Raw genomic sequence first — 57,671 nt, forward strand, 5'->3', positions numbered from 1 at the left:
GCGGTGGCGGATCAGCCGCCGGTGCCGCCGGCGGGGGTGGCGGGGGCTGGAGCTCCGGATCGCCGGCCTGCACCGGCGGCGTCGGATCGACCGGCGGATTGTTGACGTCGCCTTCGGACGGCACGGGCACGTGCGGCAGTTGGGAAGGCGGCGGCGGCGGCTCGGTTGCCGGAGGTTCGGGCTCGGGCTCCGGCGCCGCTGCCGGTTCGAGCGCCGGCGGCGCCGCGGCCGGCGATGTCGGCGTTATCAACGACGAGCGCAGGTACCAGTTCTCCGTGCTACCTGCGGTGACACCACCCTTGAACAGATAATATTCGAAGGCGCCTGCCGCGACCGGCGCATCGAGCGCGAAGGCGCTTGCGCTGGAGGTGGCGCCATTGACCGCCTGGACGACCATGATGCCGTCCTGCGTCGTCTCGGCACCCGCGCCGCCGACATTGACCACCCCGATGCCGGTCGAGCCGGAAGCCGTGCCGCCCGACAGCACCAGCCTGTCCGAGGCCGAGGAATCATCGCCGAGCTCTGTCTGGATGAGCAGCAGGCCGCCAAGCCCGGTGTAATTGCCCGAAATCGTCAGCCGATCCGTCGCGCCCGTACTGCCGTTGGTCAGGTCAATGCGGCCGGCATTGACGACGTCCGCAAGCTGGCCCGCCGTAAAGGCCTGTATCGACGCGTTGAAGCCGCCGCCATAGAGCGTGCTTGCCGCATCGACGTTGAGCGAGCCGGTGCCGGTGCCGCTGTCTCCCAGCACCAGATTGCCGTCCAGCGTGAGTTCGGTGTCATTGGTGGCGTCGATGCTCTCCCAATTCTGCACCCGGCTGATGCCTTCGAGCTTGACGTTGTCAAAAGTGAGCGCGTCGGTGCCGAGGCCGCCATTCAGCGCGTCGACGCCGCCCAGATTGGAATTGGTCAGGTTGCTCAGCTTTGCCGTGTCGTTGTCGGCCCCGAGGTCCACGGCGCCATAGATGATGCCGCCGCCGTCCCAGACGAAACTGTCGGCGCCGAAGCTCATCAGCACGTCGCCGCCGACCGTGCCGCCGGTAATCGTCACGCTGTCGTTGCCGCCGCTGACGCTGATGTTGCCGCCGATCGTGCCGCCCGAAAGGATGATCGTGTCCTTGTCGAAGCCGGTGACCAGGTTGCGGTCGATGGTGCCGGCGGACATGTTGAAATAGTTCTGGTCGAGCTTCATGTTGACGCGACCGATGCGGCCGCCCGTCATCACCGCACGGTCGCCGTCGTCGAAGAAATCGACGATGCGTCCGTTCGTCATGGTGAAGGTGTCGAGGCCATCACCCTGGTTGAGTGAACCGATCTGGCCGCCGCTCATGTTGAAGTCGTCGGTGCCCGAGCCTTGCTGCACATTGCCGGTGACGGTGCCAGCGCCGATGGTGAAGAAATCGGCGCCACCGCCCTGATCGACCGTGCCGGTGATGGTACCGGACTGCATGTCGATGCGGTCCGAACCGACGCCAAAGGTGACATTGCCGCTCACCTGACCGGTGCCGCCGGAGGGAAAGGTCAGCGTGTTGTCGCCGTTCAGATCGTTGAGGCTCCCGCCCGAATCGCCGCTGTCGCAGATGAAGGTGTCGTTTCCGGCGGTCGGAACGAGCAGGCATGCGGCGAAGGCCGCGGAATTGGGCAGCAACGCCAGCGACGTCGCGGCAAGAACGCCAAGCATCCGAGGATGAAGCATCAACGGCACATGCCGTTCCAGAACAACTAATTTAGCGATGTCTTCCGAACCGCCATTCGAAAGTCTGTTTTCAAAGCGCCGCACCGCGTCCCTCCAAGATTCGCGATTGCAAGCCCCCACCCTGCGCCGCAATGAAGACACAATTCGTTCCGTTTTACAAAGCCTAATCTGCGCGTCATGGTTGATGAACTGGAAAACGGGCCGGACAGAGCTGTGCTTTGATTGAGCCAGAATTGGCGCTTGGCGCGCGCCTCGCCAACCCTCCAAAGCGTGTTGGCGGCGGCGCGCGCGCTGGCACGGCCGGACAGTCCGTTGTCGGCATTGTTTTCGCGATGCGCGGCCGATTTGTCAGAGAATTGACCCGCGACGGATCTTGGCTTAAAAACTGGCTCGGCCAGATTTTTTCGAGATCCGAAAAAAATAATGGCAGGGGAGGAAAACATGTATCTCGGCCTCGACCTGGGCACGTCGGGCGTCAAGGCGCTGCTGATCGATGCCGAACAGACCGTCATCGGTTCCGGCCATGGCGCGCTCGACGTTTCGCGGCCGCATCCCGGCTGGTCCGAACAGGATCCAGCCCACTGGCTACGCGCCTGCGAAGACGCGATCGCCGAACTGAAGGCCTCCCATCCCTGGCAGTTCGCGGCGGTGAAAGGCATTGGCCTATCCGGTCAGATGCATGGCGCCACCTTGCTCGATGCCTCTGACAAGGTGCTGCGCCCCTGCATTCTGTGGAACGATACGCGCAGCCATGCCGAGGCAGCCGCGCTCGACGCCGATCCGCGGTTTCGCGAGCTGACCGGCAACATCGTCTTTCCCGGTTTCACCGCGCCGAAGCTCGCCTGGGTGAAGAACAACGAACCCGCCATTTTCGCCAAAGTGGCCAAGGTGCTGCTGCCCAAGGATTTCCTGCGGCTGTGGCTGACCGGCGAACATATTTCGGAAATGTCGGACTCGGCTGGCACTTCCTGGCTCGACGTTGGGAAGCGGCGCTGGTCCGCCGACCTGCTCGCGGCCACGTCGCTCGACGAAAAGCACATGCCATCCCTGGTCGAGGGTACGCAGAAGGCCGGTGGGCTGCGCGGCGAGCTGGCGTCGAAATGGGGCGTCGAAGCCGGCATCCCGATTGCCGGCGGCGCCGGCGACAATGCGGCTTCCGCCTGCGGCATGGGCACGGTCCGTGCCGGCCATGCGTTCGTGTCTCTGGGCACGTCAGGCGTGCTGTTTGCCGCCAATGCCTCCTATCTGCCCAACCCGGCAAGCGCGGTCCACACTTTCTGCCATGCGCTGCCTGACACCTGGCATCAGATGGGCGTCATCCTGTCGGCCACCGATTCGCTCAATTGGCTGTCCGAGATTACCGGCAAGGGCGCAGGCGAGTTGACATCGGAACTGGGCGATACACTGAAGGCGCCGACCGGCGTGTCCTTCCTGCCCTATCTCTCGGGCGAGCGCACGCCACACAATGATTCCGTCATTCGCGGCTCCTTTACCGGACTGGCGCATGAATCGAGCCGCGCCGTCCTGACCCAGGCCGTGCTGGAAGGCGTGGCCTTCGCCTTTCGCGACAGCCTCGAGGCGTTGAAGACTGCGGGCACGAGCTTGATGCGTGTGACGGCGATCGGCGGCGGCTCGCGCTCGCGCTACTGGCTGAAGGCCATCGCCACCGCGCTTCAGCTGCCTGTCGACATTCCCGCCGACGGCGATTTCGGCGCCGCCTTCGGCGCGGCCCGGCTCGGCCTGATCGCAGCGACGGACACTGATCCGCTCGATGTCTGCACGGCGCCGAGGACCGATGCAACGATCGAACCGGATGCCGGCTTGGATGGTGCATTTGCCGATGCCTACCAGCGCTACCGCGGGCTTTATCCGGCGATCAGCGCGGCAACGGCGTGAGCAGGCGCCAGGCGCCCCCCTCTGCCCTGCCGGGCATCTCCCCCTCTAGGGGGAAGATCGGCAGCTTTGGCGGCTACGCTAGCCTTGCAAGGCCGGAGGTTGGCGAAGGTATAAAAATCAGCCAATCTCCCCCCTTGAGGGGGAGATTGCCGGCAGGCCAGAGGGGGGCGCCTGGCGCCTACCTTAGCCGTGAAGCCTCACTGCGCCGGCACCTTGTCGAGGAAGCCGGTAATGCTCTTCAGGCGGCCGTTCTCGATGACGCCGATATCGGTGCCTTCGATGATGGACGGTGTGCCCTCCGGGCCGAGGTTCCAGGAAAAGCGGATTTTGTCGGCAAACCCGTCCGGTGTGCCTTTCAGCGAGAAGCGGAAGCCGGCAAAGCGCTGCTGCACGCCGTCGATCAGCGCCGCGACGCCTTCATGGCCGTCGCCCTGCATGATGGGATCGCGATAGCTGACGTTTTCGGTGAAAGTCGCCTTGAGCAGCGCCTGACGGCGCGCGGCGTCGCTCTCGTTCCAGGCGGTGATGTAGCTTTCGGCGATCTTGTTGAGATCGGTCATGATCTGTCTCCTTCGTTGGCTTTGACATGACCCTTTTCACCCAACGGACGAACGGAACCAATTACGCCTGAGGTAATCAGGCGGAGCCATTTCGGAGAGGAAGGAAATCCATGAGCAGCGGCTTTTTCGGCGACATCCAGAAGATCAAATATGAGGGGCCGGATTCGGCTAATCCGCTGGCTTACCGGTTCTACAACCCGGACGAGCTGGTGGCCGGCAAGCGGCTGGAAGACCATCTGCGCTTCGCCGTCGCCTACTGGCATTCCTTCGCCTGGCCGGGCGGCGATCCGTTCGGCGGCCAGACCTTCGATCGGCCGTGGTTCCCCAAGGCCGGCGGCATCGACACGATGGAACTGGCAAAACTGAAAGCAGACGTCGCCTTCGAGATGTTCTCGCTGCTCGGCGCGCCCTATTTCTGCTTCCACGATGCCGACGTGCGGCCCGAAGGCAAGGATTTTTCGGAAAGTTCCGCGCGCCTCGACGAGATCGCGGACTATTTCGCCATCAAGATGAAGCAGACTGGCGTCAAGCTCTTGTGGGGCACGGCGAACCTGTTCTCGCACCGCCGTTTCATGTCGGGTGCCGCGACAAACCCCGATCCGGATGTGTTTGCCTATGCGGCGGCGACGGTGAAGAGCTGCATCGACGTCACCAAGCGGCTGAAGGGCGAGAATTACGTGCTTTGGGGCGGACGCGAGGGCTATGAGACGCTACTCAACACCGACCTTGCCCGCGAGCAGGAGCAGGCCGGCCGTTTCCTCAACCTCGTCGTCGACTACAAGCACAAAATCGGCTTCAAAGGCACGATCCTGATCGAGCCGAAGCCGCAGGAACCCACAAAACACCAGTACGACTACGATGTCGCGACCGTCTATGGCTTCCTCAAGCGCTTCGGCCTGGAGAAGGAGGTCAAGCTCAACATCGAGCAGGGCCACGCCATCCTCGCCGGCCATTCCTTCGAGCACGAGCTGGCGTTGGCCAATGCGCTCGGCATCTTCGGCTCGATCGACATGAACCGCAACGACTACCAGTCGGGCTGGGACACCGACCAGTTCCCCAACAATGTGCCGGAGATGGCCCTGGCCTATTACCAGGTCCTGCAGGCGGGCGGCTTCAAGACCGGCGGCACCAATTTCGACGCCAAGCTGCGCCGCCAGTCGCTCGATCCGCAGGACCTGCTGATCGGCCATATCGGCGGCATGGATGCCTGCGCGCGCGGCCTGAAGGCAGCCGCCAAGATGGTCGAAGACAAGGCGCTGTCGGCTCCACTCGCCGAGCGCTACGCAGGCTGGAACAGCGGCGAGGCCAAGGCGATGCTTGCCGGCAAGCGCACGCTGGAGGACATCGCCGAGCGCGTGGTGAAGAAGAAGATCGAACCGCAGCCGCGCTCCGGCCGCCAGGAACTGCTGGAAAACATCGTCAACCGCTACGTGTAAGGGATGAAAGGCGGGCGGCGGCTCGTTCAGCCACCGTTCCGCTTACCCACGCCGCTTCGCGGGAAGAAGTTCCCGGCGTCGCGCTTATCTGCCTGCCACCATCTTCGCCATTGAACGGGAAAGGTGCCGGCGGGCGGACGAGGGTGGCGCCGAGACCGGGTGAAACGGCTTTGCGCCAGTGCGGAATCGACGACAAGGTTTTGCCCACTGACGCCCCTCAATCGCCTCTCTCTTGCCTTCAAACTGCCGTCACGAATCTCCTATAAGAAGGTGCTCGTGGCGGGAGAGGAAGAAGGAGGCGAACCGATATGCAGAACGAACGTGAAATCGACGCCCTGCTCTCAAATGGCGAGGCCGGGTCGATTATCGACCGGCTGATGGCAATGCCGCATCCGAAGGATGGTGCGCGCCGCTCCAACGAATGGGACCGCGCCGTTGCCAGCCGTTTCGAGACCCATCTGGCAAGACAGATGCGCTCGCAGATCGATAGTGGCGGCGACCGGCAGAACGCTGCCTGATCAACCGCTTCCCACTTTGGACGACATGTACATCAACCCCGGCGTAGCCTGACCGGGGCTTCACCGAAAGCTCTTGAAAACGCCCTCGAAAATGCCGCGGCGGATGAAAATCCGGTCCGCCCGGCAATGTCGGCCATCGCCACTCTGGTGTCGATCACCAGCCGCCGCGCAGCGCCCAGGCGCAGCCTGAGATAGTAGGCGCCGGGCGTCTCGCCGATCGACTTGCGGAAGATGCTCTCCAGTGTCCGTGCCGTAACCCCGGCGCGCTTTGCCACGGCGGCGACCGTCAACGGCTGGTCGACATGCGCTTCCATCAGCCGGATGGCTTGCGCCAGGCGCGGATCATAGCCGTCGAGCCGGCCAAGCGAGACCAGGGGCTGAGCGTCGGTGGCCGCACGGGCCTGATCGTAGATGAAGACGCTGGCCACATCGAGCGCCACGGCCATGCCGAGGCGGGTGCGAACGAGGTGCAGCATCAGGTCGAAGGTGGGCGAGGCGCCACCGGAGGTGAAGACCGGCCCGTCGATGACGTAACGGTCCGGGCGGACGTCGACGCCCGGAAAGGCCGACGAGAAATCTTCCATGTCTTCCCAATGGGTGGTGGCGCTGCGGCCTTCGAGCAAGCCGGCCCGCGCGACCAGCCATGTACCGGCCTCGACGCCGCCGCAGGCCCGCGCCGAACGGGCGGCGCGACGCAGGCCCGAGAGCAGAGCCGACGTCGCATAATTCTGCGTGCCGAAACCGGCGACGACGACAAGAACGTCGGTCGGCTCGGCCGCGTCGAAGCGGCCGCTGACCGCCACTGGCAGGCCACAAGTGGTGACCGGCGCCTCGCCGGTCACGGAAACCAGCTTGAAATCGAACAATATCTCGCCGGAGATGCGGTTGGCGGCGCGCAGCGGGTCGACCGCCGAGGCCACGCACATGATGGACGAGCCGGAAAACACCAGCATCGTCACCTTGAGCGGCGACCGCTCGGCGCGAAAGATCGTCAGTTTTTCGCTTTTAGTCATGGAAGTTTCGTAAAACGCAAAGCAGTTTTCGGCAAGCCGGGCGATGCTTGACGCCTGTTTCGACTGGGAGGAGAGTTCCATGCCGCTTGCGATGAACCGTGAGGTTTTCATTACCTGTGCCGTGACCGGGTCCGGCGGCACACAGGACCGCAGCCCGCATGTGCCGCGCTCGCCCAAAGAGATCGCCGATTCGGCCATCGACGCGGCCAAGGCGGGTGCGGCGATCGTGCATTGCCATGTGCGCGATCCCGAGACCGGCAAGCCCAGGCGCGACGTTCATCTCTACCGCGAAGTGACCGAGCGCATCCGCGAAGCAAATGTCGACGTGGTGCTGAACCTCACCGCCGGCATGGGTGGCGACATGGTGTTCGGCTCGCCCGAGGCGCCGCTGCCGCTGAATGAAAAGGGCACCGACATGGGCGGCGCCAGCAACCGCATGGAGCATGTGCGCCAGTGCCTGCCGGAGATCTGCACGCTCGACTGCGGCACCATGAACTTCGCCGAGGCCGACTATGTCATGACCAACACGCCGGGCATGCTGCGCGCCATGGGCGGCATGATGACCGCGCTCGGCGTCAAGCCGGAGATCGAGGCCTTCGACACAGGCCATCTGTGGTTCGCCAAGCAGTTGGTCGAGGAACAGGTTCTGAAGCCGGATGCGCTTGTGCAGCTTTGCATGGGCGTGCCATGGGGGGCGCCTGACGACCTCAACACCTTCATGGCCATGGTCAACAACGTGCCGTCGACCTGGAGCTGGTCGGCCTTTTCGATCGGCCGCAACCAGATGGCCTATGCCGCCGCCGCAGTGCTGGCCGGCGGCAATGTCCGCGTCGGTCTCGAAGACAATCTCTGGCTCGACAAGGGCGTGCTTGCCACCAACGCGCAGCTGGTCGAACGTGCCGCCAGCATCGTCACCAATCTCGGCGCCAGGATTCTGGGGCCGGAGGAAGTGCGCAGGAAGCTCAACCTCACCAAGCGGCCGCCGATCGCGGCATAGAGAGGGGAGCTTCAGATGGCCACCGTCAAATTCACCGCAATGAAGGATGGCGACAAGGACGACTACGAATTCCTGACCGCCCATGAAATCGACTATGCCGCCAAAACCGGTGATCGGTTGCTGGAAGCCCTGGTTCAACTCGACGAGGGCCTTTCCGGCTACAAGATCACCCGGCTCGGCCATTCGCTGCAGGCGGCAACACGCGCCTGGCGCGACGGCGCCGACACCGACTGGATCGCCTGCGCGTTGCTGCACGACATCGGCGATATCTACGCACCCTACAACCACGACGAATACGCCGCGTCGATCCTGAAGCCTTTCGTGCGCGAACAATGCACCTGGGTGGTGGAGAAGCACGGCGATTTCCAGCGCCTCTACTATGCCCATCATCTTGGCGGCAACCGCCATGCGCGTGACCGCTTCGCCGGTCATGCCTATTTCGACGATTGCGACCAGTTCTGCGAGCGCTGGGACCAGTCGAGCTTCGACCCCGACTACGAGACGCTGCCGATCGAGTTCTTCAGGCCATTCGTGCTCGAAGTCTTTGTCCGCAGGGCCTACGACCCCGCCATTATCCGCGCCGGCGAGCGCGTGCCGCTCACCGATCCCGAAACAGCCAAGACAAGAACCGGAGCCTGACCATGAGCATCATCAACAAGGCGGCCGCCATCGGCGGCGGTGTCATCGGCGCAGGCTGGGTGGCGCGCCTGCTCTTGAATGGCATCGACGTGTCGATCTTCGACCCTGATCCCGAGGCCTCGCGCAAGGTCTCAGAAGTGATGAAGGGCGCGCGCCGCGCCTACAAGCAGATGGTTCCGGGCGGCCTGCCGAAAGAAGGCAGGCTGACCTTCGCCAAGACCATCGCCGAGGCGGTGGCCGATGCCGATTTCATCCAGGAGAGCGTGCCGGAACGGCTCGACCTCAAGCATAAGGTCCTGTCCGAGATCGATATCCACGCGCCGGCCAACGCCATCGTCGGCTCGTCCACATCAGGCATCAAGCCGACCGACATGCAGGTGGCGATGAAAAAACACCCGGAGCGGCTTGTCGTCGGCCACCCGTTCAACCCGGTCTATCTCCTGCCGCTGGTCGAGATCGTCGGCGGCGACCAGACATTCCCCGAGGCGGTCGAAGTCGCCAAGGAGATCTATGCCTCGATCGGCATGAAGCCTGTCGTCATCCGCAAGGAGATTGAAGCCTTCGTCGGCGACCGACTGCTGGAAGCCGCCTGGCGCGAGGCGCTGTGGCTGATCAAGGACGGCATCTGCACCGTCGAGGAACTGGACGACATCATGCGCTATGGCTTTGGCCTGCGCTGGGCGCAGATGGGTATGTTCCAGGTCTATCGCGTCGCCGGCGGCGAAGCCGGCATGCGCCACTTCATGGCGCAGTTCGGCCCCTGCCTGAAATGGCCGTGGACCAAGCTGATGGACGTACCGGAGTTCAACGACGAGCTGGTCGACCTGATCGCCACGCAGTCGGACGACCAGGCGCATGGCCTGTCGATCCGCGAACTGGAAAAGATCCGCGACGACAATCTGGTCGCCATCATGGATGCGCTCTCGAAGCAGAACAAGGGCAAGGGCTGGGGAGCCGGCGCCCTGCACAGGGACTATACCAAGCAGTTGGCCAAGCTGGCGGCGAAAAAGCCGGCCGCCTCCAAGGCGGCCGAGAAGGCGAAGGCATCGAAGCCGGTGAAGAAAGCCGAAAAACCGAAGAAAAAGAAGAAAGGCTGAGACCATGGATTTCGGTCTGTCGGAGGAACAGAAGCTCATTGTCGAGACGACGCGCGCCTTCGTCGAGAATGAGCTTTACCCGCATGAGCGCGAGGTCGAGCGCACCGGCGTGCTGCGCCGCGAACTGATCGAGGAGCTGAAGGCCAAGGCGATCGAAGCCGGTCTCTATGCCGCCAACATGCCGGCCGATGTCGGCGGCGCGGGGCTCGATACGGTGACCTGGCTGCTTTACGAGAAGGAACTCGGCCGCGCCAACTACGCGCTGCACTGGACCTGCGTCGCGCGCCCCTCCAACATCCTTTTGGCCGGCACGCCGGAGCAGCGCGAAAAATATCTGTTCCCGTGCATCCGCGGCGAGAAATGGGATTGCCTGGCGATGACCGAGCCGGGCGCCGGCTCCGATCTGCGCGGCATGAAGGCGACCGCCGTGCAGGACGGCGACTGGGTATTGAACGGCACCAAGCACTTCATCAGCCACGCCGATCTCGCCGACTTCGCCATCGTCTTCATGGCCTCGGGCGAAGAGGATTCGCCGCGCGGCAAACGCAAGAAGATCACCGCCTTCTTCGTCGACAAGGGCACCAAGGGTTTCACGGTGCGCGACGGTTACCGCAACGTCTCGCATCGCGGCTACACCAACGCCATCCTCGAATTCGACGATTGCCGCCTTCCGGCAAGCCAGGTGTTGGGTGAAGTCCACAAGGGTTTCGACGTCGCCAATTCCTGGCTCGGCGCCACCCGCCTGCAGGTCGGCGCCACCTGCCTCGGCCGCGCGGAACGCGCGCTCGGCCACGCGGTCGAGTACGCCGCGCAGCGTCAGCAATTCGGCCAGCAGATCGGCAAGTTCCAGGGCGTGTCGTTCAAGCTCGCCGACATGGCAACCGAACTCAAGGCCGCGGACCTGATGGTGTTCGAAGCCGGCTGGAAGTACGATCAGGGCACCGTCACCGACCAGGACATGGCCATGGCCAAGCTGAAGGCCACAGAAATGCTGGCTTACGTCGCCGACGAAGCGATCCAGATCCATGGTGGCATGGGGCTGATGGACGACCTGCCGCTGGAGCGCATCTGGCGCGACGCCCGGGTCGAGCGCATCTGGGAAGGCACGTCGGAAATCCAGCGCCACATCATTTCGCGGGCGCTGCTGCGCCCGTTCGGGGCCTGATCCATGCACAAACTTGAACGCCTTCTGCGCCCTAAATCGATCGCCGTGTTCGGCGGCGCGCAGGCCGCCGCGGTCGTGGCACAGTCGATCAAGATGGGCTTTGCCGGCGAGATCTGGCCGGTGCACCCGAGCAAGGAAGAGGTCGCCGGCCGCAAGGCCTATCGTTCGATCGCCGATCTGCCCGGCGCGCCGGACGCCGCCTTTGTCGGCGTCAACCGACACCTGACCATCGACGTGATCAAGGCCCTGGCCGAACGCGGCGCCGGCGGGGCCGTCTGCTTTGCCGCCGGTTTCCTCGAAACCGAAGCCTATGACGCGGATGGCGAGCGCCTGCAGGCCGAACTCGTCGCCGCCGCCGGCGAGATGCCGATCATCGGGCCGAACTGTTACGGCCTGATCAACTATGCCGACGGCGCGCTTTTGTGGCCCGACCAGCATGGCGGCATAAGATTGGCCGACGGCGGCAAAGGGGTGGCCATCATTACCCAGTCGTCCAACATCGCCATCAACATGACGATGCAGAAGCGCGGCCTGCCGATCGCCTTCCTGATGACCGCCGGCAACCAGGCGCAGACCGGCCTCTCCGAAATGGCGCTCGGCCTGATCGAGGACGAGCGCGTCAGCTCGCTCGGCCTGCACATCGAGGCTTTCGATTCGGTAGCCGGCTTCGAGCGGCTGGCGGCACGGGCCAGGGAATTGAAAAAGCCGATCATCGCCATGAAGGTCGGCCGCTCCGAACAGGCCAGGCAAGCGACCGTCTCGCACACCGCGTCGCTCGCCGGCTCGGACGCAGCGTCCGGGGCCTTCCTGAAACGGCTCGGCATCGCGCGCGTCGATTCCATCCCCGCCTTCATCGAGGCGCTGAAGCTGCTGCATGTCACCGGTCCGCTGCCCGGCTACAGCCTGTCATCGATGAGCTGTTCGGGCGGCGAGGCTTCGGTCATGGCCGACAGCGCCGAAGGCCGCTGGGTCAACTTCCCGGTGCTGACGGAAGAACACCGTGCCCACGTCAAGTCGACGCTCGGGCCGCTGGTCGCGGTCGCCAATCCATTGGACTATCACACCTTCATCTGGAACAACGAGCCGGCGATGACCGCCACCTTCACCGCCATGGTGTCGGGCGGCTTCGACCTCAATATGCTGGTACTCGACTTCCCGCGCCCGGACCGCTGCTCGGTGACCGACTGGTGGGCGACGCTGCGCGCCTTCGAATCGGCGCTCAAGACCAACAAGGCACATGGCGCGATCGTCTCGTCGCTGCCCGAGAACCTGCCCGAGGAATACACCGCCGAGCTGATGGCGCGGGGCATGGTGCCGCTGTTCGGCATTTCCGAAGCGATGGATGCCGCCCAGGCGGCCGCCTTCATCGGCTGGGCCTGGCGCGAGCCGCAGGCGCAGCCGGTCGACACCTCAGCTTCCGGCGCTGCCGGCGGCGAGCATGTCACGCCTGACGAGGCGCAAGCCAAGGCGCGGCTGATCAAGGCCGGGCTGCCGGTGCCCAAGGGCGAGCGCGCCGACAGTGCCGTCGAGGCGGTGATCTCGTCCATGGCGCTCGGTTTCCCCGTGGCGCTGAAGGCCCTGGGTGTCACCCACAAATCCGAGGTCGGCGCTGTCAGGCTCAACCTCAGGGACGCCGAATCCGTCAGCACCGCCGCGCACGACCTTTTGCCGCTCGGCACCGGCCTTTATGTCGAGCGCATGGTGCGCGACGGCGTCGCCGAGCTGATCGTCGGCTTCACCCGCGATCCGATGTTCGGCGCTGTCATGACGCTGGGCACCGGCGGCGTACTGGTCGAATTGCTGCGCGACAGCGTCACCTTGATGCTGCCGGCGACCCGCGACGACATCGAGGCAGCACTTCGCGCTCTCAAACTGTTCCCGCTGCTCGAAGGCTATCGCGGTCGGCCGAAGGCCGACGTCCAAGCTGCCATCGACGCCATCGCGGGCATTGCTGCCTTCGTGCAGACGAATGCCGGCGAGATCGAGGAACTCGACATCAATCCGCTGATCGTCTGCAGCGAGGGCAAGGGCGCCTGGATCGCCGATGCGCTTTTGGTGCTGGGAGAGAACAAGAATGCCTGACGTCGTTTCGACCCGCCGTGAAGGCTCGATCCTCGAGGTCACGCTCGATCGGCCCAAGGCCAACGCCATCGACCTGAAGACCTCTCGGCTGATGGGCGAGACCTTCAAGGCGTTTCGCGACGACCCCGGCTTGCGCGTCGCCATCGTCAAGACCGCCGGCGACAAGTTCTTCTGCGCCGGCTGGGACCTGAAGGCCGCCGCCGGCGGCGACGCCGTCGACGGCGACTATGGCGTCGGCGGCTTTGCCGGGCTGCAGGAACTGCGCGACTTGAACAAGCCTGTCATCGCCTGCGTAAACGGCATGGCGGTGGGGGGCGGCTTCGAGCTGGCGCTGTCCTGCGATCTCATCTACGCCTCCGATCACTCCTCCTTCGCATTGCCCGAGATCCGCGCCGGCACGCTTGCCGACGCCGCGACCATCAAGCTGCCGAAGCGCATTCCTTATCATGTCGCCATGGACCTTTTGCTCACTGGCCGCTGGATGGACGTTGCCGAGGCGCATCGCTGGGGCCTGGTCAACGAGGTGCTGCCGAAGGAGAAGCTGGAGGACCGCGTCTGGGAGATCGCCCGCCTGCTCGCCAGCGGCCCGCCGCTTGTCTTCGCCGCGATCAAGGAAACCGCGCGGGTGGCCGAAGCGCTGACTTTCCAGGACGCGATGAACAGGGTGACGCGCCGGCAGTTGCCGACGGTCGATGCGCTGTACGGTTCCGAGGACAATATGGAAGGGTTCCGGGCTTTTGCGGAGAAGCGGGAACCGGTGTGGAAGGGGAAGTAAAGCAATGCCAGAGATGACGGCGCGAGGCACCCCCCTCTGGCCTGCCGGCCATCTCCCCCGCAAGGGGGGAGATTGGATGTCATTTCCGCTTTCGCCAATCGTCAACGCTGCAATAAGGGCGATGTCGATTGAACTGCCAATCTCCCCCCTTGCGGGGGAGATGTCCGGCAGGACAGAGGGGGGTGCCTGGGCTCGCCGTTCACAGTCGGCGCGGCCATGACCGACTACAGCAAACTCATTGATGCCGAGACCCGGGCCTTCATCGAGCGGACCAATTCCTATTACCCGCCGGATACGATCGACTACACGATTGCCGAGCAGCGCGAGATCTACGCCCGCATGTGCCGGGAGTTCTTTGCCGGCTATCCCGAGGGGGTGACAGCGGAAACCACCGCTATTGCCGCACAGGCGTGCAATATCCCGATCCGCATCTATCGCAGCGCCCCGCAGGCAGTGGCAACGGTGCTCTATTACCACGGCGGCGGGTTCATCCTTGGCGGGCTCGACAGCCATGACGACGTTTGCGCCGAGCTTTGCGGCCGCACCGGCTATGACGTCGTCTCGGTCGACTACCGGCTGGCGCCGGAGCATCTGCATCCGGCCGCGTTTGACGATGCGATGAACGCCTTCGAGTGGGCGGCAGCCACCCGCGATCATCCCGTCCTGCTCTGCGGCGACAGCGCCGGTGGCAATCTCTGCGCCGCAGTCAGCCATGCGACGCGCGGCCATGCGAAGAAACCGATCGGGCAGGTGCTGATCTATCCCGGGCTCGGCGGCGACCGTTCGCGTGGCTCCTATCTGAAGCATGCCGAAGCGCCTATGCTGACCACGCGCGACCTCGAATTCTACAAGCACATCCGTACCGGCGGCGTGGACCAGACCGGCGACATCACGCTTCAGCCGCTGGCCGACGCCGATTTCGCCAACCTGCCGCCGACCGTGCTGATCACCGCCGAGTGCGATCCGCTGTCGTCGGACGGCGAGGCCTATCGCGACCGCATCGTGGCGGGCGGCGGGCGAGCCACTTGGTTCGAGGAAAAAGGGCTTGTGCACGGCTATCTCAGGGCGAGGCACACGGTCGGCCGCGCCCGCGCCAGCTTTACCTGCATCGTCGAGGCGGTGTCGGCGCTCGGCAAAAGCGAGTGGATCTGGTGAGGGCCTCCTCGCATGACAATCGACAGAAGATGATCAACCCAGCGACTGCCAAGCCGTTCGGCGCTCAGCCTACCGAACGAGCCGCCGCCCGGCCGGCGCTGCGGCCGGAGAAGATACAGCCGCCCAGGAACGTGCCTTCGAGCGCCGCATAGCCATGCACGCCGCCGCCGCCGAAACCGGCGGCTTCGCCGACCGCATAGAGGCCCTGAACCGGCTCGCCATCGCTCCCCAGCACGCGGCTTTCGAGATCGGTCTGCAGGCCACCCAGCGTCTTGCGGGTCAGGATGTTGAGGCGAACCGCGATCAGCGGGCCGTTCGCGGGATCGAGCATCTTGTGCGGCCTGGCCGTGCGGATCAGCCGGTCGCCGAGATAGGCCCGCGCTCCGCGCAGCGCGGTGACCTGCATGTCCTTGGAGAAGGGATTGTCGAGTTGCCGGTCGCGGGCGCGGATCTCGCGCTCGACATGGGCGACGTCGAGCAGCGGTTCGCCGCCGGCCAGCTTGTTCATGCGCGCCACCAGATCGGGCAGTTCGGCCTCGATGATGAAATCCTCGCCCTTCTCCATGAACGCCTTGACCGGGCCCGGAATGCCCGACGTGGCGCGGCCGAGCACCTGGCGCCAGCTCTTGCCGGTCAGGTCCGGGTTCTGCTCGGAGCCCGAGAGCGCGAACTCCTTCTGGATGATTTTTTTGGTCAGGATGAACCAGGAATAATCGAACCCGGTGCTCGTGATGTGGCTGAGCGTGCCGAGCGTGTCGAAACCGGGGTAAAGCGGCACCGGCAGGCGCTTGCCCCTGGCGTCGAGCCACAGCGACGACGGACCGGGCAGGATGCGGATGGCATGATCGGTCCAGATCGGCGCCCAGTTCCTGATGCCCTCGACATAGTGCCACATGCGGTCGCGATTGATGACGCTGCCGCCGGCCTGTTCCGTGATCGCCAGCATGCGGCCGTCGACATGGTCGGGCACGCCGGTGATCATGCACTTCGGCGCCGCGCCCAGACGCTTCGGCCAGTTTTCCCGGACCAGCTGGTGGTTGCCGCCGATGCCGCCGGAGGCGACGATCACGGCCTGCGCATGAACCTCGAAATCACCTGATATCTCACGCGAACTCTTGTGGCCGCGCTCGACGGTGCTTGGTTGCAGGATGTCGCCGCGCACCCCGTCGATCCTCGTGCCGGTGCGGATCAATTCGTTGACGCGGTGGCGGAACTTGAAGCGGATCAGTCCCTTCTTCTCGGCTTCGCGGACGCGCAGCACGAAGGGCTCGAGCACGCCGGGACCGGTGCCCCAGGTGATGTGAAAGCGGGGCACGGAATTGCCATGGCCAATGGCATTGCCGCCGCCGCGCTCGGCCCAGCCGACCACGGGAAAGAATTTCATCCCGCGCTCCAGCAGCCAGGAGCGCTTCTCGCCGGCGGCGAAGCCGACGTAGGCCTCGGCCCATTTGCGCGGCCAGTGATCCTCCGGCCGGTCGAAAGCGGCGGTGCCCAGCCAGTCCTCGAGCGCCAGCTCGTGCGAATCGCGGATGCGCATGCGCCGCTGCTCGGGCGAATCGACGAGGAACAGACCGCCGAACGACCAGAAGGCCTGGCCGCCCAGCGACTGCTCCGGTTCCTGGTCGACGATGACGATCTTCTTGCCGGCCTCGGCCAGTTCGGCGGCGGCGACCAGCCCGGCAAGGCCGGCGCCGACAATGATGACATCCGCGTCGTCAGCCAATTTCCCCTCCCGTTAGCTGGCTACCGTATGAATCTCGAACCGGAATATATCAATGATGGTCAGACCGCCTCCCAGCCATCCTTGCCGCCGGCGCGGAAGATGGCGTCGATGACCTTCTGGTTGAGCACGGATTCCTCCAGCGTGAAGACGCGCTCCTTACCGCCCTGGGCCGCCCGCGCGAAGGTCTCGACCTCGAGCCGGTACTGCTGCGTGCCGGGAAAGCGGAACACCTGCGCCTCGGTGTGGTTCTGATTGTGCAACTCGACGCGGTGGTGATCGTAGAGCCCGGCATTGAAAGGCGAAAACACTTCGATGAACCCGTTCTCGCCATGGAACACCATCACCTGGCGCGCGGCCATCTGGGTCGAGAGGTAGAAGGACAGTTCGAAGTCGCCGAAATCGGCGCGGATCGAGGAATAGATGTCGGTGCCGAATTTTTTGTCGCGCTCGATCGTCGCCTGCACGCGCAGCGGCTCCTTGCCGGTGGAAAAGCGCGTCGACACGGTCGGGTAGACGCCGATGTCGGGCAGCGCGCCGCCGCCAAGGTCGAGCTGGTTGCGCATGTTGTTGGGATCGACATTGTAATAGGAGAACGCGCCCTGCACATGGCGCAGCCGGCCGATGACGCCGCTGGCGATCAGGTCGCGCACCTTGATCCATTGCGGATGGTAGACGACCATGAAGGCTTCGCAGACCAACACCTTGCTGGCATCGCGCAGCTTGATCAGCGGCGGAATGTCCTTGGCGTCGAGCGCCAACGGCTTTTCGACCAGCACATGTTTTCCCGCCTGAATGGCCTTGGCCGTCCATTCGACATGCTGCGATGTCGGCAGCGGGATATAGATGCCGTCGACCTCGTTCGAGGCGAGCAACTCCTCATAGGAACCGAAAGCATGCGGCGCGCCGAAGCGATCGGCCAGCGCACGGGCCTTCGACTGATCGCGGCTGGCGATTGCCGACAGCACGCCATTTTCCGCCTCCACGATCGCAGGCAAAAGCTGCTCGCGACCGATCTTGGCCGTCGATAAAACACCCCATCGGAACATCAGGCTTCTCCTCTCGATTACAGGCGAGGAGGTTTGCCTGAAATCGGGGCAAAAGCCAATGCGGGGGCCAAGTTCCTCGCCCCACGAGCGGGGAGCGATGGCTCAACCCCTCTTCCCCGTCAGCCTCATGTCGAAACCGACGACGTTGGAATAGATCGGCGTGCCGACATCCATTCCGTAGCGCGACCGCAGCACCTTGCCGGTGACGTGGAACCCGATCGTGCCGGACTTCAGGCCATCGAGCTCGGCGGTGAACTTTTCCGCAAACGTCTTGCCGCGCGCCGTCAGCCGGCCGGTGACAAGCGCCGTCGTATCGCCGGTGCGGGTCACGCTGGTCGAGCGGAACTGGATTTCGGGGCTGTTGGCCGCATCGAACACGGCGTCTGAACGCAGGAAAGCGTCGATGCGGCCCTGGCCGGTGCCGACGCTTTCGGGAAAAATGGTAAGGTTGACCTTCGAGCGGCTGACGTCGTCATTGTCGATGCGGATCGTGCCCTTGAAGTGAGCAAACGCACCATCGAAACCGCCGCCGCCGGCCTTGCCGATGGTGAAGCGGATCGAGGAGTCAGCCTGGCTGATCGTGTAACTGCCGGCGGCATCGTCGAGGACAACTGCTGCCCAGACAGGCACGGCAAGGCAAGCGGCAAGGGCCGCCGATCCGAGGAGTCGCGCATACATGAGATTATTTCCTTCTTCGGAGGCAACGCTCTTCGCGTCCTCGCTTACAAACGAGGCCGAACCCCGTTCTATTCCCCGCCTGAGGAAGGCGTGACGATGCGTGTAAGCACATTGTCCCTCAGTCGGAAATGATGGCGCAGTGCCGCCGTGACATGCAGCGCCACAAGTGCTGCGCCGGCATAGGCAAGGTACCAGTGCGCTGCCGCCCAAAAACTCTCGGCGGCATCGGATTCCGCGAGCGGCAGGTTGGGCATCACGAACAGGTTGAACGGCATGCTTGGAATTTCCAGCGTCGAGACCGAAACCAGCGCCCAGCCGGACAGAGGCAAAGCGATCTGGAAGGCATAGAGCGCCAGGTGAGCGAGCGGCGCTGCCCGGCGCTCCAGGGATCCGACCGAGGATGGCAAGGCCGGCGCGGCATTGCCGAGCCGCCAGGCGATGCGCAGGATGATCAGGCCGAGCAGCAGGAAGCCCAGCGATTTGTGCAGCTGGATGAGCTCGAAAGCCGTGCGCTGGCTGCTGATGCGGACCATCACGAAACCGAGTGCGAACTGGCCGATGAAGGCAAGGCCGATCAGCCAGTGAAGCAGGATTGCCGCCCAGCCGTAGCGGGTCGGGGTATTTATGATCGAAGCTCGCATGGAAGGCGAACGAATGCCGCGTCGGCTTTCTTCCACCCTCCCACAAGGGAGAGGCAGCCTATCCGCTCACCCTGAAGAAATCGATGAAGGCCCTGAGCGCAGGCCGCATCTGGCGGCGGCTCGGATAGTAGACGAAGAAACCCTCGAAGGACGGACACCAATCCTCCAGCACGCGGATCAGCCGGCCATCGCGGAGCGGCTCGCGGACATAATCCTCGAAGACGAAGGCAAGCCCGGCCCCGTCGACCGCCGCCTGAGCGATTAGATGGTCTTCGTCGAGGATCAGTGGTCCTTGCACAGCGATCTCGATCTCCTCGCCATCCCTGGCGAATTCCCAGCGGTAGAGAATGCCGCTGGAGAAGCGGAAGCGGATGCAGCGATGGTCGGACAGGTCACGCGGATGGCGCGGCCTGGGCATGGTGTCGAAATAGGAGGGCGCGCCGACCACGGCGCCGCGGATATCGGGCCCGATGCGCACCGCGATCATGTCGCGTTGCAGGCTTTCGCCAAGCCGCACGCCTGCATCGAAACCGCCTTCCACCACGTCGGTGAAGCGGTCCTCGATGACGATCTCCAGCACGATATCGGGGTAAGCCGCGGCAAAGGCGCCGAGCCGCGGGGTCAGCACCAGATGGGCTGCCGTGCGCGGCACGCTCAGCCGCAGATTGCCGGCCGGCCGGTCGCGCGCCTCGACCGCCGCCTCCAGTGCCAGGTCGATCTCCGACAGCGCCGGCCGCAATCGTTCCAGCAACCGCGCGCCCTCTTCGGTCGGGGCAACGCTGCGGGTGCTGCGTGCCAACAGCCGCACGCCAAGCCGCGCCTCAAGGCTGGACACGGCATGGCTGACCGCCGACGGCGCGATCGCCAGTTCCCTGGCCGCGCCGCGAAAGCTGCCGCATTGGGCAACAGTTGCCAGCACCGCAAGCTGTGAAAGATGTGCCCGGTTCATTGATCTATTTTCGAGAACGCCCCGTGCACAGATGAGCCGATTATCGAACATAAGGCAAGGCGCTATTTCCTGGGCATCGCAACAAGGAGACGCGTGATGAAAACCCGCAAACTCGGTACTGAACTCGAAGTTTTCCCGGTCGGCCTCGGCTGCATGGGCATGAGCTTTGGCTATGGCGGCCAGCCGGAAGCCGAGGCGATCGCCACATTGCGCCGCGCCGTCGAGATCGGCGTCAATTTCTTCGACACGGCGGAGGTCTACGGGCCCTACGAGAACGAGAGCCTGCTCGGCAAGGCGCTGAAGCCGGTGCGCGATCAGGTGACGATCGCAACCAAGTTCGGCTTCAAGATCCTGGAGGAAGGCACCGGCACCGACCGCATGGCGGGCGTCGACAGCCGCCCCGAACACGTCAAGGCCGTCGCAGAGGCGTCACTGAAGCGGCTGGGCACCGACGTGATCGATCTCTATTACCAGCACCGCGTCGACCCGAACGTGCCGATCGAGGACACGGTCGGCGCCATGGCCGAGCTGGTGCGCGAGGGCAAGGTGCGCGCGCTCGGCCTTTCGGAAGCAAGTGTCGCCACCATCCGCCGGGCACATGCCGTACATCCGATCGCGGCGGTCCAGAGCGAATATTCACTGTAGAGCCGTGACCCGGAAGACGAGGTGTTCGCCGTCTGCCGCGAACTCGGCATCGGTTTCGTTCCCTATAGCCCGCTCGGCCGTGGCCTCTTGACCGGCACGATCGCCAAGCCCGAGACGCTTGATGACGACGACTGGCGCCGCACCTTGCCGCGCTTTCAGGCTGACGCCATGGAAGCGAATGCCAAGGTCGTGGCCACGCTGGAGAAACTGGCGACCGAGAAGGGAGTCACCTCGGCACAGCTGGCGCTCGCCTGGGTACTGCACCAGGGCGATTTCATTGTCCCCATCCCGGGCGCCCGAAAAATCCGCCATCTCGAGCAGAACACGGCGGCGGCTGATATCGAGCTGAGTGCTGCCGAAGTACAGACAATCGGCGATGCACTGTCGCCTGATAAGGTCATGGGCAAGCGCTACACAGAGGAGCTGCTGGCGCTGGTGAATGGGTGAGCTTTCACCCTCCCCCCTGTGCGGAGGTCGGCTCGCTGTCGCAGCGAAGCGAAGACAGGGGTGGGGTGGCGATGCGCGATACAGAAGATCACGGATGTCCGCGCGAGGCACCCCCCTCTGTCCTGCCGGACATCTCCCCCGCAAGGGGGGAGATTGGCAGCTTCGCTGTCTCGTCTACCTTATGCCGTCTGTAATTCGCGAAAGCGAATCAGAGCCGATCTCCCCCCTTGCGGGGGAGATGTCCGGCAGGACAGAGGGGGGTGCCTCGCGCCGACATTTCCTACCATGGCACGACCGTAATCTCCGGCCAGTAATCCCGCGCCCGCTGGCCCTTCGCCTCATGCGTCCGCTGATTGTCCATCGCTCGGTTCGGCGTGACGCGGAATGAGAAGACGTCGTCGAGACCGAACGGCGCCAGCAGTTCCAGTTGACAATCCGCGTCGTATCGCACCCCGACCGCATGTGTCTTCGACGCAAAAAACCGGACCGACTCGCTCGAACTCGTGTAGCGCGGACAGGGCCGCCCGAACTTCTGCGGGTACCACAAATGCACCCGCGCTTGGTTGCGCACCTCGACCGGCAGGGGCAGCCCCTGGAAATGCTTCGCCGCCCGGCGGATGACGGCGTCCTCGGCCTCGTAGGACAGGTCGCTATCGTCGAAATAGAACAGGTCGACATCCTTGATGCCATAACCCGACGGCTTCCCCGTCAGATGGTTCCAGACCGAGTTATAGAGCACGCCGGAGACCGCCAGCCAGTCCGGCAGAGCAAGGCGACGTGCCCGAGCCAGAGCGTCATAGAGCAAGGCGTCCTTCGACACGATATCGAGAAACGCAGCGCGTTGTGCTTCGAACGGGAGCCCGGAATAGCGCAAATGGTCCATCGCCCTTTGGAGGGCGATTCGCCATGCTCCCGCAATCCCGGAAAGAGGCTATGCCCTGAGCACGCCTCCGGTCTGCTTGCCGACATTCTCGACGATGCGCCTGGCCAACGCCTCGAAATCCTCGTCGGTCAGCGTCTTCTCGACCGGCTGGATCGACACTTCGATGGCGATGGACTTCTTGCCCTCGCCGAGCGCCGCGCCTTCGAAAACATCAAAGACCGAGACGCCGGTGACCAGCTTCTTGTCCGCGGCGAGCGCCGCGCGTACCAGCGTGCCGGCCTCGACCGCCTTGTCGACGACGAAGGCGAAGTCGCGCTTCACCGCCTGGAAGGCGGAGAGATCCAGCCTGGGCTTGGTTTTCGTCGGCTTTGCCTTGGGCTCGGGCACGGCATCGACATACACTTCGAAGCCGCAGAGCGGGCCGGAGACGTCGAGCCCTTCCAGCGTTTTTGGATGAAATTCACCGAACGTGCCGAGCACCGTCTTCGGTCCGAGCTTGATCGTTCCGGAACGACCAGGATGGTACCAGGACGGGCCGCCGGCCTCGATCTGCAGCCGCTCGACCGGCGCGCCGCAGGCTTCGAGTGCGGCGATGGCATCAGCCTTGGCGTCGAACACGCCGACCGGACCGGAATTGCCAGCCCAGTTGCGGCCGGAACCGTCGAGCTTGGCGGTGCCGCGCCGCACGCCGGCGGCAACGCGCCGTTGCTGGTCGGCGCCGTCGCCCTCATAGGTGCCGGAGACCTCGAACAACGCCACGTCGCCAATGCCCTTGTCGGCATTGCGCTGGGCGGCTGCGATCAGGCCGGGCAGCAGCGAGGGCCGCATGTCGGACATGTCGGCGGCGATCGGGTTGGCGAGCTTGAGCGAAGCCTGCCCGCCGCCGAATAGTTCGGCGTGCCTGGCGGGGATGAACGACCAGGTGACTGCCTCCATCATGCCGCGCACGGCCAGCGCCCGCTTGGCCGCGCGGGTGCGGATCTGCAGCGTCGTCAGGATCTTGCCGTTGACCGCGTCATGCGCGCCGAGCGGCTGCGAAGCGATGTTGTCGACGCCGTGGATGCGCATCACCTCCTCGACCAGGTCGGCCTTGCCGTCGACATCGGGACGCCAGGACGGCACGGCGATTTCGACGACATCGCCCGAACCCTCAGGCTTGAAGCCGAGGCGCGTGAGAATATCGAGGCTTTCCGCCGTCGGCACTTCTATGCCGGTCAGCCGCTTCACTTCCGACAGCGGGAAGGAGACGATCTTGGGCTGATGGCCGGCATAGCCGGCCACCTCGATTTCCGTCGGCGTGCCGCCGCAGAAATCAAGCACCAGCCGGGTCGCAAGCTCAACGCCCGGCACCATGAATTCGGGGTCGACCCCGCGCTCGAAACGATAGCGGGCATCGGTGATGATGCCGAGCGCGCGCCCGGTGCGGGCCGTGGTGATCGGGTCCCAGAGTGCGGATTCGATCAGCACGTCGGTCGTGTTCTCGTCGCAGCCGGAACGCTCGCCGCCCATGATGCCGGCGATCGATTCCACGCCATTGTCATCGGCGATGACGCACATCTCCGGCGTCAACGTGTATTCGCGGCCGTCGAGCGCCAGTACCTTTTCGCCATCCCTGGCGCGACGCACGACAAGATTGCCGGCGACCTTGCCGGCATCGAAGACATGCAGCGGCCTGCCACGATCGAAGGTGACGTAGTTGGTGATATCGACCAGCGCGCTGATGGGCCTCAGCCCAATGGCGATCAGCCGCTGCTGGAGCCATTTCGGGGACGGGCCGTTCTTGACGCCGCTGACCAGATTGAGCGCGAAGCCGGGGCAGAGTTCCGGCGCTTCGATCGTCACCTTGACGGGGCACATTCCATTGCCGACATGCGGCATGATCGCGCCGCCGACGAGGCGGCCGAGACCGCTCGCCGCGAGATCCCGGGCGATGCCGTAGACGCTGGTGGCATCAGGCCGGTTGGGCGTCAGATTGATCTCGATGACCGGATCGTCGAGATGCGCGTAAGCGGCGAAGCTGGTGCCGACCGGCGCATCTTCGGGCAGGTCGATGATGCCGTTGTGCTCGTCGGAAAGTTCCAGCTCGCGCTCGGAACACATCATGCCGTGGCTTTCGACGCCCCTGATCTTGCCAACCGTCAGCGTCACATCGATGCCGGGCACATAAGTGCCGGGCGCGGCGAAGGCGCCGATCATGCCCGCCCGCGCATTGGGTGCGCCACAGACGACCTGCACGGGCGGCTTGCCGTCGCCGGTGTCGACGGTCAGCACCCGCAGCCGGTCGGCGTCGGGATGCTGCACCGCCGTCAGCACCCTGGCGATGACGAAGGGCTTCAGGCTCGCCTTGTCGTCGACATGCTCGACCTCGAGGCCGATCGAGGTCAGCCGCTCGACGATCTCGCCGAGCGAGGCGTCGGTCTCGAGATGGTCCTTGAGCCAGGAGAGGGTGAATTTCATGATGCTGTTCCGTAATGTATCGCAGCAGGAATCGTCTTGACCGTCACGCGCTCAGGCCCCCGAACAAAGTCGGCATGTCGAGCGGCCGGAAGCCGTAATGCGACAGCCAGCGCACATCGGCATCGAAGAAGGCGCGCAGATCCGGCATGCCGTATTTCAGCATGGCGATGCGGTCGATGCCCATGCCCCAGGCAAAGCCCTGATATTCATCGGGATCGAGCCCGCCAGCGCGCAGAACGTTGGGGTGCACCATGCCGCAGCCAAGGATCTCCATCCAGTCGGAGCCTTCGCCAAAGCGCACCTCGCCTGGCCGCGAGCGGTCGCACTGGATATCGACCTCGAGGCTTGGCTCGGTGAACGGGAAGAAGGACGGCCGGAAGCGCATCTTGACCGACGGCACCTCGAAGAAGGCCTTGCAGAACTCTTCCAGCACCCACTTCATGTTGGCGACGTTGGCCGATTTGTCGATCACCAGCCCTTCGACCTGGTGGAACATCGGCGAGTGGGTGGCGTCGGAATCCTGCCGGTAGGTCTTGCCCGGAATGACGATGCGGATCGGCGGCTTCTGCTTCTCCATGGTGCGGATCTGCACCGGCGAGGTGTGGGTGCGCAGAAGCTTGCGCTCGCCCTTCTCGTCCGGCTGGAAGAAGAAGGTGTCATGCATCTCGCGCGCCGGATGGCCTTCCGGGAAATTCAGCGCGGTGAAATTGTAATAGTCGGTCTCGATGTCGGGCCCTTCGGCGATGGCGAAGCCGAGATCGCCGAAGATCGCCGCGATCTCGTCGATGACCTGGCTGATCGGATGAATGCGGCCGCGCTCGGCCGGCGACTGCCGCACCGGCAGCGTCACGTCGACCTTCTCCGCGGCGAGGCGGGCAGTGATGGCAACATCCCTGAGTTCCGCCTTGCGCGCGGTGAGCGCATCGGTGACGCGGTTCTTGAGGCCGTTGATGGCGGGACCTTTGACCTGGCGCTCCTCGGCGCTCATCGAGCCGAGCGTCTTCAGCATTTCCGAGATCGACCCCTTCTTGCCAAGGGCTGCCACGCGCACGGCTTCTATCGCGGGCTCGTCAGCAGCCGACGCTATGTCGGCGAGCAGCGAGGCTTCCAGGCTTTCAAGATTTCCAGCGGTGGCGTTCACGGCGAAACTCTCTCGATCGGGCAACCCACCATCACCGGGCGTGTCACCAATTTGGTTACATCAGGCATAAGAAAAACCCGCGCCAGCCGTGCCAGCGCGGGTTCCCCAAATCAGAATTTCGAATGCTTGGGAAGCGCTGGTCTTAGGCCACAGCGCTTTCAAAAGCATTCGGGGTGGTGTTCTTGAGGTACTCAAGAGCAACCTTCGCCTTGGCCACGAGCGCGGCGAAAGCCTGCGGCTCGTGGATGGCCATATCCGACAGGATCTTGCGATCGATCTCGATGCCAGCCTTGTTGAGGCCGTCGATGAAACGGCCATAGGTCAGGCCGTGCTCGTGCGTCGCGGCGTTGATGCGCTGGATCCACAGCGCGCGGAACGAGCGCTTGCGGTTCTTGCGGTCGCGATAGGCGTATTGCAGCGACTTTTCCACCGCCTGCTTGGCGATGCGGATGGTGTTCTTGCGGCGGCCGTAGAAGCCTTTCGCGGCTTTCAGGACCTTCTTGTGCTTGGCGTGCGAGGTGACGCCTCTTTTTACGCGTGCCATGTCATGATCTCCTTAAAAGCAATTCCAGGAAAAGTGCCTTGCGGTTTTCCGTTCGGAATTGCGTAAAACAAATTCGTGTTCGGCCGAATGCTCAGAGGCCGTTCGGCAGAAAATTCTTGATGACCTTCTTGCCGTCCGGTTCAGCCAGAACCATCGTGCCGCGGGCATTTCGAATGAACTTGTTGGAACGCTTGATCATGCCGTGACGCTTGCCGGCCGCAGCCGACAGGACTTTACCCGTACCGGTGATCTTGAACCGCTTTTTGGCGGCCGATTTGGTCTTCATCTTGGGCATTTTGCTACTCCGTATTGTGGCGCACCATCGCGCTTCTTGTTCGCTTCGGGCCGACCAAAGCCCGAAAAGCAAATGAAACCGCCACGGCATGCCCTGCCGGGCGGTTTTCTTGGAACGGCGGTCCTATACGTCAAAGCAGGCGACTGTGCAACACCCACCGCGCCGCGCGTTTCCCCGAACGCCGGGATGCGGCGCCCGGTCCTTCTTCAAGGGAGCGTAAACAACACCGGCAGCATACCCGACTGCTGGGCGCCGTCGATCAGTTCGAAGGCCGGCAGCGCGATGAGGAACACCAGGCCGTCGAGAAGCGTGGTCAACAGCAGGCGCGGCTTGAAGCTGCCGGTGTCGCCTTCCTGGTAGAGGGAAAGCTTCGGAAAGAATCGCGGCACTCTTGCCAGATAGGCCTGATAGGGCTCGCCGAGCGTTTCCTTAAGGAATTTCTCCTCGCGCAGGATGACGATATGGAAGGCGCCCGCACACAGGACAGCGAACAGAATGATGCCGGAGAACGAGCCGATCTGCGCGCCGACGCCGGCCGCGGCCACAGTCGAGAACACATAGAGCGGGTTGCGGGTGATCGAATAAGGCCCGCCCGTCACAACTTCGGAAGATTTGCGCCCACCTATGTAGAGCGTCGACCAAAGGCGACCGCAGATACCTAGGAAAATCAGCAGCACGCCGAACATCTCGATCGTTTCATGCATCGCCGTATCAGGCGGAAAGCTCGATTGCCCGAACAGCAGGGCTGCGAACAGCACCACCACAAGCACGGCAAGCACCAGCCTGCGCGTGCGCTGGTAGCTACCCAGCCCGTATTTGAGTTTTTTGTCCAAGGGAGGAATCCGATCGTCGAGAACTTAGCCGGCGACCGCAGCTATGGCCGAGAAATGGGCGTCCCGCCGATCGCCGGGACGCCCTGTAGCACAATTCAGGCGGAATTGGAGCGCGTCGGTCGCGCTAACCTTATCGTGATCTAGCGCGGCGCCAGCACCATCATCATCTGGCGGCCTTCGAGCTTCGGCTCCGCTTCCACCTTGGCGATGGTAGCCACTTCCTCACGCACCTTGTTCAGAAGCTGCATGCCGAGCTCCATATGCGCCATCTCGCGGCCACGGAAGCGCAATGTCAGCTTGACCTTGTCGCCTTCCTCGAAGAAGCGGCGCACCGCCTTCATCTTGGTCTCGTAGTCGTGGCTGTCGATGTTCGGGCGCATCTTGATCTCCTTGATCTCGATGACCTTCTGGTTCTTGCGCGCCTCGGCCGCCTTCTTCTGGTTGGCGTATTTCAACTTGCCGAGATCGAGGATTTTTACGACGGGCGGCTGCGCGTTGGGCGATATCTCGACGAGATCGAGCCCTGCCTCTTCGGCGAGCAGCAATGCGTCGTTGATGGAAACATCGCCACGGTTCTGGCCTTCGGCGTCGATAAGCTGGACCCGGGGAACCCGGATGTCACGATTGGAGCGCGGCCCATCCTTGGTCGGCGCCGCTGCTTTGAAAGGTCTGCGAATGGTCGTGGTCTCCTTGGCCGTTTCGTTCTGGATTTGCAGGTGTTGATATGTGGACGCGCCAATGTGGTGAGCGCGCGGGCGGAGTCAATAGCACAGCATTGACAGAAAATCACCTGATCGCTGCCTGCGGCAAACAAAGAAAGATCGCGAGCACTTTTCGCCACACCACTGGCTGTGTCACAAGACCCTGCGCCGAAAGTCGGCGTGAGGAAAAAGCCATGACTGCCCCTGTCTTTCTGGATGTCGACGGATCGAGCATCGCGGTGCGCCATATTGCGGGCGCGACGCCTGGCGTCGTCTGGCTCGGCGGCTACAAGTCGGACATGCTGGGCACGAAGGCTGAAGCGCTTTCGGACTGGGCGGCAAAAGACGGCCGCGCCTTCCTGCGTCATGACTATTCCGGACACGGCGAATCCGGCGGCGCCTTTGCCGACGGCACGATCTCAAAATGGCTTTCGCAAAGCCTGGCCGTGTTCCGGCATTTCACCAGCGGCAGCCAGATCCTGGTCGGCTCGTCGATGGGCGCCTGGATCGCCCTGCGCATGGTGCAGGAATTGCGCAAGGCAGGCGACGCAAGCGTCGTCGGTCTGGTGCTTCTAGCACCGGCGCCGGATTTTACCGCAGAACTGGTCGAACCGGTGCTGACCAAAGCGCAGAAGCGCGACCTTGCCAAAAAAGGCTTCTTCGAGGAGCCGTCGGACTATTCCACCGAGCCCTACATCTACACGCGCGCGCTGATCGAGGATGGGCGCGGCAACCTGGTCATGACAGGCCCGCTCGACACGCACTGCCCCGTACACGTCTTGCAGGGCCTGGCCGATCGGGACGTGCCGTCGAGCCATGCGCTGAAGCTGGTCAGCCTGCTGCCGGCCGACGATGTCACGCTGTCGCTGATCCCGGACGGCGACCACCGGCTGTCGCGGCCGCAGGATCTCGACATGCTGGTGCGGGCGGTCGGCGACATGGCTGCGCGGGGCAAGTGACGATGCGCCTTTCCATCCCGATCTCAGCCTTTGTCGCGGCCATCGTCGGTTTCGGCGGCACGCTGGCCATTGTCATTGCCGCCGCCCACGCGGTTGGCGCGACGCAAATCCAGACGGCGAGCTGGGTGACCACCATCTGCCTGGCGATGGCGGTCGAAAGCCTGTGGCTATCCTGGCGAACGAAAATGCCGGTCATCACCGCCTGGTCGACGCCGGGCCTGGCGCTGATGGCGGCGTCGAGCGGTTTTTCGATCGGCGAGGCCGTCGCCGCCTTCATCGTTACCGGCATTCTTTTGGTCGCCACCGGGCTGTTCCGGCCGCTGACGAAACTGATCTCGGGGATACCGCCCTCGGTCGCTTCAGGAATGCTGGCCGGCATTGTCGTCACCTTCGCGCTTAATGCGGTCAAAACTGTTCCCGCCGATCCCTGGCTGATCCTGCCGTTGATCGCCGCCTTCTTCGTCATCCGCCTGTTCAATCCGGCGCTGTCGGTGCTGGCAGTGCTGGTCGGCGGCGGTCTCGCCGCGTTTCTCACCGGCCGCGTCGGCGGTTTGCCCACTCCTGAACTGTCGACGCTCACTCTGATCGCGCCTGTGTTCACCGCCAAGGCGATAATCGGCCTGGCAGTACCGCTCTACCTGGTCACCATGGCTTCGCAGAACCTGTCGGGCCTCGCCGTGCTGCGCGCCGCCGGCTACCATCCGGAACCCGGTCCGCTGATCGGCATCACCGGCCTGTTTTCGCTGCTTTCGGCGCCGTTCGGCGGCTCGACCACCAATCTGGCGGCAATTTCGGCGGCTATCTGCACCGGGCCCGACGTTCATCCAGACCCAACGGAGCGCTGGAAGACAGGGCCGTTCTATGCCCTTGCCTATCTGATCTTCGCGATTTTCGGCGCCTCCCTGGTGGCGATCTTCGCCGTCCTGCCGCAGAGCCTGATCGTGCTGGTTGCGGGTCTTGCGCTGATGGCCCCGCTGGCCAACGCGCTGGCGATCGCGCTCAAGGACGAAAGCGAGCGCATGGCCGCCACCGTCACTTTTGTCGTCACCGCCTCCGGGCTGACCTTGTTCGGCGTCGGCGCCGCATTCTGGGGACTGATTGCCGGGCTGGTCGTGCTTTTCCTCGATATGCTCAAAAAGCGATAATCATTTCAGCAGCTTGTCCGGTTTTAGCCGACATTGTCTTGAATCGCCGTTTTTGCCTTCCCATTTCGATTCCACGCAGCCGGTCCTGGCTGTCTCCAACCGAAGGAATGGGAGAAAATGAACACATCCGCATTGATCCGCCCGGCCTGGACGCCGGCAACCATCGCGTTGATGGTGATCGGCTTCATGGTGTTCTGGCCGCTCGGCTTCGCCATGCTCGCCTACATCATCTGGGGCGACCGGCTCGAGGGCTTCAAGCGTGACGTCAACCGCGCGACCGACGGCATCTTCGCCGGCTGCCGCCGCGGTTCCGACAAAGCCGCGCGCTGGGGCCACGGCTCCGCCCGGACCGGCAACGTCGCGTTTGACGACTGGCGCGAAAAGGAGCTTGAACGCCTAGCCGAGGAACGCCGCAAACTCGACGACATGTTGACCGAGTTCGACGACTACGCGCGCGAATTGCGTCGCGCCAAGGACCAGGACGAGTTCGATCGCTTCATGGCGAACCGCAACAAGTCGACCGCTCCGGCCAAGAGCGGCCCGAGCACCGGCACGTCCCCCACCAAGCGTGGCAAAGGCTCGAACCTGCTTGACGACTGAGGCCGAGCGACAGGCCCGATCGTGAAAAAAACGGCGTCGCGCGAGCGGCGCCGTTTCTTTTTTGTTCTATTCGTTTTTCTCGAATCGCGTATCGTCCGGCCATGACCCTCGGATTCTTCCGCAATCTGACAAAGCCCAAGCCCACGCCTGTCGTGGAGCGAGAATATTGCGTTGCCGGCCGCACGCTGCCGCTCAAGATCGTCGAGAGCGCCAGGGCGCGGCGTCTGACGCTACGCATCGATTCCGGCGGCCAGGGCCTGCGTATCACCGTGCCGCCGGGCCTGCGCCGCGGCGAGGTGGAGCGGTTCCTCGATCGTCATCAGGACTGGCTGGAGCAGCGGCTGGCCAAGGTGCCGACACGGCCGCAGGTACGGCCGGGCATCAAGATACCAATCCGCGGCGTGCCGCACCGCATCGTGCATGAGCCGTCAAGGCGCGGCACCGTCACCGTGTCGCGCGACGAACGCGGCCCGCTGCTGATCGTGCATGGCGAGCGCATCCACCTGCCGCGCCGCATCGCCGATTTTTTGAAGCGCGAGGCCAAGAAGGAGATCGAGAAGCTGGTGGCCAGGCACACCGAAGCGCTTGGCAAGCGCGCCAAGGCGATCCGCTACAAGGATACGTCCAGCCGCTGGGGCTCGTGCACTTCCGAGGGCAATTTGTCCTTTTCCTGGCGCATCATGATGGCGCCGCCGCCCGTCATCAACTACCTCGTCGCCCATGAAGTAGCGCATCTGAAAGAGATGAACCACGGTCCGAAATTCTGGAAATTGTGCGAAAAGCTCTGCCCCGACACCGACCGCTGCAAGGACTGGCTGAAGCGCAATGGCGGGGCCCTGCAGGCGATCGTTTTCGAGTAGCGCAATCCGTGAAGCGGTCGTACGGCGCCAGAGAATACGCTTTTCCGCGGCGATGCTTCACACCTCCGCCCCCCCCCCAGCGTCTACGTTCTTACTGGGCGCACGAACTCAATCGTCATTCGCGGCGTTCAACTCTTCAGGCCGCAGCCCTTCTTCGCTATGATGCGGCCACGGTAAAAAATTCCGATCGAAGGCGTCGGTGTCGAAATAATCGAGCGCCCGATGCGCCTCGGCGCCGTTGAAGGCGGCCTTGTCCATCAAATGCGCGATCACCTCGCGCGCCTGCGCGATCTTCTGCCTGAGTTCGGCAACGGTTCTGTCAGTCATGATGTTCTCCCGCCTTGCATGCTTTCCCATGATAGGTAGCGCCTTTGGCCCTGCCGGCAAACAACATGCTTTTTCTCGACTCTGCCTCGATTTCATGTCAATTCCCGCGCCATGGCACTCGACGTCAAAATCTGCGGCTTGAAGACCGACCAGGCAATGGCCGCGGCGCTGGCCGGCGGCGCCAGCCATGTCGGCTTCATTTTCTTTGCCAAGAGCCCGCGTTACATCGAACCGGCTGCAGCCGGGCGGTTGCGCGAAGCGGCGCGCGGCAAGGCTTTGGCGGTTGCCGTTACCGTCGACGCCAACGACACCTTCCTGGACGACATCATCGACAGCATGCGCCCGGACATGCTGCAGCTGCACGGCTCGGAAACGCCCGAACGGGTGGCCGAACTGAAAGCCCGCTATGACCTGCCGGTCATGAAGGCGTTGCCGCTCAGCGAAGCCGCCGATCTCGAGCGCATCAAACCGTTCGTCGGGGTCGCGGACCGGTTCCTGTTCGACGCCAAGCCGCCGAAGGGCTCCGAGTTGCCGGGCGGCAATGGCGTTGCGTTCGACTGGCGCATCCTGACCGGCCTTGACGCCGGGCTCGATTACATGCTTTCCGGTGGGCTCAACGCCGCCAATATCGGCGATGCCCTTCGGCTTGCCAGCCCGCCCGGAATTGATATTTCCTCCGGCGTGGAAAGCGCGCCGGGCATCAAGGATCCGGCGCTGATCGAGCAGTTTTTCCGGGCCGTCAAGGCAGCGCGAGACGACCGCGCCGCCTAACCGGCTCAAACCCGAGCATGTCCCGAAAGTGGAAAACGGTTTTCGACAGGACATGCTTAAGAAAATCGAGATGCCAGGAGATCGGCGATGAACAAGCCGGCGACACTCAATTCCTTCCGCACCGGACCCGACGAACAGGGCATGTTTGGCATTTTCGGCGGTCGTTTCGTGGCCGAAACGCTGATGCCGCTGATCCTCGACCTCGAACGGCACTGGAACGAGGTCAAGAACGATCCGGATTTCAGGGCCGAGCTCACCGATCTTTCGACCCATTATGCGGGGCGGCCGTCGAAGCTTTATTTCGCCGAAGGACTGACCAGGCATCTTCGTGAGGTTTCCTCGGCCAAGGGCATCGGGGGCGGCGCAAAGGTTTATTTCAAGCGCGAGGACCTGAACCATACCGGTTCGCACAAGATCAACAATTGCCTCGGCCAGATCCTGCTGGCCAAGCGCATGGGCAAGACGCGCATCATCGCCGAGACCGGGGCCGGCCAGCACGGCGTGGCATCGGCCACGGTCGCGGCCCGTTTTGGGTTTCCCTGCGTCGTCTATATGGGCGCGACCGACGTTGCCCGCCAGAGCCCCAATGTCTTTCGCATGAAGCTGCTCGGCGCCGAAGTGCGGCCGGTGACCGCTGGCCATGGCACGCTGAAGGACGCCATGAACGAGGCGCTGCGCGACTGGGTGACCAATGTCGAGGACACTTATTACCTGATCGGCACCGCCGCCGGCCCGCACCCCTATCCAGAGCTGGTGCGCGACTTCCAGTCGGTGATCGGTTCGGAGGCGCGCGCTCAGATCCTCGAGCAGGAAGGCCGGTTGCCCGACACCATCATCGCCGCCGTCGGCGGCGGCTCCAACGCCATCGGCCTGTTCCATCCGTTCCTCGACGACAAGGATGTCCGCATCATCGGCATCGAGGCTGGCGGGCGTGGCCTCGACGGCGTCGAGCACTGCGCCTCGATGAACGCCGGCGCGCCGGGCGTGCTGCATGGCAACCGCACCTATCTCCTGCAAAATGCCGACGGCCAGATCATGGACGGCCATTCGATCTCGGCCGGCCTCGATTACCCCGGCGTCGGCCCGGAGCATTCCTGGCTGCGCGACTCTGGCCGCGTCGAATATGTGCCGATCCTCGACGACGAGGCGCTGGAGGCCTTCAAGCTGACCACACGCGTCGAAGGCATCATCCCGGCGCTCGAATCGGCGCACGCCATCGCCCATGCGGTGAAGATCGTGCCCGCCATGGACAAGGACCAGATCGTCATCGTCAACCTGTCCGGCCGCGGCGACAAGGACGTGCATACGGTGGCTTCGATGCTGGGCATGGAGATCTGATCATGGTGACCCGCATCGATCGCCGCATGGCAAAGCTCAAGAACGAAGGCCGCCCGGCGCTCGTCACCTATTTCATGGGCGGCGACCCGGACTATCAGACCTCGCTGTCGATCATGAAGGCGCTGCCAACGGCCGGCGCGGACATCATCGAACTCGGCATGCCGTTCTCCGATCCGATGGCCGATGGCCCGGCGATCCAGGCCGCGGGCTTGCGGGCGCTTAGAGGCGGCCAGACGCTGGTTAAGACGCTCAAGATGGCGGCTGACTTCCGCACCGGCGACAATGAGACGCCGATCGTTCTGATGGGCTACTACAACCCGATCTACATCTACGGCGTCGATCGCTTTCTCAAGGACGCATTGGCCAGCGGCATCGACGGGCTGATCGTCGTCGACCTGCCGCCTGAGATGGACGAGGAGCTGTGCATCCCGGCGCTGAAAGCCGGCATCAACTTCATCCGGCTGGCGACGCCGACCACCGACGACAAGCGCCTGCCCAAGGTGCTGCAGAACACGTCCGGCTTCGTCTATTACGTGTCGATGACCGGCATCACCGGTTCCGCGCTGGCCGACACCGGCAAGGTGGCTGCGGCGGTCAAGCGCATCAAGGGCCATACCGATCTGCCGGTCTGCGTCGGCTTCGGCGTCAAGACCGCCGAACAGGCGCGCGTCATCGGCGCCAATGCCGACGGCGTCGTCGTCGGTACCGCGATCGTCAATGCGGTCGCCAATGTGCTGGGGCCGAAGGGCGAAAAGACCGCCGACCCGGCCGAGGCCGTCGCCACGCTGGTCAGCGGCCTCGCGCAGGGCGTGCGGTCGGCCCGCCTTGCTGCCGCCGAATAGTTTTCCTACCTCAGGTCTTGTGCACGTCGCCATCCCGGGCGGCATGCGCTGGATCGGTTTGCCGTTTCACGGAAACGCCGAACCGCTCTATCTTTTTGCTTTATCGCAATTCCGGTCGGAAAACCGGTTCACACTTTTCCTGGAATTGCTCTAACTCTTCGTCAGGACAGGAGCCGAAGCGATGAACTGGATCACCAACTACGTTCGCCCGAAGATCAATTCGATGCTCGGCCGGCGCACCGACATGCCCGAGAACCTGTGGATCAAGGATCCCGAGACCGGGGAGATGGTGTTCCACAAGGATCTGGAATCCAACCAGTTCGTTATCCCGTCTTCGGGCCATCACATGAAGATCTCGGCCAAGGAGCGGCTGAAATACTTCCTCGACGACGGCAAATACGAACAGCTCGAAAATCCCAAGGTCATGCTGGACCCGCTGAAATTCCGCGACGAGAAGCGCTACACTGACCGGTTGAAGGACGCCAAGGCCAAGACCGGCCTGGAAGATGCCATCGTCAACGCGCTGGGCACCGTAGAAGGCCTGCCGGTGGTGGTGACGGTGCAGGATTTTGCCTTCATGGGCGGTTCGCTCGGCATGGCCGCGGGCGACGCCATCGTTCATGCCTTCGAGGTGGCCGTGCAGCGCAAGCGGCCGCTGATCCTGTTTGCCGCTTCCGGCGGCGCGCGCATGCAGGAAGGCATCCTGTCGCTGATGCAATTGCCGCGCACCACGGTTGGCGTCGACCGGCTGAAGGAAGCCGGCCTTCCCTACATCGTCGTGCTGACCAATCCGACGACCGGCGGCGTCACTGCCTCCTACGCCATGCTGGGCGACGTGCATATAGCCGAGCCCGGCGCACTGATCGGCTTCGCCGGACCGCGTGTCATCGAGCAGACCATCCGGGAAAAACTGCCGGACGGCTTCCAGCGCTCCGAATATCTGATGGAACACGGCATGGTCGACATGGTGGTATCGCGACTGGAGATGCGCCGGACCATCGCGCGGCTCTTGAAGATGCTGCTCAAGATGCCGGAAGAGCACAAGCCCCTGGAGCCGGAAATCCTGCCGCCGGCGGTGGTCGCGACGGAAGCACGGCCGCAGGCCTGACGCGACACTCTTTGCCGCGAACCGCGATTGCGCGCGATCCATCGCGCGCTTAGGACTCCTACATGACCACGCTTGCCGCCGACCGTGAAATCGAAGCGCTGATGGCGCTTCACCCGAAAGGCTTCGACCTTTCGCTCGACCGCATTTCACGACTGCTGGAGCGGCTGGGCAATCCTCAGGACTTGCTGCCGCCGGTGATCCACATCGCCGGCACCAACGGCAAGGGCTCTTGCGCCGCCTTCTCGCGAGCGCTTCTGGAAGCATCCGGCCGACTCGTGCACGTGCACACCTCGCCGCATCTGGTCAGCTGGCACGAGCGCTACCGGCTGGCGGCTGATGGCGGCGGCAGGCTGGTCGAGGACGATATCTTCGCCGAGGTCATCGCCCGCGTCGCCAAGGCCAATGGCGGCGAGAAGATCACCGTTTTCGAGATCCTCACCGCCGTCACCTTCATCCTGTTTTCGGAGCATCCGGCCGATGCCGCCATCGTCGAGGTCGGTCTCGGCGGCCGCTTCGACGCCACCAATGTCATCGCCAGGCCGGCTGTCTCGGTGATCATGCCGGTGTCGATGGACCACGAAGCCTATCTCGGCGACCGCGTCGAACTGATCGCCGCCGAGAAGGCCGGCATCATCAAGCGCGGCTGCCCGGTGGTCATCGGCGCACAGGAAACCGAGGCGGCGCAGCAGGTGCTGATCGAAACCGCCGAGCGGCTCGGCTGCCCGACCCTGGTCTATGGACAGGATTTCCTCGCCTTCGAGGAGAACGGCCGCATGGTCTATCAGGACGATGATGGCTTGATGGATCTGCCGCCGCCGCGGCTGCCCGGGCGCCACCAGTTCGCCAACGCGGCCGCCGCGATCGCCGCCGTCAAGGCAGCCGGCTTCGAGATCAGCCACCGTGCCGCCGAGAAGGCGATGACCACTGTCGCCTGGCCGGGGCGGATGCAGAAGCTGTCGCAAGGCAGGCTGACGGAACTGGCGCCCAAGGGCGCCGACATCTGGCTCGACGGCGGCCACAATCCGGGCGCCGGCGTGGTCGTCGCCGAGGCGCTGGCCGAACAGGAAGAGAAGAACCCCAGGCCGCTTTTTCTCATCTCCGGCATGATCAACACCAAGGACCAGAGCGGCTATTTCCGCGCCTTCAATGGCCTCGCCCGGCACGTCTATACCGTGCCGGTGAGCCTGAGCGACGCCAGCGTGCCGAACGACGAACTGGCGGCCCGCGCCACGGAGGCCGGGCTGACGGCCGAGCCGGTGAGTTCCGTCGCCAGCGCGCTGATGTTGCTGCGCGACACCTGGGACGGCCCGCCGCCGCGCATCCTGGTCGGCGGCTCGCTCTATCTGGCTGGCGCGGTGTTGGCGGAGAACGGCACGCCGCCGACGTGACGCATCCAGTATCTGCGCCTAACTAACCGGTCCAAGCCGCCGCTCAGAAGTCCCAACGCGAGATCATATCAGGCCGGTGGTGCCAGGTCGTTGGTACGGCGAAAATCAAACTTCAGGTCCTGTATGAGCCTGACGGCCTTCTCGGACGATTTTCTCCAGATCGATGTCGGTGCCACTGCTTGCGCCAGGTGGGCATAGAATGTGGGCGCGGGTTCGCGACCTGCTTCACGAATCTCGTAGGATTCAAGCGCTCGCTCGACGACATCTGCTATCGAGCGATTTTCGCGACGAGCAAGTCTATGAGCCAGGTCGCGTGCTTTTGCGCTACGGACCGAGAGCTGAGGTTCGGCCATCTCAAACTCCGTTGTTGGAAGACATATATACCGGTTTCCGCTGCGGTATTCGAGGCGAACGCCGCTATTTCAGCTCGATCTCAATGAAGGCATATTCGCCCTCATTGGCGCTGATGACGTCGTGCTCGACGCCTTCCCTGCGGAAATAGGGCGCGCCTTTCTTCATTTCGGCGAAGGATTCGCCGTCCTTGGTCAGAAGCTTTACCTTGCCGTCCATCAGCGGCACGACAACATAGTCGTGGCCATGGCGGTGCCAGCCGGTGTTGTCGCCCGGCTGAAAGCGGTATTCCGTGACGATGACGCGCTCATTGTCGATGAAGACGGTGGCCTTGGCGGATCCGGTCATTTTTCCTCTCCCTGCATCTGCTTCCAGCAGAAGACATGGAGGCCCCGGACGTCAGGGCCAGAGCGGGCGACCAATGACGCCAACGCGATCGGCCGGGCTTGATGTCAGGAATTTCGGATTGATCAGGCGAGATTACCGTTGATCCAGTGCGACAGCGCGGTCTTGGGCGCGGCGCCAACCTTCACATCGGCTCTTTCGCCGCCCTTGAAGATCATCAGCGTCGGGATAGAGCGCACGCCGAATTCCGCTGCCAGTTCGGGATTCTCGTCGATGTTGAGCTTGGCGATCTTCACCTTGCTGCCGAGCTCATTGGCGATGTCTTCCAGCGCCGGCGCGATCATCTTGCAGGGACCGCACCATTCCGCCCAGAAATCCACCACGACCGGCTCCTTGGCGTCGAGCACAGCGGTCTGGAAATTGTTCTTGTCGACCTTGACGGTAGCCATGCGGAAATCCTTTCGAAATTTTTCGTCGCACCAAATGTGGTGGTTGCCGCGCCCTTCTTCAAGCAGTTCTTGTGTCACGCTCGCGTGAGTCGGGCAAGAGCGTCATCCATGGCCCGAGCCGGCAGTTCGATCAGCCGCGGCGCCTCCGTGAACAGCAAGGCCGCCGTGACTTCGCGGCCGGGATAGAGCGGCCGCAGCAAGGCGCGATAGAGCGCGAGCTGCAGCAGATAGGCGGGCGGAACCTCGCCCAGCGAGGCGGGCGCCGGCCGATTGGTCTTGTAATCGATGATGGATACGCGGTCCGGCGTCACCGCCACCCTGTCGATCTTGCCGGAAATCGAGCGTTTCGTGCCCTTGACGTCGAGGCTGCCCATGACCGCCACTTCGGCGCGCGAAGAGGGTCCGAAAAGCGGCGCGAAACGCGGATCGGCAAGGATCGCCATAACCGAGGCGACCGCCTTTTCGCACTCGCCGGCCGGCCATTGCGCGCCGGCGCGGGCGAGATAGCGTTCGGCTGCGCCCTGGCGTTCGTTTTGCGCCACGCCGGGCAGCATCTGCAGCAGTTTGTGCAGCGCCAGGCCTCGCATGACGGCGAAGCCGGGTTCGGCGTCGCCATCCAGCACTGGCGAGCCGGTGTCGATGACGCTTTCCTTGCCCTCGTCGATCAGGGCGGAGGCTCCGGATGGCGACAGCGGGCGCGGCAGGTCCTCGTATGGCGGCAGCGGCTTGAACAAGATTTCGGGCGGCGGCCCGAAGTCCCGCGTCTGCCTGGCTTCGCTCTCGGCGACCGGTGCAAACGGCGGCAATCCGGTCACCTGGAAGCGATGCACTGAGACGCCGCCGCCGGCCGGATGCGGATACTCGGCACTCTCCGGCGCCCCGACCAGGGCACGGCTGACGAGCGAATGCCAGGTGCCGGTGTTCGGCGCGCGCTTGCCATGATAACCGCAGACGATCAGCCTGTCCTCGGCCCGGGTCATGCCGACATAGAGCAGCCGCCGGTACTCGTCATCGGCGAGATCGCGCGCCCTGGCCGCGGCAGCCTTCGAAATCCCGTTGGCGACGTCGCTGGTCGAACGCCAGAGAAAGCCCTTGCCGCTCCAGTTCAGCCCGGAACCCTCGAACGGCATCAGGCGCGGCAGGTGCTGATCGCTGAACGGAGCCGAACCGCCATCGACCAGGAAGACGACAGGCGCTTCGAGCCCCTTGGCTGCATGCACGGTCATGACGCGGACCTCGTCGCGGGTCTGGTCCATCTCGCGCTTGATTTCTGGGCCGGCGCTCTCCAGCGTCGACAGGAAGGCTTCCAGCCCGGGTAAGCCGGCCCGCTCCTCGGCAAGGCAGAAACTCAGGAATTCGTCGAGAATGTCGCCGGCCTCCGGCCCGAGCCGCGCAACCATCTTGCGGCGCACGCCACCGCGTGCCAGCAGGCCGGCATAGAATTCGAACACCGGCTTGAAGACGGCCTCGTTGGCCCAGATGTCGAGTTGAGCGGCGACCGCCGCGAGCGCTTCGCTTTGGCTGGCATGCTGGCGCAGGGACCCGGCCAGCGACAGGCCGGATGGTCTTTGCGCGGCCAGTGTGAAAAGCGTCTCTTCCGACAGATCGAAGATCGGGCTCCGCAGCACGGCGGCGAGCGACAGATCGTCCTGCGGCTGGATCAGGAAATGGCCGAGCGCGATCAGGTCCTTGACCGCGATGTGGCCGGGCAGGCTCAACCGGTCGGCGCCGGCGACCGGGATGTCACGACGTTTCAGGGCACGCGTCAGAGCATGGACGAAGCGATCGCGCTTGCGCACCAGCACCAGCACGTCGCCAGGGCGCAGCTTCTTGCCGCGGCCTTCGATGACCTCGCCATTGCCGATCCAGCCGGCAATGGTGGCGGCGACGTTTTCGGCAACCCGAACCGCCGGCGCGCGGGCATGGTCGACTGCCTGGGTCCAGTCGTCCGGCTCGTCGACGACGTCGGCGCCGATGGATGGCCAGACCTCGACATAGCCCGGCGCATCGGTGCGTATCGCCTTGTGGCTCAGCGGATCGGGGTCATGGCTGATGCCACGCCGCACGACCGGATCGGCGAAGACGCGGTCGACGGCGGCCAGAACATCGTCGGTCGAGCGGAACGACCAGGTGAGCTTCAGATCGGCGAAGGGCGCATCGGCGTCGCGCACCTTGCTTGCGAACAGGAGCCTGCTGTCGGCGAAGGAATCCGGCGCCGCTCCCTGGAAGGAATAGATCGACTGTTTTTCGTCGCCGACAGCGAAGATCGTCCGATGCGCGGTGTCTCGGGCGCCGATGCCGGCAAAGAATTCCTCGGCCAGCCGCTTCACCACCTCCCATTGGTCGGGGCTGGTGTCCTGCGCCTCGTCGAGCAGAATGTGGTCGATGCCCTGGTCGAGCTTGTATTGCACCCACGGGCCGGCATCGGGCCTGGCCAGGAGACTGACGGTGCGGGTGATCAGGTCGTTGAAGTCGAGGAACCCGCGGCCACGCTTCAACTGCTCGTAGCGGGCGACCAGCCAGTCGGCCAGCGTCAGCGCGGCGCGCGTGCCCTCCAGCATCCGGAACAGGGCGAGCCGGTCGACCGTCTCGACGATTGCGGTGGTCGCCGAGAGATAGCGCTCCGCCAGGTCCGGCAGCCGGTCGAGCAGCGCCTTCTTGAAGGCCTTGGCTGGATCGTAGACGTCGCCGTCGGCCTTCAGGAAAGCCCGCGAAAGCAGCTGCAGGCGGCGCACGGGGTCGGTTTCCGCGAAAGCCAGGCGCGCATGAGGCAAGATGTTGTTGAGCACCGTCCTGGCGTCGGCGGCCTCCGCCGCCTGGGCGAAGCCGGCAAAATAATCCGGCAGGAAGCCGGGCAGCGGCCAGATGGCGGCCGCTATGCCTTCGGCGGTCTGGCCGGGGCGGAATTGGAATTCGTCGAACAGCGTCTGGAAGTTCGGGCCGCCTCGATCGATCTCACCGATGAAGGCGCCCAGTTCGTCGCGCTTGCGGACGATCTCACCCAGCAAAGCGTCGAGCCCGGCCTCGCCACCGCGCTCGAGCACGGCGGCGAAAGCTTCGGCGAGGTCCGGCCGATCCGCCGCGCTGCCCGAAATCATTTCACGGCGCGCGGCGGCGAACAACGATGCCTCCATCTGCGGGTCGAGCATCTCGAAATGCGCGGGGATGTTGGCTTCCAGCGGGAACTGGTGCAGCACCGATTCGCAGAAGGCATGAATGGTCTGGATCTTCAGGCCGCCGGGCGTTTCCAGCGCCTCGGCAAACAGGCGGCGGGCGCGGCGCATGGTTTCGCGGTCGGGCCGGCGGCCATCGAGCGCCTCGACCCTCACCGCCAATTCGGCATCGCCGAGCGCGGTCCATTCCGACAATGTCGAGAAAACCCGGTTCGACATGTTGGCGGCGGCGGCGCGCGTGTAGGTCAGGCACAGTATCTTCGACGGATCGGTGCCACGCAGCAGGAGCCGGATGACGCGCTGGGCCAGCACATGGGTCTTGCCGGACCCGGCATTGGCCGACACCCAGGCGGAATTCCTCGGATCCGAGGCGCTGGCCTGCCTGGAGGCGGTTTCGCCGGGGATGGGATAGGCTTTCTTCATGCCTCCCCTCCCTCGTCATCCGCATCGCCGCCCGCCGACCATTCGAGCACGCGGGCGAGATGGTCGTAGTTGCCGTCGGTCTCGCCTTCGCGGAACGGCAGTGCCCGCGACAGGTAGCCGGCCGCCGGATCGGCATAGTGGATGAGCAATTTCTCCAGCCGCGCCCAGGCCTCCTCGGCGAGGTCCGTGGCGGTGCGTGGCTGCCGGTTGTATTCGAGGATCGATTCCTCGAAAACCTCGCCATTCGGCTTCAGCCTGACAAAAGCCAATTGCGAGGGCTCGCGCGCGCCGAGTTCCTGGAAAGCGCCGCGCCTGAGCAACGCGCCCTCCAGGGCCAGTTGCGGCGACAGCAGCGTGTGCGCCTGCGCCTTGGAAGGCGAGGAGCCGGTCTTGTAGTCCAATATGTCGGCCATGCCGCCATGGAGAAGATCGACCCGGTCGGCATAGCCCGACAGGGTGATCCCGGATTGGCCGACCACGGTCTTGGCCGCTCGCGCCTCGGCGTGGCGCCGGGCCACGGCCCCAGCGCGGCCGCGTTCCCATTCGATGATGCTGGCGGCGAGCTTTTCGAAACGCGGCCACCAGACCGCCTCGACATCGGCGGGAAGTGCTGCCTCGGCAAAGCAGGTCCGGCCGGCGGCGAGCAGGCCGGCCAGCGCATCGGGAGCACGCGGATCGGCCACGCTGCCCGAGAACAGATGCAGGATGGCGTGGAACAGCGTGCCGCGCTCGGCCGCACCCGGGTCGCGGATGACCGGGTCGAGCGGCAGCAGGCCGAGGATGCGCCTGGCATAGACGGCGTAGGGATCGCGACGCAGCGTCTCGATCTCGGTGACCGAGAAATGGGTTGGACGCAGCGCGACCGGCGGCTTCGGCTGCGGGCGCGGCGCGAAGTCCCGCCGCGGGCCGGAATCGAGCGCGCGCGCCCAGGCGATGAGTTCGTCGCCGCGTTCGGCAAGCCTGGCTGCCTGGTCCTTCCCGATATAAGTGAGAATGCGCTGCAGCCAGCGCGAGGGCACGGCGGGCGCGTCGCCGGCGCGTGCGGAGCGCGATAGCACCACCTTCGCCGCCCCCATGGCCATCTGGAAATCATGTGCGGCAAGCCCAATGCGCCGTTCGGGCGGCTCCAGGTCGATGCCGGTCTTCATCAGCCGCGACATGAAGCGATCGCTTTCGGGTTTGCGCGGCCACACGCCTTCGTTCATGCCGCCGATGACCAGCGTGTCGACATTCTGCAAGCGGGCTTCCAGCGCCCCCCAGATGGCGATGTTCCTGTCTGTGCCTTGCGCCGGCTTGACCGTCTCGGGCGCGATCAGCGCGTCCATGACGTCGGGCCATTCGTCGGCGGCAAACGACAGCGGCACGGGCGCCGCGACCAGTCCACGCAACAGGTCGGCGAGCTTCTCGCCGGCATCGCCGGCATAGAGCGCGCCAAGCCCGCCATCGGCCGCACGGCCGAGATTTTCCAGCACCACGACGCTGGCCCCGACCAGCGCCACAAGACCGGCGTCGGCCTGACCGCGAAAGGCGGCAAGCGGCGCCAGCGCTTCGTTGAGACGTCCGAGCAAATTCCGCGCGCCTTCGATGGCGCGCACGGTCAGCCGGGTAAACCAGAAAGGCCGCCTGCTGTCGGCGCCGAGGTCAACCAGGCGGGCTTCGAACAGGTCCGGCAGCGACGCGATGTCGGGGCGGCCGGTGCCGCCGCGCAGCGCCACCAGTTCGATCAGTTCCGCCGCATGGCGAACGCTCGTCCGGTCCAGGCCAAGGGCAAGCAGGGGATGCTTGAGCAGCGACAGCAGGCCGACCGGGTCACCGGGACGGAACACCGCCTGCAACGCCAGGCCAAGCAGGCCGGCGGCGGGCGTGTTGGAAAGCGGCACACCACCGGAATCGTCGGCGACGACGCCGAAGCGAGCGAGCTCGACCGAGACGCGGCGCGCCAGCGCACGGTCACCGGTAACGAGGGCCGCTCTTTGGCCGGGCTGCTCGACTGCGCGCTTGAGCGCGACGGCGATCCCCACGGCTTCATCGCGTTCGCTGGCTGCCTCCAGCAGGCTCACGCCGGAGAACGCCTGCTCGATGTCGGAGGGGGAAAAGCCGCTGCGCGTCTCGGCCCACAATTCGGTGGTCTCGGCCGGCCGCAGCGCTTCGCCGACGAGGGCGGCGCGAAGCGCGAGTTCATGTCCGGCCGCGCCGATCTCCTCGACATCGCCGCGCAGCACACCGATGGTGCCGATCAGCTTGGCGAGGCCGTATTGCGGATGGCCGAGCACGGCCGGACGTGCGCCCGGCGCCGTGATGGCCTGGAAAGACGGCTCATCCATCGTCCGGTCGAGGCCTGGCAGCACGATGGCTCCTCCCGCCAAGCGGGCGATTGCGGCCAGCAGCTCTGCCGTGGCGGGGATGGAGCCGGTGGAACCGGCGGCGATAACCGGCCCGGCGGGCGGATTGCGCCGCAGCCGCGCCGCTTCCAGCCGGATCAGGGCGCTGCGATGCGCGGCCGGGTTGGAGAGGTTCCGTTCCCCAAGGAATTTCGGCCAGGCTTCGGTGACGATGCCGAGGAAATCGAGCGTGACCTGCCACCATCCCGCGAGATTGCCGCTCACCAGATCGGCGAGCCGCGTCCAGTCCGTGCCTTCCGTCTCGATCTCATCCATAAGCCGGGCGAGATCGCGCGCCAGCCAGATCGCATCGGCGGCGGAGGCCGGAATGACGATCTCCTCGTCGAAAAGCGCCGCCACATGCGCCGGCAGCCGGCGTTTCCAGGCACGCACCAGCGGCGCCAGCAGCAACAGGCGTTCGGTTGCCGCGATCGGCGGCGCGAGGTCGACGGCGGCCGACGCTTCCGTCTCGAACGCGGCCTCGTCCTCATCGAACTCGCCGAGCGGCCGGATGACTGGCAGAATCGCCGAACCGCCGCCGCCCCTCGCCGACAGGCTGTCGACGAAGACGCCACGCAAGGCGCGCGCGGCGCGGCGCGTCGGCACATAGATGATGACATCGGCCAAAGCGAGCAGGTCGCCATCGAAGCGAAAGCCCGGAACAAGACGCCCGGCCAGCAGCGCCTCGGCAAGCGTCGGCAGAAACGGCGCACCGGGCGGAATGGAGAAAACGCGGCCCGGGCCGCTCATTGCAACTCGGCTAGCGCGTCGGCGACCGCCGCTTCCGCGCTGGCAATAGCGTCAGGCGTGCCGACGGTGATCCAATGGCCATACATCGGCATGCCGGACAGCCGGCCGGCGGCGATCGCCTTGTCGAAGTAGGCGTTAAGCGAATGAGGTTCCGGCAGGGCACCCTTGAAGATGCGCGGATGGACGATCGCCGCCCCGGCATAGATCAGGCCCGCCGGATCGCCCTTGGAACGCCGCAGGGTGCCGTCCGGCGCCACCAGGAAATCGGTGCTGCCGCAGTGTCCGGTCGCCTGATGGAGATCCGCCAGCATCAGCAGAATATCCATTTTCGCGGCGTCCCATGCAAGGGCGAGACGGTTGAGATTGGGCGTTCCTTGGTCGATCCAGAAGGTGTCGGCGTTGAGGATGTAGAAGGGCTGTTGGCCGAGCTCCGGCAGCGCCTTGACGATGCCGCCGGCGGAATCGAGCAACCGCTCGCTCTCGTCCGAAATGACGATCCGCGGCGCATGGCGCGCGCCGAGATGGGCGACGATCTGTTCGGGAAGATAGTGCACGTTGACGACGGCCTTGCCGATGCCGGCCGCGGCGAGACTGTCGAGGCCCCAGTCGAGCAGCGTCTTGCCGGCGATCCTGACCAGCGGCTTGGGGATCGTGTCGGTGATCGGCCGCATGCGCTTGCCGAGCCCTGCGGCAAGCACTATCGCAGTTTTGGGCACGATCGCAGTTTTGGGCACGCTCGCTGCGTCCGGTATCGATGTCACGGCGTTTGCTCCTCCAGCAGACCGTGAGCGGTATAGAACTCGCGAAGGCCGGCCAAGGCAGGATGAGACAGCGCCCGGCGCAGATAGTCGCGGATACGCGGCAAGTGCTTCAGATAATAGGGCTTGCCGTCGCGTTTTTCGAGCCGGACGAAGATGCCGAGGATCTTGGAATTGCGCTGCGCCGCCATGATCGCATAGGCCTCGAGGAATGCCGCCTCGTCAAATGGGCCGGCCGCGTGGCGGGCGGCGACATAGGCATCGAGCGTGCGTTTCTCGATGCCTGGCGGGATGGTGACGCGCGCGTCCATGGCCAGCGAGGCCACGTCGTAAGCGGCGGGGCCGATCAACGCGTCCTGGATATCGACGATACCGAGCCGGTCATGGCCGGAGCGCTCAGCGCGCCAGATGATGTTCGGCGAATGAAAGTCACGCAGCATCAGCGTGTATTGGCTGTCAGCGAGGCGGTCGAGAACCGCGTTCCACTCCTTGTGGTAGCCGACGCGCAAGGCATCGCCCGCCGGAGCGCCCGTCAGCATCGGCACGTACCAATCGACCAGCAGGTCCGCCTCGATCAGCATGGCGTCGCGGTCGAAGGGCGGCACATCGTGAAACAGGCCGGGCGCGGCCTCCATCCGGTGGGGCCAGGTCTTGCCATGCATCATGGCGAGCAGTTCGGCCGCCGCCTCATAGCGCCCGGCGACCGGCCTGCCATGCCCGTCCAGGAAACCTTCGGAGCCCAGATGTTCGAGCAGCAGGAATCCCTGGTCGAGATCCTGCGCATGGATTTCGGGAACGCTGACCCCGGCGGCGAGCAGCGCGCGGTCGATGGCGGCGAAGGCTGACACCGACTGGGCGGTGTGGGCGATGACGCCATAGGGCTTGCCGTCGCGCACCGGCGGGCCCAGCACCAGCCGCGGCGAGTTCATCAGCACCCTCGCGGCATGGCCTGGAAGCGAGACAATTTCGTAGGAGCGGGCAGAGGCATCGCCGATGAAATGGCGGCGGCTGGCCTCGCCCCATCCAGCGCCTTCGAGGAAATCACGCATGGCGAGCGACCGCGCCACCCGATCGTAGGCAGCGCCTTGCCCGGACAGTCTCGCCAATCGGCCATCGCCATGCTGGACGAGTTCGATCAGCACGGCGGTCCCAGGCAAATAACCCTCGGCCCGTTCCGGCCATTCGACAAGGGCCGCGCCTTGCGCCAACGCCTCGTCGAAGCCCAGTTCATCGAGCTCGGCTGCCGAGGACAGGCGGTAGAGGTCGAAATGATGGACCGGGATGCGCGTATCGTAGCTTTGCACAAGGGTGAAGGTAGGACTCGGCACGTCGAGACCGGCATCGTCGGCCAAGGCCCTGATCAGCGCCCGCGCCAGCGTCGATTTGCCCGCGCCGAGATCGCCCTTCAGCGCCAGGACGTCGCCGGCGCGCAACGCCAGCGCCAGATCCTCACCCAGCCGCGCTGTCTGTGTTTCGTCGGCGAGTAAACGCTCGAGCATCAATGCGGCCATCGAGTGCGCTACTCGGCCGCGGCGCGGATGCCCGGCATGTCGGGAAAGGTGCAGATGACGGTCGTGCCCTTGTCCTTGCCGGTTTCGATGCGGACGCTGCCGCCATGCAGCTCGACGAAGCTCTTGACGATCGACAGTCCGAGCCCGGCGCCGCGCCGGCGGCCGCCATTGGCGCGCGGCTCGAAGCGGCGGAATACCGAGTCAAGCACGTCGGGCGGCATGCCGGGTCCATCGTCATGGACCGAGAATTCCACCCCGTCCGCCAACTGACGGCAGGCGAGCCGGATGGCGCTGGCCTCCGGCGCGTAGTTGGCGGCGTTGCTGAGCAGGTTGTAGAGGATCTGGCGGATGCGGATTTCGTCACCGTGGAAGGTCTTCGGCGCCGCGGCGGCATCGACCTCGAGCCTGATTGAATGCTCTTCCAGCCGGTCGGCAACCAGCTCGGCGGCGGCGGCGATCGTGCGGTCGACATGGACCTCGGAAATGTCGAGCTGCATGATGCCGGCATCGACCGTGGCCAGGTCGAGTATGTCGTTGACGATGGTCAAAAGCACCGAGGACGACGAGCCGACATGCTCGACATATTCGCGCTGCTTCTGCGTCAGCGGACCGGTGGCCGGCAGCGACAGCAGTTCGGTGAAGCCGATGATGTTGGTCAGCGGCGAGCGCAGTTCGTAGGACACGTGCTGGACGAATTCGTTCTTGAGCTGGTCAGATTTCTCCAGCGCCTCGTTCTTGTCCTTGAGCGCGCGTTCGACACGGACGCTGTCGGTAACGTCGACGAAGGTCATCATCACCTGCCCGTTGGGCAGGGGGATCACGGCGTAGCGCAGCACGGTGCCGTTGTTGAGCTCGGTCTGGCCGTGGCGGTCGCGGCGCTCGTCGTCGAAGCCGGTGATGGCGGCGACGAAGCCGCCCCACGGGCTGTCGATCGCTTGCAGGTCGCAAAGCTCACGGATTGCGGAAACATGGACATTGGGCCGGGCGGTTTCGGCGTCCAGGCCCCACAAAGTAGCAAATGCCGGGTTCGACAGGCGCAGCCTGCCGTCGGGACCGAACACCGCCACGCCTTCGGCGAGGTTGTCGAGTGTTTCGCCCTGGACCCGCACCGCGGTGCGGTAGCGGCTTTCGAGGTCCATCTTCTCGGTCAGGTTCTCGAACACCCAGGTGACGCCGCCCTTGGGCTGCGGGTTGGCGACGACGCGGATGGTCTTGCCGTCGGGCAGGTGCCACCAATGCTCCTGCGATTCCACCGCGCGGTAGGCGCCGAGCAGGCCTTCCTTCCAGCGACGCCACTCCGGCTGCTCGGCGATCTTGCCCTCGCTGCGCAGCCGATCCAGCAGCAAAGCGTTATCGGGCGCGCTGTGCAGGAAGCCTGCATCGAGGCCCCAGAGCTTCTGGAAAGCCTGGTTGAAGAAGCGCAGCTTCTCGTCGGTGTCGAAGATCGCGACCGCCGTGTTGAGCTGGTCGAGCGTGTCGGCGTGGCTGCGCACGGTGCGCTCATATTCGCTGCGGATCGTTTCGATGGCGCTGGTGTCGCAGGCAAGCCCGGCCGAACCGTCGGCGCCGGCGAAATCGGTCACCGCGAAGACGCGGCGGTCGCCCTCGATCACCGTGGAAAGCGTCTGTTCGAAGACAGGATGGGACTTGTGCTGGGCAGCGATCGCTTCGCGCGCCTGGCCGCCGAGGAATTCCTTGGCGTCGCGGACAGCCATCTCCGCGCTTTCGGCCTCGACCGCTTCGGCATAGGCCCGGTTCACCCATCTCAGGCGGCCGTCCTCGCCGCGCAGCCATGCCGGCATCTTCAGCGCCTCGAGCAGGCCGATCATCGTATCATGGTCGGCGGCCAGCCGCTGGTTTTCGATCTTCAGCCGGGCCTGGCTGCGTTGCGTCTCGGAAAGGGAAACGAACCGCACCAGCACATGCGCCGCGCTCTTGCGGCCATGCACTTCCAGCGGAGCGCCGGTCTGCGTTTCGATGACGAGGTCGAAGGACACGGCTCTTTCGCGCAGCCCCGCGACGGCATGCTCGAGTGCCGCAGCCGAGCGCGGCATCAGCCAGCGGCCGAAGGCAAGGAAGGCGGCCCGCTCCTCGGGCGCGCCGCTTTCGACCGGCAGCGTGCCGATGAGCTCGGGTTTCTTGTTCTCCGAGGCCCAGACGACGACACGCTGGTCGCGCAAGTTGAGCAGCGCCTCCGAACGGCGCAGCGCCGCGTTGATGTCCGCGATGCGGCTCCTGAGCTCGACATTTTCGGCCGAGGTGCGCGCTCTCTCCCGGATCAGAACGATGGCCGACAGGAATGCCGCTCCCATCACTCCGACAAAGACGGCAAGCTGCACGACCTCGACCGTGCTCACCGATAGGCTTGCGGCCTCCGCACCAGCAGCCTGGGCGTGGGCCACCGTGCCGGCCAAAGGCCAGCCAAGTGCGGAGCCGGCAAGGAACAGTCCGGCGCGCGCGCGCCATGAAGGGCGCCCGCCTCGCGTGGCGGTGCCGGTAGTCCTCGAATCGTCATGGCCGCCGGAAACGGCCCGTCCCGCGTAAAGCGGGTTATCCCCCGGCATGTCTTGGTCCTCTTCGCCGCCTGAATGCAAGACCGCCCTGATGCGTACGCCGGTCCTCGTCCCCGGACCGCGAATCACAACAATAGCGCCTGCTGGAATCGGCGTGAAGAATCATTCGGCGCAAAAATAAAGCCGGGCGAAAAGTCAATCGCCCGGCGTCAATATCTGGTAGTAAATTCAGCTTTGGTTAATAGCGGTAGTGTTCCGGCTTGAACGGACCCTGCGGGGTCACGCCGATATAGGCTGCCTGTTCGCCCGACAGTTCGGTCAGGCGAGCGCCGAGCTTGTCGAGATGCAGGCGCGCGACCTTCTCGTCGAGATGCTTGGGCAGCACGTAGACCTGGTTCTGGTACTGCTCGCCCTTGGTGAACAGCTCGATCTGCGCCAGCACCTGGTTGGTGAAGGACGCCGACATGACGAAGCTTGGATGGCCGGTGGCGTTGCCGAGGTTGAGCAGGCGGCCTTCCGACAGCAAGATCATGCGCTTGCCATCGGGGAAGGTGATCATGTCGACCTGAGGCTTGACGTTGGTCCATTTCAGGTTGCGCAGCGATGCCACCTGGATCTCGTTGTCGAAGTGACCGATGTTGCCGACGATCACCATGTCCTTCATCGAACGCATGTGGTCGAGGGTGACGACATCCTTGTTGCCGGTGGTGGTGATGACGATGTCGGCGGTGGGTGCGGCATCTTCGAGCGTGACGACCTCGAAGCCGTCCATCGCCGCCTGCAGGGCGCAGATCGGATCGACCTCGGTGACCTTGACGCGGGCGCCGGCGCCCTTCAGCGAGGCGGACGAGCCCTTGCCGACGTCGCCATAGCCGCAGACGACGGCGACCTTGCCGGCCATCATGGTGTCGGTGCCGCGGCGGATGCCGTCGACCAGCGATTCCTTACAGCCATATTTATTGTCGAATTTCGACTTGGTGACGGAGTCGTTGACATTGATGGCCGGGAAAGGCAGCAAGCCCTTCTTCTGCAGCTGGTAGAGCCTGTTGACGCCGGTGGTCGTCTCTTCGGTGACGCCCCGGATCGCTTCCTTCTGCTTGGTGAAGAAGCCGGGCGAAGCCTTCATGCGCTTCTTGACCTGGGCATAGAAATATTCCTCCTCCTCGCTGTGCGGATTGGACAGCACGTCCTCGCCGGCCTCAGCGCGCGCGCCGATCAGGATGTACATGGTGGCGTCGCCGCCATCATCGAGGATCATGTTGGAGGTGCCGCCGTCGGCCCACTGGAAAATCCTGTCGGTATAATCCCAGTACTGCTCAAGCGTCTCGCCCTTGACGGCGAAGACCGGGATGCCGGCCTCGGCGATGGCCGCGGCCGCATGGTCCTGGGTCGAGAAGATGTTGCAGGAAGCCCAGCGTATATCGGCACCGAGCGCCTTCAGCGTCTCGATCAACACCGCGGTCTGGATGGTCATATGCAGCGAGCCGGTGATGCGCGCGCCCTTGAGCGGCTTCTTGGAGCCGAATTCCTCGCGGCAGGCCATCAGGCCCGGCATTTCGGTTTCGGCGATCTCGATTTCCTTGCGGCCCCAGCCGGCAAGCGAGATGTCGGCGACCACATAGTCCTTGCTACCCGTCATGGCAGTGCTCCGATGCGAATTGTTACGCTGTTGAATTGGTTGCGGATGCGCCCGCGCCGGCAGGCGCGTCGAAGGGCGCGAATTGCCCGACTGACTAGCAGATCGGCGTCAAGACGACAATGGGATATAAAGAAATCTTTATCCCTGCATGTCTTTCATGCGAAGGTAAGGGATCAGCATTCCTCGCCGAAGCGGGACGCCACCAGCTGCTCCAGCGCATTCATGACCTCAAGCGCTTCGGGACCGCTGGCGGTGACGCGAATCGAATAACCCGGACTTGCAGCCAGCATCATCAGACCCATGATCGAGGTGCCGCCGACCTTGACGCCGTCCTTCTCGACATGGACCGACGCGTTGTAGCCGCTGGCGAGCTGTACGAACTTGGCCGAGGCGCGCGCGTGCAGGCCGCGCTGGTTGACGATCGGAAATTCGCGGACGATCTGGTCCTTTTCCGACGACATCGTGCTCATTTGCTGCTCAGGAGCTGGCTGGCGACATTGATGTATTTGCGCCCCGCCGCCTGCGCCTCGTCGAGGGCCGCCGCCATGTTGTCGCCCTTGCGAATCGAGGAGAGCTTGATCAGCATCGGCAAATTCATGCCGGCGATGACTTCGGTGCGGCCGGACTCCATCACGGAAATGGCAAGGTTCGATGGCGTGCCTCCGAACATGTCGGTCAGCACGATGACGCCCGCCCCGGTGTCGACACGGGCGACGGCGTCGACGATGTCGCGCCGGCGCTGCTCCATATCGTCGTCAGCCCCGATCGCCACGGTTTCGAAATTGTCTTGTGGCCCGACGACATGTTCCACGGCATGTCGGAACTCGGTGGCCAGTTGACCGTGCGTTACAAGCACGAGTCCGATCATTCTTTGGTGGCTCCCGTCATCGCCGCTTCACAGGCGCATTTTATGCTCGCCAGCCATTCCAGGCGGCGGGAGCGCTATCTTGTCGACGCGCGGCTCGTTGACAAGCCCAAAATTGCGCCGGCCCATGCCATTTTGACGCATTGCAGCAAAAAACCCCGGTCGCATCATAGAAAAGGCGCGATCGACAGATGCGCCATCACGGCGGGCAAGGCAGCGGCAATATTGCGTTCCGCCACGTCAATCCGCGGCACCAGGCAGCCGGCGATGTTGTCGTCGGCATCCTCCTGAAAGCGTGCCACTTCGCCGGTCGGCAAAAGCCTGACATGCAGATCGATGACGGCGCCCGCCTCAAACGGCACGGGTCGCGGACCACGCCCGGGCACCTCGACCAGGCCCTCGATCGCGGCGGGCGCGCGGCACACCAGCCGTCCCGCATGTGCCATGACGAAAAGCTGGTCGTCGCCGACGAGCCGTGAAAACAAGCCTCGCGGGTGGCAATGGTCAATGAGCGCCAGCGCCAGTGTCGTCTTGCCCGAACCGGATGCGCCGCTGACGAGAACGCCGCGCTCGCCGATCAGGATGGCCGTTGCGTGGATGTTTTCAGGCTGCATGAGCGTGCCCGCTTATGTATTTCGGAAATCCTGATCCAACCCCGTCATCCCGAGAATCTGCAGGTCTTCCAATAGTGTTCGCACCATAGTCCCGCTGTGGGGCGGATCCACGGGACAAGCCCGAGGATGACGGCCGTAAGGCCGCGATATCCGGGATCATTTTTGCATGAGGCATGATCTGATCCGAAAACCGGTTCCCACTTTTCGGGATCATGCTTCGGCCGGCAGCGTAACCACGAAGCGGGCGCCCTTGATCTCGCCTGGCTTGGTGCCGGGGATGTTCTCGGCGGTCAGCGTGCCGCCATGGGCCTCGACGATCTGCCTGGATATCGACAGGCCAAGGCCTGAATTCTGGCCGAACGCCTCGCCGGCGGGCCGGTCGGTGTAGAAACGTTCGAAGATGCGGTCGATGTTGTCGGCACGGATGCCGGGACCATTGTCATCGACGGTGAGGATGTTGAACTTGCCGGTGCGCGCCAGCGACAGGATGATGTGGCCGCGCTCCTCTGGCACGAAGGAGCGGGCGTTCTCGATCAGGTTGGTGATGACCTGGCCGATGCGCAGGTCGTGGCCGACGACGAAATAGCCTTTGACGCCCTGCGGCAGCTTGGCGACCCTGAGCTCGATCTCGACCGCCTTCTTGTTGCGCGTCGTTTCACGCGAGACGGCGACGAGGTCGGTGATGAATTTCTTCAGGTCCACGGTCCCCGCGTCATCCCGCGCCAGCTCGGCGTCGAGACGGGAGGCATCCGAAATGTCGGTGATGAGGCGGTCCAGCCGCCTGACGTCGTGCTGGATGATCTCCATCAGCCGGCTGCGCGAATTGTCGTTCTTGGCCAGCGGCAAGGTCTCCACCGCGCTGCGCAGCGAGGTCAGCGGGTTCTTCAATTCATGGGAAACATCGGCGGCGAAGCTCTCGATCGCCTCGATGCGCGCATAGAGCGCGTTCGTCATGTCGCGCACGGCAATCGACAGATTGCCGATCTCGTCCTGACGGTCGGAGAAATCAGGGATTTCCTCGCGGCTCTTGACGCCGCGCCGTACCCGCACGGCCGCCGCAGACAGCCGGCGCAGCGGATTGGCGATGGTGGAGGCCAGAAGCATCGACAGGATGGCGGTGACGAGCGCCGCGATGCCAAAGACGCGCAGGATCGCCTTGCGTTCGGCGGCGACGATCTTGTCGATGTCGCCGCCTTCGGTCGACAGCATCAACACGCCGAGAACGGCGCGGAAGCGCTGGATCGGCACCGCGACGGAAACGATCTGCTCGCCCTGTTCGCTGATCCGGACGATGGTCGACGGGCTGCCGGTCAGCGCCTTGACCACTTCCGGGAAGGCGGCGCCATTGCCGCCGGGCTGCTCGTGATAGACCGGCAGATCGGTGTTGCGGAAGAAGTCGAAGATGAACTTCTGGATGCGTTCGACAAGGTCGGGCTCTTCCTCGTCGACCGGGGGCAGATCGTACCGAAGGATCTGGCCGCGCGAATAGAGATGGCGCGAATCGAGCAGCAAATTGGCGTCGCGGTCGTAGATGCGGGCGCGGGTGCGGGTCGGCGAGATCAGCCGGCGCAGCACCGGGGCGACGCGCTCGGGATTGATCGGGAAATCCAGATTGTCGAGCTGGTCGGAGCCCGGTCCCAGGCTTTCGCCGGCCTGCAGCTCAAGCAGCTTTTCCGGATCGATGCTGATCGAATCGGTCTCGACCGTCGCCGAGGCGGCGATCGCGCCGGCGATGATCTCGCCCTGGGTCATGAGGCTTTCGACGCGGGCGTCGATCAGCCCGTCGCGGAAGGTGTTGAGATAGAGAATGCCGGTGACCAGGACTGCGAGGCCGGCGAGATTGAGGAAGAGGATACGCCGCGTCAGGCTGGAAAAGATGTGATGGCCGAGGAAGCGGCGCATGGGCACGGTGAGCTTCGACAGGAACGCGGGCATGATGCGCGCCGGCCGCCTTGCAACGCCCGCCGATCTGCTCCGCTGTGCTTCCACTGCCATCGAACAGCAGTTCCCTGCTTAGTATTAGTGAGTAGCGAATAGAGAAATGGTTGGCTGAGATCGCGGCGATGCACGGGTGGCCGCTCGCACCATTCAAAACTGACTACCGACTATTCCCTATTGTCTACCCGCCTATTCACGCCTCGCGGAACCGGTATCCGACTCCGTAAAGGGTTTCGATCATCTCGAAGTCGTCGTCGACGGCCTTGAACTTCTTGCGCAGCCGCTTGATGTGGCTGTCGATGGTACGGTCGTCAACATAGACCTGCTCATCATAAGCCGAATCCATCAGCGCATCACGACTTTTTACGACGCCGGGGCGCTGTGCCAGCGAATGCAGGATCAGGAATTCGGTGACGGTGAGCGTCACCGGTTCGCCTTTCCAGGTGCACGTGTGGCGTTCCTGGTCCATGACGAGCTGGCCGCGCTCGAGCGAGCGCGCCTGCTGGCTGGGCGCTTTTGCCGCGGCCTCACGGGCGCTGGCACGACGCAACACCGCGCGCACCCGCTCGACCAGCAAACGCTGCGAGAAGGGTTTGCGGATGAAGTCGTCGGCGCCCATCTTGAGGCCGAACAGCTCGTCGATCTCGTCGTCCTTGGAGGTCAGGAAGATGACCGGCAGGTCGGATTTCTGGCGCATCCGGCGCAAGAGTTCCATGCCGTCCATGCGCGGCATCTTGATGTCGAGGATGGCGAGATTCGGCGGGCGCGCCGCCAGGCCTTCCAGCGCGGACGCACCATCCGTGTAGGTTTCGACGCGATAGCCTTCCGATTCGAGGGCGATCGACACCGAGGTCAGAATGTTGCGGTCGTCATCGACAAGCGCGATTGTTGCCATTTCAAGCGGCTCCCTCATGAGCTGTCCCTTCTTTGGTAGAGAAGGGGCTTTTGCAGGACAAATTAGGTACAAAATGTGGCATAGGCCTTCGCCGCTGTCACGGGCGGCATGCCGGCGGCCACGATCGCACCTCGATATGGATTGGACGAACCAGCGCCGCCAATCCTTTGGGCAACCACGAAACTTTTTGCACATATAAACGATTTAAACAACTTTCAAAATATTTAAATCGATTAATGATTTGATATCATTCGGCTTTTCTGGTTCTGACCATCTAAGCTCGCGTAGTGGGCGTGCCGGAAAGGCGCCGGCAAAGATGCGCAAATCGGAGAAGGGTCATCCATGTCGGAAGTCGGCAAACGCAATCCTGCCTGCGCGATCGATCGTATCGGTCTCAGAACCTCTGGCCTGGTGCGCTACAATTTCGGGGCGCCCGCCCTCTACGAGGAATCAATCAGGCGCGGCGAAGCGCGGCTGACCGCACATGGCGCGCTGGTCGCCGAAACAGGCCAGCACACCGGCCGTTCGCCCAAGGACAAGTTCGTCGTCCGCGACGGCGCCACCGAGAATGACATCTGGTGGGACAACAACAAGGCGATCTCGCCGGACCAGTTCGAGACGCTGCTCGAAGAGTTCCGGGCGCACGCCGCGGACAAGGATCTCTACGTGCAGGACCTTGTCGGCGGCGCAGACCATGAGCTGAAGCTGCCCACCAGGGTCATCACCGAGTTTGCCTGGCATTCGCTGTTCATCCGCAACCTGCTGATCCGTCCGGAAGCTGCGGAGCTCGACCATTTCGTGCCCGAGATGACGATCATCGACCTGCCCTCCTTCCGCGCCGACCCCGCCCGCCACGGCACCCGCACCGAAACCGTGATCGCCGTCGACCTCACCCGCAAGATCGTCCTGATCGGGGGCACTTCCTATGCCGGCGAGATGAAGAAATCGGTGTTCACAATGCTGAACTACCTGCTGCCGGCCAAGGGCGTGATGCCGATGCACTGCTCGGCCAATGAGGGCCCTGGCGGCGACGCCGCGATTTTCTTCGGCCTGTCGGGCACCGGCAAGACGACGCTGTCGGCCGATCCGTCGCGCACGCTGATCGGCGACGACGAGCACGGCTGGGGGCCGCACGGCATCTTCAATTTCGAAGGCGGCTGCTATGCCAAGACCATCAAGCTGTCGGCGGAAGCGGAGCCTGAGATTTTCGCCACCACGCAGCGCTTCGGCACGGTGCTGGAGAACGTCGTTCTCGACGCCCATGGCGTGCCGGATTTCGACGACGGCCGGCTCACCGAGAACACGCGCTGCGCCTATCCGCTCGACTTCATACCCAATGCCAGCAAGACGGGGCGCGCCGGCCATCCCCGGAACATCATCATGCTGACCGCCGACGCTTTCGGCGTGATGCCGCCGATCGCACGACTGACCCCGGCGCAGGCGATGTATCATTTCCTGTCCGGCTACACGGCCAAGGTGGCCGGAACGGAGAAGGGCGTGACCGAGCCCGAAGCGACGTTCTCGACCTGTTTCGGCGCGCCGTTCATGCCGCGCCATCCCTCGGAATATGGCAATCTGCTGCGCGAGCTGATCGCACAGCACGGTGCCGATTGCTGGCTGGTCAACACCGGCTGGACTGGCGGCGCCTACGGCACAGGCAGGCGGATGCCGATCAAGGCGACGCGCGCGCTGCTTGCCGCGGCACTCGACGGCTCT

At 64.3% G+C, this 57,671-nt stretch carries 49 protein-coding genes and 3 pseudogenes (1 of these 52 running past the window's edge); 21 read left to right on the plus strand and 31 right to left on the minus strand.

The genetic code is table 11. The annotated features are described in order from the left end of the window. Both FJ428_RS08305 and FJ428_RS30240 read right to left on the minus strand, forming a co-directional pair. A pseudogene (locus tag FJ428_RS08305) lies at positions 1–1,681 on the minus strand (autotransporter outer membrane beta-barrel domain-containing protein); the annotation flags it as partial. 41 nt (positions 1,682–1,722) lie between these two features. Continuing rightward, the gene (locus FJ428_RS30240) at positions 1,723–2,139 is read right to left on the minus strand and encodes a hypothetical protein (RefSeq protein ID WP_181167282.1); all 417 of its coding nucleotides are present in this window, start codon (positions 2,137–2,139) and stop codon (positions 1,723–1,725) included. On the opposite strand from FJ428_RS30240, the gene xylB reads away from it, so the two are divergent. After that, the gene (gene xylB, locus FJ428_RS08310) at positions 2,138–3,592 is read left to right on the plus strand and encodes a xylulokinase (RefSeq protein WP_140879473.1); all 1,455 of its coding nucleotides are present in this window, start codon (positions 2,138–2,140) and stop codon (positions 3,590–3,592) included. The genes FJ428_RS30240 and xylB overlap by 2 nt on opposite strands. A 197-nt stretch (positions 3,593–3,789) precedes the next feature. On the opposite strand, the gene FJ428_RS08320 is transcribed toward xylB, so the two are convergent. Next, positions 3,790–4,152: a nuclear transport factor 2 family protein gene (locus FJ428_RS08320; RefSeq protein WP_140554540.1), complete on the minus strand. Its 363-nt coding sequence runs from the start codon at positions 4,150–4,152 to the stop codon at positions 3,790–3,792. Between the two features lie 110 nt (positions 4,153–4,262). Between FJ428_RS08320 and xylA the strand changes: the two genes are divergently transcribed. Continuing rightward, entirely contained in the window at positions 4,263–5,588 is a 1,326-nt protein-coding gene (gene xylA / locus FJ428_RS08325; protein WP_140554541.1) for a xylose isomerase, read from the plus strand. A 308-nt stretch (positions 5,589–5,896) separates the two neighbouring features. Beyond that, positions 5,897–6,106 carry a hypothetical protein gene (locus tag FJ428_RS08330; protein WP_140491096.1) on the plus strand — a complete coding sequence of 70 codons (210 nt, stop codon included), beginning with the start codon at positions 5,897–5,899 and terminating at the stop codon, positions 6,104–6,106. Positions 6,107–6,138: 32 nt separating this feature from the next. On the opposite strand, the gene FJ428_RS08335 is transcribed toward FJ428_RS08330, so the two are convergent. Continuing rightward, positions 6,139–7,119: a GlxA family transcriptional regulator gene (locus tag FJ428_RS08335; RefSeq protein WP_140879274.1), complete on the minus strand. Its 981-nt coding sequence runs from the start codon at positions 7,117–7,119 to the stop codon at positions 6,139–6,141. Positions 7,120–7,198: 79 nt separating this feature from the next. Here FJ428_RS08335 and FJ428_RS08340 point away from each other — a divergent pair, with 79 nt between their 5' ends. From FJ428_RS08340 to FJ428_RS08375, 7 genes are all read left to right on the plus strand, one after another. Next, positions 7,199–8,116: a 3-keto-5-aminohexanoate cleavage protein gene (locus tag FJ428_RS08340; protein WP_140879275.1), complete on the plus strand. Its 918-nt coding sequence runs from the start codon at positions 7,199–7,201 to the stop codon at positions 8,114–8,116. Between the two features lie 15 nt (positions 8,117–8,131). Beyond that, positions 8,132–8,755 carry an HD domain-containing protein gene (locus FJ428_RS08345; protein ID WP_140491104.1) on the plus strand — a complete coding sequence of 208 codons (624 nt, stop codon included), beginning with the start codon at positions 8,132–8,134 and terminating at the stop codon, positions 8,753–8,755. A 2-nt stretch (positions 8,756–8,757) separates the two neighbouring features. Then, on the plus strand, positions 8,758–9,852 hold the full coding sequence (locus FJ428_RS08350; RefSeq protein WP_140491107.1) for a carnitine 3-dehydrogenase: 1,095 nt from the start codon (positions 8,758–8,760) through the stop codon (positions 9,850–9,852). 4 nt (positions 9,853–9,856) lie between these two features. Continuing rightward, positions 9,857–11,017, plus strand: a complete 1,161-nt coding sequence (locus FJ428_RS08355) for an acyl-CoA dehydrogenase (RefSeq protein ID WP_140879276.1) — start codon at positions 9,857–9,859, stop codon at positions 11,015–11,017. Between the two features lie 3 nt (positions 11,018–11,020). After that, the gene (locus FJ428_RS08360) at positions 11,021–13,099 is read left to right on the plus strand and encodes an acetate--CoA ligase family protein (RefSeq protein ID WP_140554543.1); all 2,079 of its coding nucleotides are present in this window, start codon (positions 11,021–11,023) and stop codon (positions 13,097–13,099) included. After that, positions 13,092–13,874, plus strand: a complete 783-nt coding sequence (locus FJ428_RS08365; RefSeq protein ID WP_140517770.1) for a carnitinyl-CoA dehydratase — start codon at positions 13,092–13,094, stop codon at positions 13,872–13,874. The genes FJ428_RS08360 and FJ428_RS08365 overlap by 8 nt, the downstream gene beginning before the upstream one ends. Before the next feature lie 216 nt (positions 13,875–14,090). Then, entirely contained in the window at positions 14,091–15,029 is a 939-nt protein-coding gene (locus tag FJ428_RS08375) for an alpha/beta hydrolase (protein WP_140879277.1), read from the plus strand. A 64-nt stretch (positions 15,030–15,093) separates the two neighbouring features. Here the strand turns inward: FJ428_RS08375 and FJ428_RS08380 are convergent, their stop codons facing one another. The 5 genes from FJ428_RS08380 to FJ428_RS08400 form a co-directional block, all read right to left on the minus strand. After that, the gene (locus tag FJ428_RS08380) at positions 15,094–16,752 is read right to left on the minus strand and encodes an FAD-binding dehydrogenase (protein ID WP_140491118.1); all 1,659 of its coding nucleotides are present in this window, start codon (positions 16,750–16,752) and stop codon (positions 15,094–15,096) included. Between the two features lie 59 nt (positions 16,753–16,811). Further along, positions 16,812–17,798 carry a Gfo/Idh/MocA family oxidoreductase gene (locus tag FJ428_RS08385; RefSeq protein ID WP_140879278.1) on the minus strand — a complete coding sequence of 329 codons (987 nt, stop codon included), beginning with the start codon at positions 17,796–17,798 and terminating at the stop codon, positions 16,812–16,814. Between the two features lie 102 nt (positions 17,799–17,900). Continuing rightward, complete coding sequence (locus tag FJ428_RS08390) at positions 17,901–18,476, minus strand: YceI family protein (RefSeq protein WP_140491123.1); 576 nt, start codon at positions 18,474–18,476, stop codon at positions 17,901–17,903. A 68-nt stretch (positions 18,477–18,544) separates the two neighbouring features. Then, a complete protein-coding gene (locus FJ428_RS08395) occupies positions 18,545–19,117 on the minus strand; it encodes a cytochrome b (RefSeq protein ID WP_140879279.1) in 573 nt (190 codons plus the stop codon). A gap of 58 nt (positions 19,118–19,175) precedes the next feature. Next, complete coding sequence (locus FJ428_RS08400) at positions 19,176–20,066, minus strand: LysR family transcriptional regulator (RefSeq protein ID WP_140879280.1); 891 nt, start codon at positions 20,064–20,066, stop codon at positions 19,176–19,178. Positions 20,067–20,162: 96 nt separating this feature from the next. Here FJ428_RS08400 and FJ428_RS08405 point away from each other — a divergent pair. Further along, a pseudogene (locus tag FJ428_RS08405) lies at positions 20,163–21,158 on the plus strand (aldo/keto reductase). A gap of 280 nt (positions 21,159–21,438) precedes the next feature. On the opposite strand, the gene FJ428_RS08415 reads toward FJ428_RS08405, so the two are convergent. The 7 genes from FJ428_RS08415 to infC form a co-directional block, all read right to left on the minus strand. Beyond that, positions 21,439–22,041 (minus strand): nucleotidyltransferase family protein, encoded by a 603-nt coding sequence (locus tag FJ428_RS08415; RefSeq protein ID WP_140879281.1) that lies wholly within the window; start codon positions 22,039–22,041, stop codon positions 21,439–21,441. A 48-nt stretch (positions 22,042–22,089) separates the two neighbouring features. Further along, positions 22,090–24,498 carry a phenylalanine--tRNA ligase subunit beta gene (pheT, locus tag FJ428_RS08420; protein ID WP_140658352.1) on the minus strand — a complete coding sequence of 803 codons (2,409 nt, stop codon included), beginning with the start codon at positions 24,496–24,498 and terminating at the stop codon, positions 22,090–22,092. A 43-nt stretch (positions 24,499–24,541) separates the two neighbouring features. Further along, positions 24,542–25,639, minus strand: coding sequence for a phenylalanine--tRNA ligase subunit alpha (pheS, locus tag FJ428_RS08425; RefSeq protein WP_140729608.1), 1,098 nt, complete (start codon positions 25,637–25,639; stop codon positions 24,542–24,544). A gap of 142 nt (positions 25,640–25,781) precedes the next feature. Beyond that, entirely contained in the window at positions 25,782–26,183 is a 402-nt protein-coding gene (rplT, locus tag FJ428_RS08430; RefSeq protein ID WP_006201247.1) for a 50S ribosomal protein L20, read from the minus strand. Positions 26,184–26,274: 91 nt separating this feature from the next. Further along, positions 26,275–26,478 (minus strand): 50S ribosomal protein L35, encoded by a 204-nt coding sequence (gene rpmI, locus FJ428_RS08435; protein ID WP_006201248.1) that lies wholly within the window; start codon positions 26,476–26,478, stop codon positions 26,275–26,277. A gap of 206 nt (positions 26,479–26,684) precedes the next feature. Beyond that, on the minus strand, positions 26,685–27,311 hold the full coding sequence (locus tag FJ428_RS08440; protein WP_140517762.1) for an isoprenylcysteine carboxylmethyltransferase family protein: 627 nt from the start codon (positions 27,309–27,311) through the stop codon (positions 26,685–26,687). Positions 27,312–27,451: 140 nt separating this feature from the next. After that, the gene (gene infC, locus FJ428_RS08445; protein ID WP_140491142.1) at positions 27,452–27,988 is read right to left on the minus strand and encodes a translation initiation factor IF-3; all 537 of its coding nucleotides are present in this window, start codon (positions 27,986–27,988) and stop codon (positions 27,452–27,454) included. Positions 27,989–28,206: 218 nt separating this feature from the next. Here infC and FJ428_RS08450 point away from each other — a divergent pair, with 218 nt between their 5' ends. The 4 genes from FJ428_RS08450 (at position 28,207) to FJ428_RS08465 (ending at position 31,576) form a co-directional block, all read left to right on the plus strand. Further along, positions 28,207–28,971: an alpha/beta hydrolase gene (locus FJ428_RS08450; protein ID WP_140879282.1), complete on the plus strand. Its 765-nt coding sequence runs from the start codon at positions 28,207–28,209 to the stop codon at positions 28,969–28,971. 2 nt (positions 28,972–28,973) lie between these two features. Then, positions 28,974–30,116, plus strand: coding sequence for a benzoate/H(+) symporter BenE family transporter (locus tag FJ428_RS08455; RefSeq protein ID WP_140879283.1), 1,143 nt, complete (start codon positions 28,974–28,976; stop codon positions 30,114–30,116). Positions 30,117–30,233: 117 nt separating this feature from the next. Continuing rightward, positions 30,234–30,716, plus strand: a complete 483-nt coding sequence (locus FJ428_RS08460) for a DUF2852 domain-containing protein (RefSeq protein ID WP_140879284.1) — start codon at positions 30,234–30,236, stop codon at positions 30,714–30,716. A 101-nt stretch (positions 30,717–30,817) separates the two neighbouring features. Further along, positions 30,818–31,576 carry a M48 family metallopeptidase gene (locus FJ428_RS08465; RefSeq protein WP_140561794.1) on the plus strand — a complete coding sequence of 253 codons (759 nt, stop codon included), beginning with the start codon at positions 30,818–30,820 and terminating at the stop codon, positions 31,574–31,576. 108 nt (positions 31,577–31,684) lie between these two features. Here FJ428_RS08465 and FJ428_RS08470 read toward each other — a convergent pair whose 3' ends face one another. Further along, the gene (locus FJ428_RS08470; RefSeq protein WP_140491152.1) at positions 31,685–31,903 is read right to left on the minus strand and encodes a hypothetical protein; all 219 of its coding nucleotides are present in this window, start codon (positions 31,901–31,903) and stop codon (positions 31,685–31,687) included. Positions 31,904–32,014: 111 nt separating this feature from the next. On the opposite strand from FJ428_RS08470, the gene FJ428_RS08475 reads away from it, so the two are divergent. From FJ428_RS08475 to FJ428_RS08495, 5 genes are all read left to right on the plus strand, one after another. Continuing rightward, positions 32,015–32,674 carry a phosphoribosylanthranilate isomerase gene (locus tag FJ428_RS08475; protein WP_140491154.1) on the plus strand — a complete coding sequence of 220 codons (660 nt, stop codon included), beginning with the start codon at positions 32,015–32,017 and terminating at the stop codon, positions 32,672–32,674. A gap of 87 nt (positions 32,675–32,761) precedes the next feature. Beyond that, entirely contained in the window at positions 32,762–34,012 is a 1,251-nt protein-coding gene (gene trpB, locus FJ428_RS08480) for a tryptophan synthase subunit beta (protein ID WP_140583015.1), read from the plus strand. 2 nt (positions 34,013–34,014) lie between these two features. Further along, positions 34,015–34,854, plus strand: coding sequence for a tryptophan synthase subunit alpha (gene trpA / locus FJ428_RS08485; RefSeq protein ID WP_140561789.1), 840 nt, complete (start codon positions 34,015–34,017; stop codon positions 34,852–34,854). A 181-nt stretch (positions 34,855–35,035) separates the two neighbouring features. Beyond that, positions 35,036–35,962 (plus strand): acetyl-CoA carboxylase, carboxyltransferase subunit beta, encoded by a 927-nt coding sequence (gene accD, locus FJ428_RS08490; RefSeq protein ID WP_140491161.1) that lies wholly within the window; start codon positions 35,036–35,038, stop codon positions 35,960–35,962. 62 nt (positions 35,963–36,024) lie between these two features. Beyond that, positions 36,025–37,350: a folylpolyglutamate synthase/dihydrofolate synthase family protein gene (locus FJ428_RS08495; RefSeq protein ID WP_140879285.1), complete on the plus strand. Its 1,326-nt coding sequence runs from the start codon at positions 36,025–36,027 to the stop codon at positions 37,348–37,350. Positions 37,351–37,455: 105 nt separating this feature from the next. Here FJ428_RS08495 and FJ428_RS08500 read toward each other — a convergent pair. The 14 genes and pseudogenes from FJ428_RS08500 to FJ428_RS08570 form a co-directional block, all read right to left on the minus strand. Then, positions 37,456–37,703 (minus strand): annotated as a pseudogene (locus FJ428_RS08500) (plasmid stabilization protein). Between the two features lie 64 nt (positions 37,704–37,767). Further along, positions 37,768–38,049, minus strand: a complete 282-nt coding sequence (locus tag FJ428_RS08505; RefSeq protein WP_140524093.1) for a cupin domain-containing protein — start codon at positions 38,047–38,049, stop codon at positions 37,768–37,770. A 122-nt stretch (positions 38,050–38,171) separates the two neighbouring features. Then, positions 38,172–38,495, minus strand: coding sequence for a thioredoxin (gene trxA / locus FJ428_RS08510; protein WP_140491167.1), 324 nt, complete (start codon positions 38,493–38,495; stop codon positions 38,172–38,174). A gap of 74 nt (positions 38,496–38,569) precedes the next feature. Continuing rightward, positions 38,570–42,091: a double-strand break repair helicase AddA gene (gene addA / locus FJ428_RS08515; RefSeq protein WP_140879286.1), complete on the minus strand. Its 3,522-nt coding sequence runs from the start codon at positions 42,089–42,091 to the stop codon at positions 38,570–38,572. Beyond that, the gene (gene addB / locus FJ428_RS08520) at positions 42,088–45,222 is read right to left on the minus strand and encodes a double-strand break repair protein AddB (RefSeq protein ID WP_140879287.1); all 3,135 of its coding nucleotides are present in this window, start codon (positions 45,220–45,222) and stop codon (positions 42,088–42,090) included. Before addB ends, addA begins: the two co-directional genes overlap by 4 nt. Further along, positions 45,219–45,983, minus strand: a complete 765-nt coding sequence (locus tag FJ428_RS08525) for a nucleotidyltransferase family protein (protein ID WP_281405848.1) — start codon at positions 45,981–45,983, stop codon at positions 45,219–45,221. Before FJ428_RS08525 ends, addB begins: the two co-directional genes overlap by 4 nt. Then, positions 45,980–47,491 carry a tRNA (adenosine(37)-N6)-threonylcarbamoyltransferase complex ATPase subunit type 1 TsaE gene (gene tsaE / locus FJ428_RS08530; protein ID WP_140625502.1) on the minus strand — a complete coding sequence of 504 codons (1,512 nt, stop codon included), beginning with the start codon at positions 47,489–47,491 and terminating at the stop codon, positions 45,980–45,982. Before tsaE ends, FJ428_RS08525 begins: the two co-directional genes overlap by 4 nt. An 8-nt stretch (positions 47,492–47,499) precedes the next feature. Then, positions 47,500–50,055: a PAS domain-containing sensor histidine kinase gene (locus FJ428_RS08535; RefSeq protein WP_140628770.1), complete on the minus strand. Its 2,556-nt coding sequence runs from the start codon at positions 50,053–50,055 to the stop codon at positions 47,500–47,502. 187 nt (positions 50,056–50,242) lie between these two features. Next, on the minus strand, positions 50,243–51,643 hold the full coding sequence (gene ahcY, locus FJ428_RS08540; protein WP_140517752.1) for an adenosylhomocysteinase: 1,401 nt from the start codon (positions 51,641–51,643) through the stop codon (positions 50,243–50,245). 173 nt (positions 51,644–51,816) lie between these two features. Then, positions 51,817–52,113 (minus strand): HPr family phosphocarrier protein, encoded by a 297-nt coding sequence (locus tag FJ428_RS08545; RefSeq protein ID WP_140491179.1) that lies wholly within the window; start codon positions 52,111–52,113, stop codon positions 51,817–51,819. Further along, a complete protein-coding gene (locus tag FJ428_RS08550) occupies positions 52,110–52,511 on the minus strand; it encodes a PTS sugar transporter subunit IIA (protein ID WP_010912939.1) in 402 nt (133 codons plus the stop codon). The genes FJ428_RS08545 and FJ428_RS08550 overlap by 4 nt, the downstream gene beginning before the upstream one ends. 164 nt (positions 52,512–52,675) lie before the next feature. Next, positions 52,676–53,122, minus strand: a complete 447-nt coding sequence (locus tag FJ428_RS08560) for an HPr kinase/phosphorylase (RefSeq protein ID WP_140879288.1) — start codon at positions 53,120–53,122, stop codon at positions 52,676–52,678. 210 nt (positions 53,123–53,332) lie between these two features. Beyond that, positions 53,333–55,117, minus strand: a complete 1,785-nt coding sequence (locus tag FJ428_RS08565) for a sensor histidine kinase (protein ID WP_140491185.1) — start codon at positions 55,115–55,117, stop codon at positions 53,333–53,335. Positions 55,118–55,253: 136 nt separating this feature from the next. Further along, on the minus strand, positions 55,254–55,955 hold the full coding sequence (locus tag FJ428_RS08570) for a response regulator transcription factor (protein WP_010912942.1): 702 nt from the start codon (positions 55,953–55,955) through the stop codon (positions 55,254–55,256). A gap of 342 nt (positions 55,956–56,297) precedes the next feature. On the opposite strand from FJ428_RS08570, the gene FJ428_RS08575 reads away from it, so the two are divergent. Then, a protein-coding gene (locus tag FJ428_RS08575) for a phosphoenolpyruvate carboxykinase (RefSeq protein ID WP_140879289.1) crosses the window boundary here: on the plus strand, positions 56,298–57,671 show its 5' portion. 237 nt of this gene lie beyond the right edge of the window; the window shows 1,374 of its 1,611 coding nt (coding positions 1–1,374); its start codon is at positions 56,298–56,300; its stop codon lies beyond the right edge, outside the window.

It is taken from the genome of Mesorhizobium sp. B2-8-1, assembly GCF_006440955.1.
In the GTDB taxonomy this organism is placed as follows: Bacteria; Pseudomonadota; Alphaproteobacteria; order Rhizobiales; family Rhizobiaceae; genus Mesorhizobium.

Bases quoted from the DNA above. Each gene is read 5' to 3' on its own strand.
- FJ428_RS08355 (WP_140879276.1), top strand. From the start codon at position 9,857: ATGGATTTCGGTCTGTCGGAGGAACAGAAGCTCATTGTCGAGACGACG.
- pheT (WP_140658352.1), bottom strand. From the start codon at position 24,498: ATGAAATTCACCCTCTCCTGGCTCAAGGACCATCTCGAGACCGACGCC.
- FJ428_RS08365 (WP_140517770.1), top strand. From the start codon at position 13,092: ATGCCTGACGTCGTTTCGACCCGCCGTGAAGGCTCGATCCTCGAGGTC.
- FJ428_RS08395 (WP_140879279.1), bottom strand. From the start codon at position 19,117: ATGCGAGCTTCGATCATAAATACCCCGACCCGCTACGGCTGGGCGGCA.
- FJ428_RS08505 (WP_140524093.1), bottom strand. From the start codon at position 38,049: ATGACCGGATCCGCCAAGGCCACCGTCTTCATCGACAATGAGCGCGTC.
- FJ428_RS08560 (WP_140879288.1), bottom strand. From the start codon at position 53,122: ATGCAGCCTGAAAACATCCACGCAACGGCCATCCTGATCGGCGAGCGC.
- trxA (WP_140491167.1), bottom strand. From the start codon at position 38,495: ATGGCTACCGTCAAGGTCGACAAGAACAATTTCCAGACCGCTGTGCTC.
- addA (WP_140879286.1), bottom strand. From the start codon at position 42,091: ATGAAGAAAGCCTATCCCATCCCCGGCGAAACCGCCTCCAGGCAGGCC.
- trpB (WP_140583015.1), top strand. From the start codon at position 32,762: ATGAACAAGCCGGCGACACTCAATTCCTTCCGCACCGGACCCGACGAA.
- FJ428_RS08360 (WP_140554543.1), top strand. From the start codon at position 11,021: ATGCACAAACTTGAACGCCTTCTGCGCCCTAAATCGATCGCCGTGTTC.
- xylB (WP_140879473.1), top strand. From the start codon at position 2,138: ATGTATCTCGGCCTCGACCTGGGCACGTCGGGCGTCAAGGCGCTGCTG.
- FJ428_RS08335 (WP_140879274.1), bottom strand. From the start codon at position 7,119: ATGACTAAAAGCGAAAAACTGACGATCTTTCGCGCCGAGCGGTCGCCG.
- FJ428_RS08565 (WP_140491185.1), bottom strand. From the start codon at position 55,117: ATGGCAGTGGAAGCACAGCGGAGCAGATCGGCGGGCGTTGCAAGGCGG.
- trpA (WP_140561789.1), top strand. From the start codon at position 34,015: ATGGTGACCCGCATCGATCGCCGCATGGCAAAGCTCAAGAACGAAGGC.
- FJ428_RS08455 (WP_140879283.1), top strand. From the start codon at position 28,974: ATGCGCCTTTCCATCCCGATCTCAGCCTTTGTCGCGGCCATCGTCGGT.
- tsaE (WP_140625502.1), bottom strand. From the start codon at position 47,491: ATGGCCGCATTGATGCTCGAGCGTTTACTCGCCGACGAAACACAGACA.
- FJ428_RS08375 (WP_140879277.1), top strand. From the start codon at position 14,091: ATGACCGACTACAGCAAACTCATTGATGCCGAGACCCGGGCCTTCATC.
- FJ428_RS08345 (WP_140491104.1), top strand. From the start codon at position 8,132: ATGGCCACCGTCAAATTCACCGCAATGAAGGATGGCGACAAGGACGAC.
- FJ428_RS08465 (WP_140561794.1), top strand. From the start codon at position 30,818: ATGACCCTCGGATTCTTCCGCAATCTGACAAAGCCCAAGCCCACGCCT.
- FJ428_RS08415 (WP_140879281.1), bottom strand. From the start codon at position 22,041: ATGGACCATTTGCGCTATTCCGGGCTCCCGTTCGAAGCACAACGCGCT.
- FJ428_RS08390 (WP_140491123.1), bottom strand. From the start codon at position 18,476: ATGTATGCGCGACTCCTCGGATCGGCGGCCCTTGCCGCTTGCCTTGCC.
- ahcY (WP_140517752.1), bottom strand. From the start codon at position 51,643: ATGACGGGTAGCAAGGACTATGTGGTCGCCGACATCTCGCTTGCCGGC.
- FJ428_RS08385 (WP_140879278.1), bottom strand. From the start codon at position 17,798: ATGTTCCGATGGGGTGTTTTATCGACGGCCAAGATCGGTCGCGAGCAG.
- FJ428_RS08545 (WP_140491179.1), bottom strand. From the start codon at position 52,113: ATGAGCACGATGTCGTCGGAAAAGGACCAGATCGTCCGCGAATTTCCG.
- FJ428_RS08550 (WP_010912939.1), bottom strand. From the start codon at position 52,511: ATGATCGGACTCGTGCTTGTAACGCACGGTCAACTGGCCACCGAGTTC.
- FJ428_RS08450 (WP_140879282.1), top strand. From the start codon at position 28,207: ATGACTGCCCCTGTCTTTCTGGATGTCGACGGATCGAGCATCGCGGTG.
- FJ428_RS08460 (WP_140879284.1), top strand. From the start codon at position 30,234: ATGAACACATCCGCATTGATCCGCCCGGCCTGGACGCCGGCAACCATC.
- accD (WP_140491161.1), top strand. From the start codon at position 35,036: ATGAACTGGATCACCAACTACGTTCGCCCGAAGATCAATTCGATGCTC.
- FJ428_RS08330 (WP_140491096.1), top strand. From the start codon at position 5,897: ATGCAGAACGAACGTGAAATCGACGCCCTGCTCTCAAATGGCGAGGCC.
- FJ428_RS08400 (WP_140879280.1), bottom strand. From the start codon at position 20,066: ATGAACCGGGCACATCTTTCACAGCTTGCGGTGCTGGCAACTGTTGCC.
- FJ428_RS08535 (WP_140628770.1), bottom strand. From the start codon at position 50,055: ATGCCGGGGGATAACCCGCTTTACGCGGGACGGGCCGTTTCCGGCGGC.
- xylA (WP_140554541.1), top strand. From the start codon at position 4,263: ATGAGCAGCGGCTTTTTCGGCGACATCCAGAAGATCAAATATGAGGGG.
- FJ428_RS08470 (WP_140491152.1), bottom strand. From the start codon at position 31,903: ATGACTGACAGAACCGTTGCCGAACTCAGGCAGAAGATCGCGCAGGCG.
- FJ428_RS08570 (WP_010912942.1), bottom strand. From the start codon at position 55,955: ATGGCAACAATCGCGCTTGTCGATGACGACCGCAACATTCTGACCTCG.
- FJ428_RS30240 (WP_181167282.1), bottom strand. From the start codon at position 2,139: ATGTTTTCCTCCCCTGCCATTATTTTTTTCGGATCTCGAAAAAATCTG.
- FJ428_RS08495 (WP_140879285.1), top strand. From the start codon at position 36,025: ATGACCACGCTTGCCGCCGACCGTGAAATCGAAGCGCTGATGGCGCTT.
- FJ428_RS08350 (WP_140491107.1), top strand. From the start codon at position 8,758: ATGAGCATCATCAACAAGGCGGCCGCCATCGGCGGCGGTGTCATCGGC.
- FJ428_RS08320 (WP_140554540.1), bottom strand. From the start codon at position 4,152: ATGACCGATCTCAACAAGATCGCCGAAAGCTACATCACCGCCTGGAAC.
- rplT (WP_006201247.1), bottom strand. From the start codon at position 26,183: ATGGCACGCGTAAAAAGAGGCGTCACCTCGCACGCCAAGCACAAGAAG.
- rpmI (WP_006201248.1), bottom strand. From the start codon at position 26,478: ATGCCCAAGATGAAGACCAAATCGGCCGCCAAAAAGCGGTTCAAGATC.
- addB (WP_140879287.1), bottom strand. From the start codon at position 45,222: ATGAGCGGCCCGGGCCGCGTTTTCTCCATTCCGCCCGGTGCGCCGTTT.
- FJ428_RS08475 (WP_140491154.1), top strand. From the start codon at position 32,015: ATGGCACTCGACGTCAAAATCTGCGGCTTGAAGACCGACCAGGCAATG.
- FJ428_RS08340 (WP_140879275.1), top strand. From the start codon at position 7,199: ATGCCGCTTGCGATGAACCGTGAGGTTTTCATTACCTGTGCCGTGACC.